This window comes from Promicromonospora xylanilytica (assembly GCF_054782895.1).
The window spans coordinates 1-54942 of sequence record NZ_BAAGRP010000069.1 but is presented as its reverse complement, the minus strand read 5'-3'; the positions used below and the strand labels follow the sequence as shown (position 1 = coordinate 54942).

Genomic DNA, 54942 nt, shown 5'->3' with positions numbered 1-54942 from the left:
TCGGCGCTGCCGACGCACCTCCCCTTCACCGTCGAGGGCCGCGGCAGCGTGCAGGGCGGCGCCGTCGACGTCGATGCCTCCGAGTCCTCGCAGTTCGTCTCCGGCCTCCTGCTCGCCGCTGCCCGCTTCGAGCGAGGCCTCACGCTGCGGCACATCGGTGCCACGCTGCCGAGCCTGCCGCACATCGAGATGACGGTCGCCACGCTGCGCGACGTCGGCGTCGTGGTCGACGACTCCCGCGACGGCATGTGGGCCGTCGCTCCGGGGCCCATCACGGCCCGCGACGCCCGCGTCGAGCCGGACCTGTCCAACGCGGCCCCGTTCCTCGCCTCGGCCCTGGTGGCCGGAGGTACCGTCCGGGTCCCGGGCTGGCCGACCCTGACCACGCAGCCCGGCGCGATGGTTCCTGAGCTCCTGGAGCGCATGGGCGGCACGTACACGCTCACCGACGGGGTCCTGACGGTGACGGGAACCGGCGAGGTGCACGGGATCGACGTCGACCTGCGCGCCGGCGGCGAGCTCGCGCCCACGTTCGCCGCGCTGGCCGCGCTCGCCGACTCCCCGTCCCGGCTGCGCGGTATCGCGCACCTGCGGGGCCACGAGACCGACCGCCTCGCGGCGCTGGCCCGCGAGATCACCCGGCTCGGCGGGCAGGCGGAGGAGACGCGCGACGGCCTCGTCATCACGCCCCGTCCGCTGCACGGCGACGTCGTGCGCACGTACGCCGACCACCGCATGGCGACCTCCGCGGCACTGCTCGGCCTGCGCGTACCGGGCGTGCTGGTGGAGAACGTCGGCACCACGGCCAAGACGCTGCCCGACTTCACCGGCATGTGGCTGGGCATGCTCGGCTCGGCCGCCTGATGGGCGTCGGCTGATGGGGCACGCCTGATGGGCCGGCGGGACATCGACGAGTCGGACTTCCGCTCCCGCCCGTCCAAGCGCGGCTCGCGCCCGCGGACCAAGCAGCGCCCCCAGCACTCCGACGCCGTGACCGGCCTGGTCACGGGCGTCGACCGGGGGCGGTACACGCTCCTGGTCAAGGACGCCGACGGGGCCGACGGCGAACGGGTGGTGACCGCCATGAAGGCGCGGGAGCTGACCCGGACGCGCGTGGTCGTGGGCGACCGCGTCGACGTCGTGGGCGACGTCTCCGGCGGCGAGGGCTCGCTCGCCCGCATCGTGCGCATCCAGGAGCGCACCTCGACGCTGCGCCGCACCGCCGACGACACCGACCCGTACGAACGGATCGTCGTCGCCAACGCGGACCAGCTGGTCATCGTCACGGCGCTGGCGCAGCCCGAGCCCCGGACCGGCATGATCGACCGCTGCGTGGTGGCGGCCTACGACGCCGGCATGTCGGTGCTGCTCTGCCTGACGAAGGCGGACCTGGCCTCGCCCGACGAGCTCCGCGCACTCTACGAGCCCCTCGGGGTCGAGGTGGTGGTGACCCGGCGGTCGCCGGCCGACGACGACGCGGCGGCCGGCGTCCTGTCGCTGGCCCCCGACTCCGTCGAGGAGGTCCGCGAACGGTTGCGGGGCCTCGTGTCCGTGCTGGTGGGGCACTCCGGGGTCGGCAAATCCACCCTGATCAACGCCCTGGCCCCCGCCGCGAACCGCGCCACCGGTGTGGTCAACGACGTGACGGGCAGAGGCCGCCACACCTCGACCTCCGCCGTGGCGCTCCCCCTCCCGGTCGCGGTCTCGGCAGGCGAGCCCAGCGACGACTTCGACGGCTGGGTGATCGACACCCCTGGCGTCCGCTCCTTCGGCCTGGCCCACGTCGAGGTGGCACACCTGCTGAACGCGTTCGAGGACCTCGACGAGGTGGCGCGGGAGTGCCCGCGCGGCTGTACGCACCTCGCCGACGCCCCGGACTGCGCGCTCGACGACTGGATCGAGGCCTCCCCGGACGAAGAACGCCCCGCCCGTGCGGCCCGGCTCACCTCGTTCCGCCGCCTGCTGTCCTCGCGCACGGGGCCGGACTCCTGACGGGATTCGGTGCGGTGGACGTGCAGTACCTGGACGACGGCGGGGCGCGTGCCGCCCTCGTCGTCTGCGCCGACGCCGCGTTCAGCACACCGGCCGAGGAACGCACGGTGCTCGTCGACCGGGTGGCCGAATACCGGCCAGGCAGGTTCTACGAGCGGGAGCTGCCGGCACTGGAGCGGGTCCTGTCGGGCACGATGCCCCTGGACCTGCTGATCGTCGACGGGTACGTGGACCTCGACCCCGCCGGACGGCCGGGACTGGGCGCCCACGTGGCCGACGCAGGGTTGGCGCCGATCGTGATCGGTGTCGCGAAGACCCGGTTCCGGGCCGCGACGCATGCCGCCGAGGTACTGCGCGGGCAGTCCACCCGACCGCTGTATGTCACCGCATCGGGCATGGCCCTCGAGGCCGCAGCCGGCCTCGTCCGCGAGATGGCCGGAGACGCGCGGTTCCCGGACGCCCTACGCCGCGTGGACCGGCTGGCGCGCGGCGCGGCTCACGCCTGAAGGAACATCCAGCGGTGGCCCTCCACGTCCTCCGCGCGGTAGAGCCGGCCGTACGGCGCCTCCTCGATCTCGGAGAGCAGGCCCGCACCGGCCGCCCGCGCACGCGCGAAGTGGGCGTCGACGTCGCTGACGTGGACCAGCACGCCGTCGATGACCCAGGGCGTCGACAGCCAGGCGTCCGCCGCCCTGCAGTGCTTGCGGTGCGCCGCGGGTCCCTCGTACGACGCCAGCTCGGACACCATCACCCGCCCGCCGCCCGCGTCGAGCTCGCCGTGGGAGAGGTGACCGTCGTCGTCCAGCCAGCGTTCCGCCTCGGTGAAGCCGAACGCCTCGATGAGCCAGTCCATGGCGGTGACACCGTCCTGGTAGGACAGCATGGGGATCACTGCGGGTTCGGGAACAACTGTGGGTTCGGGCATGACCAGACCTCCTCGCTCTCGAACAAATGTACGAGCCTTTCGAGGATCTGTCGAGCGCTCCCGTCAGGAGATCTGGAACCCGAACAGCTCGACGGCCCACGGGTCCAGGCGCCCGGCGGACGGACCGCCGTCGTCGGCGCCCTCGCCGCTGAACCCGAAGAACTCCTGCAGCGCCTGCTCCCCCAGGACCAGCGGGTGGAACGGGAACGGGTAGCCGGCGCCGCCCGGTGCGGGATGCCTGCCCGCCCAGAACGGCTCCTCGAAGGCGAGGCGTTCCCCGGTGTCCTCCAGCACCCCGTCGTCGGGCGAGAGGCTCAGTGAGCGTACGAGCGCACCGTCCCGCCACACCGCGAAGGCGAACCAGTCCACCGCGCTGTGCATCGCGTGCAGGTAGAGCGTGCGCCCCATGCTCGCGGCGACCAGGTGCGCGGGAAGCTGCGAGGGCCGGTCGAGCATGAGCGCCTGGTCGCACAGGACGTCCACCTCGGGCGTCGACAGCGCGCACGCGCGGCCCTGGGGCGGGAACACCGCGTCCCCGAGCTCCCACGGCTCCTCCCCGTCGGGGTGGATCCGCGCCGGCGGCCACAGCAGACCGAGCAGCTCGGCCGCACCCGCCTCGTCCGCGAACTCCGCGGCCTCCGTCAGCCCCGCCGCCACGTCCCCGTCCGCGTACACCAGCATCGCGGTCTTGGCACCCATCTCTTGATCTCCCGCCCTCGGCTGCTACCCCTGTCCTCGGCCCCCGCCCCGACGCCGCACACGAGAGTACGGGCCCTCACCGACACCGCCACCGGACGCGCAGGAGCGGGAGCGTCGAGGGCTCGCGCGGGCCCGGCACACGGCAGACTGGGCACATGCGCATCTACGTGCCCGCCACGCTCGACGAGCTCGACGCCGTCACCCACGCCCCCGACGCCGCCCGGTGGACCGTCGCACCACGGCGTGCCCACGCCGTCACGAAGGATCTCGAGGCAGCCCTCCCTGACGATGACGCGGAGGGCCTCGAGTACGTCGCCGCGCTCAACGCGGCCGACGACTCCCTCGCCCTCATCGCGGGGCGCCCCGAGGCGCCGCACCAGCGCGTGGTCATCACCGTGGAGGTCCCGGACGCCGCAGTCGGCCTGGCGGCCGAGAGCGAGCCCGGCACGGACGACGACGAGACCACCGCGTCGGAGGTCGAGGTCACCCGCACCGTCGAGGACGTGGCGGTCGTCTGCGTGCACGTCGACGAGGCGGACGCGGCCGGGGACATCGCGGACGTGCTGGCCGCCGCCGACGAGGAGAGCGACGCCGAGTCGACGGCGCAGGTCGGCGAGGAGTCCGAGACCGCCCTCGACGCGGCGCTCCAGCGCGTCACGGACCGCGACCTGCTCTGGTACGACTGGAGCGAGATCAAGGACGTCCCTCGCGCCTGACGCGGAGCCGGCCCGGCGCTCAGGCCAGGTAGTCGAGCGCCTCCTTGTGCAGCTTGCCGTTCGTCGCGACGGCGTTGCCGCCCCACGGGCCCTGGACGCCGTCGAGCGAGGTGAACGTGCCGCCGGCCTCGGTGACGATCGGCACGAGCGCCGCCATGTCGTACACCTCGAGCTCCGGCTCGGCCGCGATGTCGACGGCGCCGTCGGCCACCAGCATGTACGACCAGAAGTCGCCGTACCCGCGGGTCCGCGCGCAAGCCCGGGTCAGGTCGAGGAACCCGTCGAGCGAACCGCGCTCCTCCCAGCCGCCGATCGACGCGTAGCTGAACGAGGCGTCGGCGACCCTCGAGACCCCCGAGACGGACATGCGCGCGGCGGCGGCGAGCGACTTGCCCGTCCACGCGCCAGAGCCCTTCGCCGCCCACCAGCGCCTGCCCAGCGCCGGTGCGCTGACCAGGCCGACGACCACCTCGTCGCCGTCGGCCAGGGCGATCAGCGTGGCCCACACGGGGACACCACGCACGAAGTTCTTGGTGCCGTCGATCGGGTCGACGATCCAGCGCCGTGCCCCGCTGCCCGCTGAGCCGTACTCCTCACCCACGATCGCGTCGCGCGTGCGGGCGCGGGCGAGCTGGCCGCGGATGAAGTCCTCGGCGGCGCGGTCGGCGTCGGACACCGGCGTCAGGTCGGGCTTGGTCTCGACCTTGAGGTCCAGCGCCTTGTACCGCGACATGGTGATGGAGTCGACCTGGTCGGCGATCACGTGCGCCAGACGGAGGTCGTCGGCGTAGTTGTCCTTCGTCATGGCGGCCACGCGCCCAACCTAGCGCCGGACGTCGGTTTTTCGTCGCCGACCCGCGACAGGCGGGCGGATTGTTACGAGGAAGTTCGCCGCGGGGCTCAGACCGCCGCCGGCACGAGCGACCTGACCCGGTCGGCGAGCCCGCTGAACCCCGCCCTGGCCGGGGAGGCAGGCGCGCACTCCGCGAGCACCCGGCCCGCGAGCAGCGCCGCGTCGAGACCGTCCGGGTCGTCGGGCACGAGGTGCACGTCGTCCACCCCCGCGTACCGCGCGAGCGCGTCGCGGATCTGCGTGCCGGCCCGCCGCCCGATCGCGGACTCACGCACGCGGTTGACGACCACCAGCCGCGCCGCGGGCACGGGGATCGCGGCGTCACGCAGGTCCTCCAGCCCGCGCACCAGCCGCTGCAGCCCCACCGGGTCCGCGCCACCGACCACGACCACGAGGTCGGCGGCCTGCAGCGCGCTCAGCGTCGCGCCGTTGCGCTGCGGCGCGCGCGTGTCGTACATGAGCAGCTCGTCGGCCTCGAGGACAGGGCCGCAGTCGACCACCGTCCACGCCGCGAGCTCGCGGCAGCGCTGGAACACGACGTCGAGCGACGTGGCGGGCAGCTCCGGCCAGCGGGACGCGCGTGTGATGCCCGTGAGCACCCGCACGCCGGGCAGCGCCACCGGGCTGTGCCCGGCCAGCGTCACGACGTCCAGCACACCCTGCCCGGCAGCGCGTGCCGCGGCCGCGAGCCCCGGCGCGTCGTCGAGCAGACCGAGGCGGGAGGTCACGGACGACGCGTACGTGTCGGCGTCGGCCAGCAGGACCGTACTCGCGCCGTGAGGTGGCGCGGCGGGCCGGGCACGCCGCAGCAGGCGCGACCGGCGCGGCGCGGCGGCGCCCACACCGGCGAGGGCGGCAGCGAGCTCGATGGCGGTGGTGGTCCGGCCGGGCGACCCTGCCGGACCCCAGACGGCGACGACGGTCCCCGACCTGCCGTCGGGACCGGGCGAGGCGGCGGGCGCCACGACCTCCGGCGCGTCACCCCGCACGGCGGCGACCAGGTTCTCCGCGTCCCCCTCCGCCACGACCACGTCGCACCCCAGACCGGCGAGCCGCTGGGCCGAGGTCGCCGGGTCCTCGATGGCCACCACTCGCAGGCCGGCGCCGCGCAGCCGGGCCACGGCGTCCCGGTCCAGCCCGGGCAGGTCCCCCGAGACGACGGCGGCCGTGCCTGCTCCGGCCTCCGCGGCCGCCAGGAGCTCGGTCAGCTCGGCACACCGGCGGGTGACGTCCACCTGCGGCTGTGCGCCGAGCACCGTGACCGCCGCCGCCTCCTCCTCCGGTGCGCGCACCGCCACCAGCACGGTGACCATCCGCTCCTCGCTCATCGGACCGTGCCCGCCACCGGCACGACGGCGACCGTGCCCGCGTCCGAGAGCGCCCCGAGCACGGTCGGGAGCGAGTCGGTGGGCACGAGCACGTGGAGCGTGACCGTCCCGTCCAAGGTTGGAACTTCCACCCGCACCTTCAAGGTACCAGGAAGCCTGACTGGGCAGTTCTGCACACTCAGGATTGGGGCTGCCATGAGGTCTGACTGGGCAGTTCTGCCCAACTAGTGACCGGGCAGTTCTGCACACCTAACCCCTTAGGTTTCCCCTAAAGGGGAAACCCCTTAAGTAACTACTAACGCGCGCGACGCGTGATCGCGGGGGCGATCCCACGACACTCGCTCTGCCGGGAGAGGTGAATGGGCAAAGCTTCACGGCTGCACTAACCCCGGTCCGCGCTAGGGCGCTACCCGGTGCCAGCACATCCTCACGGGGCCTGTACGGCCCTCAGCCGCCCTCAAGGCGTCTGGGGGACCTTGACAGCCTGTACGGGCCTTGACGGGCCCGCTAGGCACCTTCCACGGCTGGGTTTGGACTGTTGCTCACCACGGGCAAGGGTGCGCCACCCGCACACAACCCTCTAGGAAGCATTCTTTGCCCCCTACGGCAGCCGCACACGTCACGGCTGGGTCATTGCCTACCTGATGTCATTGACGGGCCCTCAGAGGGCCGTCTGTGCATTCAGGGGTGGGTTACGTGCCGTAAGTAGAGTTACGGCCCTTCACTTGCAAGCCCGAAACGGCTTGCTGGCCTCAAATCTGGAAGGGTTTCGCTATCAGATGTGTAGGGGTCTATCACCAACCTGCTATTACCGATGTAGGCACCTTTCGAGTTGCCGACCCGGGAGTGTCTGAGCCCACGGCTACAGTCCCCAACCTAAGCGAGACACCACGCGAAAACCACGAAGGAAGCCACGGAATCCCCTATGAGCACACTTAACAAGCACGTATGGCACGACGCCGTCATGACCGCCGGCATAGGCGACGCCCAGGCACTCGCTATTGCCGGGTACCTGTTCTTCCGTCACAACTCCAAGACAGGGGACGCGTTCCCCTCACTGGCCCTCATGGCCAAGGACCTTGGTGTGGACGAGTCCACAGTGCGCCGCTGGGTACGAAAGTTGGAAGCGTTCGGATTCGCCACCCACAAGCGTGGTGGAACCGGCACATCTAACCGCTACTACCTCACCATGCCGGAGAAGGTCACAGAGCCCGAGGTTGCAAAGGCTTCACTCCCGGATGCCGGCTACTACCAGGCACCTAAGCACGATTGGCCCATCGCCAAGGACCAGGGCCCGGACGCACCGGGCCCGCTAATCCTTATGCCTACCGATGCAGACATTGAAGCGTTCCTTACCGAGCCAGCCTCACAGGCAATCGCCCAGGATGTAGAGCGTGAAGGCGTCAGGGCGCTAATCGGTGATTGGGTTCAGGCTGGCCGCGACACGACCGGTGTAGTGGATGGCTTGCAGTTGATCCTAGACTTTGACAGCACCATTACCCCCGGAAAGGCAGCGGCCCTCAGGTCCGCTATTGCCCACTACTCGGCCCAGATGGCCGCATAAAGACTGCCACCACCGGTTGAGCGCAATAGCTCCCAGTGGTGGCCCGGCAGGTACCCCACGGTTCGTTTCGTGGTGACTCCTTCCCTGGGGTGCCTGCCACCCAATCCCCCCACCAATTGCCCGGTGGGTGCAGTAAGCCCGCTACGTGTTAGCAGCGGGTGAGTACCGCCAGTCCCCCTGGTCGCTTAACCGGCTACCTATGGCCGGGCAGGGGAATGGCATCTCCTAAGTGCTGAGCGTTGCCATTAAAGCCCGTCCACCCCCACAAAGGGGTGGGCGGGCACCTTTCGTATGCCCAAAAGAAACCACGCAAAGGAACACCACACCCCCCACAAACAACAAAGGAAACCACGACGATATGACATACAAACCGTGTATTGAATGCGGAGAGCCAAGCCCAGAATCACGATGCAATGAGCATTCAATAGAGAACAACAAACCGACTGCGAGCGAACGCGGATACAACCATGCTTGGCGGCGACTAAGCGAACGCGCACGCACACTACAGCCATGGTGTTCGGACTGTGGAACAACAGAAAACCTCACAGCAGACCACCTCAAATGGCCAGCAACAAAGCTTCAACATGTGAGTGTCGTGTGCCTCGAATGCAATATCAAACGCGGCCCATCACGCGGCCCCAACAACCGCAACCTCACACCCCACCCCGGTACACCCTCGCAAACCCAAATGCCTACCCCTAGTCGAGGCAATGTTTCTGACACTCTTCCGGATGGTGGAAGTTGAAGGCGGGTCCTAAGGCTCCTGTGACGGCTCCACGCCTGGATTTCGGCCATTTGGGGCCTCCTGGGTGGCGTCGTGTGGTGGCTTTCGCGGAGGAATACCTCAGGGTACCTAAGGGGACGGGTGCGCTACAGCCGTTCGTGTTGCGTGACTGGCAGATTGAGATTGTCCGCCAGTTGTACCCGATGGCGGATGAGTGCAAGCGCCCACGGCAGGCTTTGATGAGTATTGCCCGTGGTAATGGCAAAACGGGTTTGGCTGCGGTTCTTGCGGCTTACGCATTGTTTGCGGATGACGAAGAAGGCGCACAAATCCTTGTTGTGGCGTCGGATGAGCGTCAGGCCGGAATGGTTTACCGGTCTGTTAAGCGGATGATCGAATTGGATGAGCGCCTGTCTGATCAGGCGCAAATCTATGCTGACCGCATTTATTTGCCTAATACGGATTCTGAACTGCGAACACTCCCGGCAGATGAGGGTGCTTTGCAGGGTTGGGACCCGTCACTAATGATTGTTGACGAATTGCACGTTGTTACGGAAAAGGTTTGGGAAGCCGTGACGACTGCGTCAGGTAAGCGTGCCCAGTCTCTTACGTTCGCCATTTCGACACCGTCCGATTCTGCGGAGTCGGTTATGTGGCGGCTGGTTCAGCACGGGCGTTCCGGCACAGACCCGGGTTTCGTGTTCATTGAGTATGCGGCACCTGAGGGGTGCGCTATCGATGATGAGGAAGCGTGGGCGGCTGCTAACCCTGCCTTGGATGACTTCCTGCACCGGGACGCTATCCACGCTTTGTTGCCGCCTAAGACACGCGAGAGTGCGTTTAGGCGGTACCGGTTGGGTCAGTGGGCCGGCATGGAGGATTCCTGGTTGCCGTTCGGTATTTGGGAGCCTCTGGCGGCACCACGGAAGGTCGATCCGAAAACCCCGGTGGTTCTGGCGTTTGATGGTTCGGCGTCTGGTGACTCCACGGCACTAATCGGCTGCACCCTGGAGCCTGTCCCCTACGTGTTCGTTGTCGATATCTGGGCTAACCCTGGTGACGACAGGTGGCGTGTTCCACGCGCTGAGGTGTCACAAGCCGTAGATGCAGCGTTCGACCGGTTCAACGTGCAAGAGCTGCAAGCCGACCCGTGGGGATGGCGTAGTGAGATTGAGGCATGGGCTAAGACCCATGGCGAGAAGAAGGTCATGGAGTGGAACACGGGTGCCGCTGCACGTATGGCACCGGCAACCGACCGGCTCTATCAGGCAATCGGTACGGGCCGTGTAACCCACGATGGCGACGAACGGCTTACCGCTCACATGCAGAACGCGGTTGCTAAGCCCACGCCTATGGGTGACTTGGTTAAGAAGGATAAGCGCATGTCTAAGCACAAGATCGATGCCGCCGTGGCAGCGATTGTTGCGTTCGACCGGGCCGCTTGGCTCGTTCATAACAAGCCTAAGCGGAAGGTTGTCACATGGTAGATGTTCTCAAGGTGGCGGAAACGCTGTCTAGTCAGTTGGATACGACCGCGCCTCACCTGGCGAGGCTTGATAAGTATTATGACGCGGAACAGGCCGCGTCCTTTCTTAGCCAGGAGGCCAGGGAGGCACTGGGTAAGCAGTTCCGGCAGTTGGCTGTCAATTACCCACGGGTTGCCGTGGATTCTGTGGGTGAGCGGTTGACGCCTACAGGGTTCCGCCTTGAGGGACCTGATAGTAAGCCGGATGAGGCTTTGTGGAAGGTCTGGCAGGACAACGGAATGGAAGAGCAGGCCGCACAGGCACACACTGAGGCATTGGCCCTTGGTCGCTCGTTTGTCATTGTCTGGGCTGGTAGTGCGGGTAAGCCACTGGTAACGGTGGAGAGTGCCCGGCAGGTTGCCGTATACCGCAATCCTGGTACCCGTGAGGTTGAGGCTGCGTTTAAGCGCTGGTTGGCGGATGGTAAGGCTCACGCCGTGGTCTATACCCCGGCGAATGTTGTTCGCCTTGTCTCGCGTGGGCACGTCCCGTCTGAGGGTTCCATTCCGGCTTCCGGCTGGGAGATTGTAGAGACCCTGGATAACCCGTTGGGTGTTGTGCCCGTCGTGCCCATTGTCAATAGGGGCCGGCTCATGGACCTTGACGGACAGTCCGAGATGCAAGACATTCTCGGATTGGCCGATGCTTTGAACAAGATCAGCACCGACATGATGGTTACTTCTGAGCATTACGCCCGTCCGCGCCGTTGGGCTACTGGTCTTGAGGTTGTGGAGGATGAGGAAACCGGTGAGCCGATTAACCCGTTTGGGTCTGAGGCTAACCGGGTTTGGCAGTCCGAGGACCCGGCAACTAAGTTTGGTCAGTTTGAGGGTTCCCGCCTTGACGGGTACGGGGACGCTATCCGAACGCTCACACAGCAGATTGGGGCCCTTAGTGGGCTCCCTGCCCATTACCTGGGCCTGAATGGTGACCAGCCGCCCAGTGCTGACAGTATCCGTTCCGCTGAGTCTCCCCTGGTGGCTAAGGCGCTCGCTAGGCAGCGCTCTTACGGTGCTGCGTGGGCAAAGGTTGCCGCACTGATCATTGCGGTTCGTGATGGTGTTGATCCCCGGACGGTTGAGGTTGAGACCGTTTGGGCTTCACCTGAGACCCGCACACCGGCACAGTCTGCCGATGCTGCGGCAAAGCTTCACGGCATGGGGTTCCCCCTCGCGTTCATCGCGGAGACCACGTTGGGGTATTCCCCGGCACAGATTGACCGTATGCGTGAGTTGAAGCGTGCGGAGGCCCTGGACACCCGGGGTGTTGATCTGACGGGCATCCTTCCGTGACGTTCGCGGATGCCGTCGAGAACCTGACTAGCGATAGTGAACGGCGGCTAGTCGCCCTGTTCGAGAAGTTCCGGGCCGGTGAGATTACAGCCGCACAGTTTCAGGCTGTGGCGGTCCCCCTTGTTGGGGCTGCTCGTGCACGCGGTATTGCCTTGGCTGATCTAGGGCTTGCCGCTGCGTATGAGGCTGAATACAGGACGCCTACCCCGGTCCTGGGCCTACAGGCCCCGGCTGGGGACCCTGAACGGCTCGCTAAGGGGCTGAGCACGCTTCTAGAGGCTGATACGGGTGCGGATGAGTACGTGTCCCGTGTGGCCCGCTACGGGCGTTCAGAGCCCGCTGCGGCAATGCAGGATTCCTATATCGAGGGAATGAAGGTTCGGAAGGTTCCGGGCTTCACTCGTGGCCTGAATGCGGGTGCCTGCCAACTCTGCGTGTGGCTCTACAAATCCGGCTACGTGTACCCGGTTGATGCGGGTTTCCACCGTCACACCGGCTGTACCTGTCATATCGTCCCGGCGTTTAGAACCGTCCGGGCCTACTAAAAACAAAGGAGCACCACCCAATGACTGAACCCATTACCGATACCCCGGAGGTTGAGGAAGTGGTTACGCCCGAGACGGAAACCCCGGTGGTTGAAGAGGGCAAGCAAGAGACCGATGGGGACACCTTCCCGAGGTCATATGTGGAAGAGCTGCGTTCCGAGAGTGCTCGCTACCGTGAGCGTTCGCGGGATATGGGGCAGCGACTGCACACCGCTTTGGTTGCGGCTACGGGCCGTTTGGCCGACCCGGCAGACCTTCCTTTTGATGAGGCGCACATTGACGACCCGGAAGCCCTGGCGGCTTCTATTGAGTCGTTGCTGGCGTCTAAGCCGCACCTTGCTAACCGCACACCTAAGGGTGATGTGGGCCAGGGTGTTCGCCCCGAGACACAAAAGGTGTCGCTGGGCTCTCTTCTTCGTAATAACCTCTAACGAAAGGGTATTTCCAACATGGCTAATTCCACTGCAAACGCTCCGGAACTGACTACTGAGCAGGTCCAGAGCGTCCTTATTCAGCCGCTCGAACTGGCTTCTGTGTTCCTGTCGTCCGGGCCTCTCGTGTTCGACACTGACGGCAGCCCGGTTAAGGTTCCGTCCCTGGCCGGAATGACCGGAACTCCCGACTGGACCGGTGAGAACACGCTTATCACCGAGACTGATGGGGACTTTGACGAGGTAGAGATTCTGCCTTCCACGATGAAGTCTCTTAAGACTCTTACCCGCTACTCAAACGAGTTGGCGCGCCAGTCTGTCGTTGCCCTGGACTCTGCGCTCCAGGCTCGCATGGTTAAGGACGTGGCGAACAAGCTTGATGGTGCGTTCATCGCGGGCACTGGCGACGCTGGCACTACCCCGCTGGGTCTTCTGAACTACGCGGGCATTCAGACGGTGGATGCCGCGCCCACGACCCTTGACCCGTTCATTGATGCCTGGGGCCTGCTGTTGGGTGCTGGTGCGAACGCTGCGGCTGCCAAGTGGCTTATCTCCCCGGCTGACTTTGTGACGTTGCGGAAGATTAAGACTGGTACGGGCTCGAACGCTTACGTTCTTACCCCGGACCCGACGAAGGATGGTGTGTTCCGTCTGTTCGGTTCTGAGGTCAAGATCAGCAACCATGTCCCGGCTGGCACTGCGGCACTGGCGGACTTCTCCCAGATCGGGGTTGCGCGTGACCAGGCCCCCACGGTGAAGGTTCTCGACCAGACTTTCGCACAGTACGACCAGCAGGCTATCCGGGTTACCGCGCGGTATGACGCCGCGCCGTTGAACCCTGAGGCGATTGTTGTTGTCAAGGCCGTTGTCTGACCTGTAGCAGTTCCCTAAGGCGGGGACCCACCCATTCACGGGATGGGTCCCCGCCTTTTCTTTTTGCCTAATGGAAGGAATGACTTTATGGTTTACCCTGATAGTGCTGCTGTTGGTGATGTTATTGGTAGGAACCTTTGCCCTAAGCCTAGGTTTGTTGATAGTGCCCGTGTGCCGTGGACGGCTGGAACTGTCGCGGATGAGACCATTTCCGGCACTACCCATAAGCGCCTGGGCGCATTCACGGACACGAGCATCCAACTCCCGGGTCTTACCTGGGTGCCGGGAGTGGAGTACACGGTAACGGTGCACGCTTACACGGAGGAGGGAAGCACGCTCGGTTTGGCTGCACTCCCGGGCGACGGGCAGGACGCGGGAGGCATCGAGTGGCAGACATTCACCACGGGTTGGTATGACTGGCACGAGTACACGTTTACCCTCGCGATCACGGATTCACCCCCGGTAGATGACCTAGGGAATGACGTTGACCCCGAGGGCGTATTCTTGCGTTTCCGTGCACCCACGTCTAACGATCTGCGTGTTGCGGCTGTGCGTGTTGACGACACCGGGAGTGTTGTTCCCGGTGTTATTGACGGTGACACGACGGATACCACGGACTTTGATTTCGGGTGGGATGGAACGGCAGGTGCCAGCACGTCTACCGTCCTGGCACTGACAGCGTTTGGTGAGGTGGACCCTGGGCCCGACCCGGACCCTGAGCCGACCACGCTAGCGGCCTCTGTGGCCGCGTTCCTTGACGCTACGGACGATCCCGACCTGATCGCTCTTGCGGGCCAGCACGTGACCGTTATGGAAGCCCTGGTGCGTGCTCACACCAGGGGTAAGGGGTTCACGCCTGAGGGTGCACCGTACCCGGATGTTGAGGCTGTGATTATCGCGGCAACTGCGCGCCTCATTGCGAACCCTGAGCAGACGGATAACTACGCGGGTGGTGCCGGTGTCCGTGGCGGGTTTGTTGGGTTCTCTCTGCCGGAACTGATCACCCTTAACACCTACCGTCGGAGGACCGCATGATTTTTCATGACCGCGTGCAGCTCCAGACTTCTAATGCCGGGGTGGAGTGGTCGCCGGCTGGGACATGGCCCGCTGAGGTGCGGCCCCTTAAGGGGGACGAACAGATCAGTGCAGGAAGGGACGCGGTTATCACGCGCTACCGGGTGTTCATTAGCAAGCACTCACCATTGGGCACTGACTCACACCACGTCGCCATCGTGTGGCAGGGGGCCCAGTTCCTGATGGACGGTGGTGTGGAGATTGTGACCCGCAACGGTCGGGTGCAGCATTACGCGTTCCTCGTTAAGGCGGTGAGTGGGTGATGCGTTCGTTCATCATTGCGGGGTTGAGCATCGTGGGGAACCTGTGCGTGTTCGCTGGCGCGCTCCTGCTGCCCTTCTGAGGGCACGAAGAAGCCCCAAGGGTAGATGTGTACCCCTGGGGCTTCTCAGGCTCTCCTAGGCGGTGTTACGTGCGCCTCAGGACCCCAAACGCGCTGCCCTGGGGTACGTACATGACCGCGTGTTCGTGAATGGGCAACCGGTGCAGGGTGTAGTCCGTGAAACCGGCAGGCTTAGGGATCAGCCCTGAATGGTCCGTCGAGTCTCCCGGCTGCTTCGTCGTGTAGATGCGCACCCCCGCCCGCTTCAACTCTGCACCCTTCTCCTGATCCGTGGTGAGGGTGGCCCAATGGTCCCCGTAAGTGACGCCCAGTGAGCGTGTCTCCCACCGGTCATCAGTGGCCGGTTGGGATGCAAGGTCCGTGAGCGTACTGGAAAGGCGCTTGAACGCTTCCCGGTACATCCCCTCTTGCCCGTCATACATTCCGGCAAGCCGGTCCTCTTGGAGCCGCTTAAGGGATGCGTGCACTTCGTCAATCTCTGCATCGTTATTGATGCCAGGGATCAGGACACGTTCTGTCATGGGGAAATCGCTCATGACTGCCTGGAATGTTTCAAACACGATCCCGGTAAGTTCGTCTACCGGAATCATCTTCCCCGCCCGGCACGCGTTACCGGTGTTCGCCTTCGACGTGCACCGCGTGTATTTCTTGTTACGGGAAAGGGAAGCGGAGAGCGTGTTGCCACATTCACAGTAGGCGACACCCAGGAGTGAGAATTGGCGTTTGCTGTCCACCCGGGTCGGTGTCTTGTTAGCGAGTGCCGATCGCACACGCTGCCACTCATCCAACGTGATAAGAGGTTCCGCCCGCTGGACAGGCATTCCCGACTCATCACGAACCACGGTCGGCTCACCTCCCTTATGCCCGGTCATCATCTGACCGAGCAGGGAACGACCAGCAAGCATCCGGTGGAGAACAGAGGGTCGCCACGTGTTGCCCCGGTTAGTCAAATGCCCTTCCGCATTCAACCAACGAACCACGGAATGCGTGCTCGCACCCGACAGGATGTCATCCACGATGCGGCGGACGATCACCCCGGTTCCCGGGTCTATCTCCAGCCGGAACCCACCACCCTCTAGGGGTTCGGCACGGTAGCCGTACGGGAGAATGCCACCCCGCCAACGCCCAGCGCGTGCGAGGTGGTCAAACGACTTCTTGGAGCGTTCACGGATCTGTTCACGTTCCGACTCGGCAACAGCACCCAGGACTGCAACAACAACACCACCGGTAAACCGGTCCGTGATGTCAGCCCCAATGTCCAGGGACCAGATTTGCTTACCGTGATCCCTCGCCCACTGGATGATCGTGTGCAGGTGGAGTTGGTTGCGGGATAGGCGGTCGATCTTAGGGACGACTAGTGCGTCCCACTCGTTGTGCCGTTGAAGCCACGGCCCTAAGCCGGGGCGATCAAACGGTGACACGTTGCCGGACACATCCTCATCCTTGGCTATGCCCACCAGGGTGTGGTTATGCGTCACCACGTAAGCCTCTATCTGCGCGACTTGCCGGGCCGTCGAGGTTGATTCCTCAGCGGCCCGGCTCAGCCGTGCAGCGCCTAGAACGCGCACTCACTCACCATCCCTAGTCACGGTCCCATCCTCGCTCACCGTCACGGACGGTGCGGGACGCGGTGCCGGGGCGTACTGGTCCAACGCCACCAGCCCAGCCAGCACAGCCAACGTCAGGGCACACGCCCCAACGACGCTGATCAGCACCCACATCAACCGGTCTTCCATGGTGACCACCCATCTGGGTGGAAGCCTGAACGGTAGGCCCGTCCACGACGATGGCGCCGTCCTCCGCGTCGACCTGCTCGACGACCACGCTCTGCGCGAGCGTCGTCGGTTCGGCCCCGGCCCGCTTTCCCCCGGGGCCGGGGGCAACCGGCGCGTCGGGCACGAACCACAGGTCGACGACCGCACCGGCCCGGATCCGGTCAGAGAGGCCCGACACGACAGGTACGGCGACGGAGCGCACGTCCGCGTCCGCCCCGAGGGCGGTGAGCGGGACCAGCTCGCCGTCGTCCACCACCCGGAGCACCACCAGGTCATCGGGCAGCGGCTCACCGGCGGGGAGGTAGCTGCCGGCACCCGCGCCGAGCCGCACGTCGACCGCGCGGAGCGCGTCGGCGGTGAGCGGCGTCCCTGGCGTCAGGGCGCCGTCCGCGACGAACACCGGGACGGTCCGGCTCGCCGCCGACACCACCCAGGAGCCGAGCGCTACCGACAGCGCGACGATGACGATGCCGGTCAGCAGCCGCGGATCGCGCCAGCGAGGTCGGCGCAGCCGCGCGACCACCGGCTCAGGGAGACCCTGGCCCGGGCCGGGAGGCGCCGGGGCGACCGGGGCATACGTCATGTCGGTCCTTCCGCGTACTTTGGTGGACTTTGGGTAGACCTTCGAGTACAAGTTGAAGCGTCGAAGTGGACGCAATGACACCCAGGCCAGGCAGAGCGCCGGAACCATAGTGATCGAACGCCGCCGATCCGGCATCAGATAAACACTTCTTGTGGATAACCCCCTCATGTCGGTGTCTCGTGCCACACTGTTCCCATGGAAAAGCGCTTTCTCTCTCTGGCCGATGTGGTCGAGACCCTGAACATCTCGATGGCTCAGGGCTACGCCCTGGTTCGGACCGGCGACCTTCCCGCCATCCAGGTGGGCCCCAAGAAGGTCTGGCGCGTCGAAGCCGCGGAGCTCGAGTCGTACATCGAGCGCATGTACGCAAAGAGCCGTGAGCGGCTCAAGGGCTCTGCGACCACGGACGCCTGAAAGCCTCAGCTACACACCGACGGGACCGGCGTACTCCACGTGGAGTGGCACCGGTCCCGCTCTCCATTTAGGACATTCTCGGCGGATTCAGGGCGCCTCGCTCACGACCAGCAAGGCCGAGAACGGAACGAGTCGTGTTCCGCGATCATCGAGCGCCTCGACGTCGAGGTGGTCCCTGCCGACCCGCGCGATGCGACCACCCACCGTGCCGCCCAGGGTGCGTACCGTCACCCGCGCGCGGTCGCGCTGCAGGGCTCGTAGCACCGGCCCCAGCCCCAGCGCATCCCGCCGTGACGTCGACCGGGCCGCCTGACGACCCAGGCCGTGCACCGCCGCGATCGCGGCCAGCGGCACGAGGTGCTGGCTCGCCGGCTCCGGCGGGACGCCCCGCACCAGCACCCACTCGTCCGCCGCCTCCCGGACGACGCCGCGCAGATGCGCACCCGCCGGCAGCTCCACCGTGACCACGGCTCCGACGACGGCGCGGAACCGGTCGGCGAGGGTCATCGTGGCGTGCTCGGCGCGGGTCATCTCCGACACGAGCGCGTCCGCCTCGGCCAGCGACTGCGCACGGGCCTGCGCCTCGAGGTCCCCGAACAACGCCTCCCATCTGGCGGAGCCTGCGGGGTACATGGATGCCATGGAGCCACTCTGCGCTATCCACAGGCATCTCGCGCTCCGGTAGACACCCCGAAGGCACCGAGGTTGAATATCGAACACCGGACGACACCAACCATCATCAAACTGATCACGAGTGCCCATCGTCTCCGGAACTCGACCATCGCAGGGGGAACCATGTCGAACCACGCCCTTACTCAGGCAGCGTCGGCGTACGGTGCCAAGAATCGTCAGCCGGGCGGCGGGCGCGGGACGCCCGCGGCGCACCTGACGGACGCCGAGCCCGCCGCACACCGGGCGGGCAGCCGACGCGGCCTGGCCGGCCTCCTGGCCCTCGCCGGCACCCTCGTCGCAGCGTCCGGCGTGCTCGGTGCACGCACCTGGCAGGTCGGGTCAGGGCTCGGCACGGCGCTCTTCCCGATCGAGGACATCGTCGAGCTCGCCGCGGTGGCCTGCGGCACCGTGGTGGCCGGCTGGTCCGGGCTGCACGCGCTCGTCGCACTGGCATGCGTCCTCGCGGGGCGCCACGGCCGGCGATGGGCCGCGGGCGAACGGGCGGTCGCACGGCACGCACCGGGGGTCGTACGCCGGCTCGCTCGCGCGGCCGCTGGTGCGGGGCTGGGCCTCGCCCTCGCGGCACCGACAGCCATGGCCCTGCCGGAGCACGACCCGGAGGCCGCGGGCGCGGGGAGCGAGAGCGCCGCCGTCGTGCTCGAGCTGGGCTGGCAGCCCACACACGTGGGGGCGGACGCCGCGGGTGACCGTGCGCCGGACCGCTCGGCCACGGCCGGCGCACGGCCGGCGCCCGAACGGTCGGCACTGGTCAACCGGGGAATGCGCACGGGGACGACGCGTGAGCCGCTGGTGGTGGTCGAACCGGGCGACACCCTCTGGGGGATCGCCGCCGACCACCTCGCCGCTCCGTCGGCCGGCGGGCAGTCGCCCCGCACGGCCCCGTCCGCCGCGGAGATCGCCTCGGCCGTCACGCGCTGGCACGACGCCAACCGGCAGGTGCTGGGCACCAACCCTGACCTGATCCGGCCCGGCACCGTGCTGTACGAGCCGTGACGCCCGGCCCGGACCCGACGCACCGAGCCGCCCGCACCCCAGCACGCCAAGGCCCTCACGCACCAACGCCCCAGCACGCCAACGCCCCAGCACGCCATCGCCCCAGGAGAACCCGCATGACCACACTCGATGTACCGCCCGACGCCCCGGACGCGCCGCGTCAGCCACCGGCGCAGGCCCCGCAGGCAGCGACGGCGTCCAGGGCGACCACCCGACCGGTGCGCACCACGGCCGTGGCACCTCCTTCGGCGATCGCACCGACCGCGCCGGCGCGACCGACAGCGCCAGCGCCACCGGACCGGCGGCCCGTCACGCCCCGGATCGGTCCGGTCACGGGCCCAGGGATCGGTCGGCGGCTGCGCCGCATGCGGATCGGCGGCACGCCGTACCTCGAGCTGCAGAACGCGGCGGCGGCGCTCGAGGCCGTGGGCGGGCGCCCGGCGCCCGAGCCGGATCCCGCCCTTCCCGACCCCACGGCCCAGGTGTGCCGGGTGGTTCGTGCCGCCGTGGAGGTGCTGCGCGGCGAGCGGCCGGCGGCACAGCTCGCCCGCTGGGTCACCCCGCAGGTCTACGACCAGCTCCTGGAACGGGGTCGGCTCATGCGGGAGGTGCGCCAGAGCCGGGCGCCGCGACCCAAGGCGCACGCCGCGACCGTCCGGCGGGTACGGATGGTCCGGCTGGGCGCCTCATCGGCCGAGGCGACGGTGATCCTGCACGACGAGGGCCGTGTGCGGGCCGCTGCCGTGCGCCTGGAGGCGCGGCGGGGCGTCTGGCGCGTGGCGGTCCTCGAGATCGGCTGATCCCGGTGCCGGCTGGTCCTGGCGGGCTCCGGTCAGACCCACTCGACGATCAGGTCGGCCTCGTCCCGAGTGGTCGCTATGCGTTCCGCGTTGCGCTGGTCCGTGCCGCCGGCCCAGGCCTCGGCGTCGGGCAGGGACTTGCCGAAGGCCTGGTGCCTGGCCACGAGGCGCGGCAGGCGCTCGTCGTCGGGCAGGTCGACGTACCAGACCTCTGCCATGCGCGAGCGGGCGGCGGGCCAGGCGCCGTCGGGCGCCAGCAGGTAGTTGCCCTCCGTGATCACCAGGGACTCGCCCGCGACCTCGGTGCCCGCGGCGACGGGTTCCTCGATCTCGCGGCGGAACTCCGGCGCGTAGACGGGCGGGCCGCCGGGGACCCGGTCCGCGAGCCGGCCGATCAGCGCGGCGTACCCGGCGTCGTCGAACGTTTCGATGGCCCCCTTGCGGGTGCGGCTGCCGTGCGCCTCCAGGACGGCGTTGGACAGGTGGAAGCCGTCCATGCCGACCACCACCGCCGTGCCGGGCGCCAGGCCGTCGACCAGGGCGGCCGCGAGCGTCGACTTGCCCGCACCCGGCGGGCCGGTGAGCCCGAGGACGTGAACCCTGCCGGCCCGGGTGGCCTCTGCGGCGAGCGCCGCCGCCCGCGCGACGAGGTCGGCGGTGGTCAGGCGCACGAGAGGTTCTCCAGCCAGGTGCGGGGGCCGATGTACTGCACGCGCAGGGACGCCACCCGGATCGCCTCGTGGACCGCGGCTTCCAGCCCGGCGCCCTGGGCGAGCGCCACGACCAGGGCTCCGTGGAACGCGTCGCCGGCGCCCAGCGTGTCCCGCACGTCCACGACCGGCACGTCGCTGGCCCCCTGCCTGCCGCTCTCGTCGCGCCAGGTCACCTGGCCGGCGCCGTGCGTGGCGACGGTGGCGCGGGACCGGGGCACGCCGGCCGGTGCGCGGAAGTCCGCTGACCGCGCGGTGACGTCGGCCTGGCCCATGAGATCGGCGAAGACGGGGCGCCACCGGCCGGCGTCGAGGACGATCAGCGGGCGCGGCTCCAGCGTGCTCGCGTACTCGAGCACGCTCCGTGCCAGGTCGGGGTGGTGCCCGTCGAGCAGGACCACGTCCGGCCGGGGCAGGGTGTCCAGCTCGGCCGGCGTGACGTCGAGCCCGTCGGCGAGCGTCGCGTCGGGTGAGACCACCGACCGGTCGCCGGTCGCGTCGTCGACCAGGACCGCCGAGACCGCCAGCGGGATCTCACGGCCCTCGGCGGCGTCGTGGATCTCGACACCGTGGTGCTCCAGGTCGCCGCGCGCGGCCGCGCCGACCGGACCCGATCCCATGGCGCTGACGAGGACCGCGCGCGCTCCGAGCGTGGCGGCGGTGACCGCGGCGTTGGCGGCGGGGCCACCCGCCGAGACGTCCTGCCGGACGGCGGTGATCTTCTGGTCCGGCCCAGGTCGCACGGCGCTGCGGTGGATCACATCGAGCGTCGTCAGGCCAGCAAACCAGCAGGTCACGGGCAACTTTTGGTGGGCTTCGGCGGGCGCTTCTGGCATGTGCAGAGGCTACCTTTTGAATCCGAGTGTCAGTGACCGTGGGTACTGTCCAGCCATGACCACCTCCGGGCCGACGACGCCCCAGACACTGTCGTCGACGACATGGCGTGACCTCCTGCTGGACCAGCTCGACTTCTACTGGGGCTTTCATCTCTGGCCACGTCTGGAGGGCCTCACGGATGCCGAGTACCTCTGGGAGCCGGCCTCGCCGGCCTGGAGCGTGCGCGTCGGGCAGGACGGCGAGGCGCGGCTCGAGTACGAGGTGCCCGAACCGGAGGTGCCCCCGGTCACCACCATCGCGTGGCGCATGGTGCACGTCGGCCGGGACGTGTTCGGCCGGCGCGCCAGGGCCCTGTTCGGACCCACGGACGCACCGGCCGACGCCGACATGTTCGACGCGCGCCACTGGCCCGAGGCACCGGTCACCGCCGAGGGCGGCCTCGCGATGCTCGAGGAGGGCTACCGGTCGTGGCGGACCGGTATCGCCGGGCTGGACGACGAGTCCCTGATGCACCCGATCGGTCCGAAGGGTCTGGAGTACGCCGAGTTCCCGATGGCCGCGCTCGTGACGCACGTCAGCCGGGAGGCCATGGCGCACGGCGGCGAGATCTGCCTGCTGCGCGACCTGTACCGGGCTCAGGCGTCCGGGTAGGTCCGCTCGGCGTAGACGCGCAGCACGTCACGCACGAACGTGGCCCCTTCGTTGCCGCCGTAGGTCGCGGCGAACCGCTCGTCCGCCACGTACATGTCCGCCAGGCCGAGCAGGTAACCACGGTCGGGCCGGCCCTCGTCGTGGCCGGGCGTGCCCGGCACGGAGACGAGCCAGGCAGCGTGCCGGGCGGCGACTGCCTGTGCCTCGTCCGAGGCGGGGTCCAGCCCGGCCTCCGCGGCGTCGGTCCAGGCCTTGATCAGTGCATCGAGCCGCGTCTTCCATTCGCGCTGCCCGTCCTCGCCGAGGCCTCGCCACCACGCGTCGCTCTTCTGGTACGCGTCGCGGCCCCAGCGCTCGGTCACCTCCTGCTCGTACTGGGTGTGATCGAATCCGTCCAGCATGTCCTTCGCCATGATGTCCTCCTTCTCCTCGGGGTCGTTCTCCAGGGCTGCGATGGTCCGTTCTACCGACGCGATCTGCCGCGCCAGCCGGCCCTCCTCCGCCCGCAACGAGGTGAGGTGGCCGCGCAGGGCTGCCGCCTCGTCCTGGCCGCTGTCGAGCACGTTGCCGATGTCGGCGAGGCCGAGCCCGAGGTCGCGCAGCAGCAGGATTCGCTGCAGCCGCACCAGGGCGGTGCGGTCGTACCGGCGAGGCCCGCCGGCCGCGGCGCGGCCGGCGGGCAGCAGCCCGACGGCGTCGTAGTGGCGCAGGGTCCGGCTCGTGACACCGGTCAGTCGTGCGATCTCCTGGATGGACCATTGCATGCCCACCACGGTAGAGGTTGACGCCGCGTCAACTTCAAGCCCTTTGCGTGACAGGTTTCCGCACGCGCTCAGTCGCGCAGCAGCTCCCACTCGGCGTCGGTGAACATCCTCGAGCGGATCAGGAACCGCACGCCCTCCGGCGCCTCCACGCTGAACCCGGCACCGCGGCCCGGGACCACGTCGATGGTGAGGTGGGTGTGCTTCCAGTACTCGAACTGGTTGCGGCTCATCCAGACCGGCACGGTGAACGGGGAGCCGTCGGACGAGACGGCCAGGTCGCCGAGGTGGATGTCCGCGTCGCCGGTGATGAAGTCGCCGTCCGGGTAGCACATCGGGGAAGATCCGTCGCAGCACCCGCCCGACTGATGGAACATGAGCTCGCCGTGCTTGGCCCGCAACCGGACGAGCAGCGCGGCCGCGTCCGGGGTCACGTCGACCCGTGCGGGCGGTGCGCCGGGCGGCCGGGGCGAGCTGGCGTCGTCAGGCATGGAGAACCTCCTCGTGTCGATGGACGTGCCGGACGTCCGGGCGACCCGGACGTCCGGCACCGACCGCGGGCTCCTAGAAGAAGCCCTGCTTGCCCTGCGCGTAGCTGACCAGGAGGTTCTTGGTCTGCTGGTAGTGGTCGAGCATCATCTTGTGGTTCTCGCGGCCCACGCCGGATCCCTTGTAGCCGCCGAACGCCGCCGCCGCCGGGTAGGCGTGGTAGCAGTTGGTCCACACCCGGCCGGCCTCGATCGCACGCCCCGCCCGGTAGGCGTCCGCGCCGGACCGGGTCCAGACCCCCGCGCCGAGCCCGTACAGGGTGTCGTTGGCCACCTTGATGGCATCGTCGAAGTCGGCGAACTCCGTCACCGCGACCACGGGCCCGAAGATCTCCTCCTGGAAGATCCGCATGGAGTTCTTGCCCTCGAAGATCGTGGGCGTCACGTAGTACCCGCCCGCGAGGTCACCCTCCATCTCGGCCCGGTGCCCGCCGGTGAGCACCTTGGCGCCCTCCGCCTTGCCGATGTCGAAGTAGCTGAGGATCTTCTCCAGCTGGTCGTTGCTCGCCTGCGCACCGATCATCGTGTCCGTGTCCAGCGGGTTGCCCTGCTTGACCGCTTCGGTGCGCGCGACGGCGTCGGCGAGGAACGACTGGTAGATGTCCGCCTGGATGAGCGCACGCGACGGGCACGTGCACACCTCCCCCTGGTTGAGGGCGAACATCGTGAAGCCCTCCAGCGCCTTGTCGTAGAACTCGTCGTTCGCCGCCGCGACGTCACTGAAGAAGATGTTCGGCGACTTGCCACCCAGCTCCAGGGTCACCGGGATGATGTTCTGGGACGCGTACTGCATGATCAGGCGACCCGTCGTCGTCTCGCCCGTGAACGCGATCTTCCGGATCCGCGGCGAGCTCGCCAGCGGCTTGCCCGCCTCCGCACCGAACCCGTTGACCACGTTCAGCACGCCCGGCGGGATCAGGTCCGCGATGAGCTCCATGAGGTAGAGGATGGACGTCGGCGTCTGCTCGGCCGGCTTGAGCACCACCGCGTTGCCCGCCGCGAGCGCCGGCGCCAGCTTCCAGACCGCCATGAGGATCGGGAAGTTCCAGGGGATGATCTGCCCGACCACGCCCAGCGGCTCGTGGAAGTGATAGGCGATCGTGTCGCCGTCGATCTCGCTGATCGACCCCTCCTGCGCGCGGATCGCACCCGCGAAGTAGCGGAAGTGGTCGATCGCCAGCGGGAGGTCGGCGGCGAGCGTCTCACGCACCGGCTTGCCGTTCTCCCAGGTCTCCGCGACGGCCAGCTCCTCGAGATGCTCCTCCATCCGGTCGGCGATCTTGTTCAGCACCCGCGCACGCTCGGTGACGGACGTGCGCCCCCACGCGGGTGCGGCGCCGTGCGCGGCGTCGAGAGCCCTGTCGATGTCGTCGGCGTCGCCACGCGCCACCTCCGTGAAGGTCCGCCCGTTCACCGGGCTGGGGTTCTCGAAGTACTGGCCGTTGGCGGGCGGTACGTACTCGCCCCCGATCCAGTGGTCGTACCGGGGCCGGAAGCTGGCGATGGCACCTTCGGTACCTGGGGCTGCGTACACGGTCATGGGTCTGCCTCCTCGCAGGTTCTGCCCGGGTGCGACGGCGCGCCCGGGTGGGCCGAGGTTAGGCAGCCGTGCGTTGCATCGAGGTTGCAACCCGACCGTGACCTCATCGCGGCAAGGCCCGCCGGCCACGGAACAAATGGACACCAGAGGGCGAATCGCCAGCCCTCGAGAGCATGCCGACCACGACGAGAGGCCACCCATGACATCCGCACACCATCGGACCAGTGCCGCGGCGCACCCCGTACCGCGGCTGACCGCACCGCTCGCAGCCCTGGTGACGGCGACGCTGGCGCTCGCGGGCTGCGGCGCCCAGGGCGGCGCGACGGAGACGGCCGTCGACACGACGGACCTGTCGGTCCCTGCCCCCGAGGCGCTCGGCGACCTGCCGGTCCCCGTGCTGCCCGGTCCGGGACCCACGGTGTCGGGCGAGGAGTACGACGACTCGTCCGAGACACCGTTCCAGGACGTCGCCACCAGCCCCCTGTCCACGTTCTCCGCCGACGTCGACACCGCGTCGTACTCGAACCTGCGCCGCCAGGTCACTCAGGGGACGGCCCCGGAGGGCGTGCGGATCGAGGAGCTCGTCAACTACTTCGACTACGACTACCCGGCGCCCGAGCCCGGCGCGGAGCACCCGTTCTCCGTGTCGGCCGAGGTAGCGGCCGCGCCGTGGAACCCGGAGCACCAGCTCGCGATGGTCGGGGTGCAGGCGACGGAGGCTGTGCCGACGTCGGAGGGCAACAACATCGTGTTCCTGCTCGATGTCTCCGGCTCGATGGACGAGCCGAACAAGCTGCCGCTGCTCGCCGAGTCGTTCGCCCTGCTCGTGGAACAGCTCTCGGAGGACGACCGGGTATCGATCGTGACGTACGCGGGCGACAACCAGGTGGTCGCCGACTCGGTGCCCGGCTCGGAGCACGGCGTGCTGATGGACCATCTGCGGTCGTTGCGGGCCGGCGGTTCCACGGGTGGCGCCGACGGCCTGCGGACGGCGTACGAGCTGGCCGAGAAGAACTTCGTCGAGGGTGGCAACAACCGGGTGGTCCTCGCGACGGACGGTGACTTCAACGTGGGGCCGTCCACGCCCGAGGAGCTCACGGAGCTCATCGAGACCGAGCGCGAGTCCGGCGTCTACGTGTCGGTGCTGGGTTTCGGCATGGGCAACCTGAAGGACAGCACGATGGAGGCGATCGCCGACCACGGGAACGGCAACTACGCCTACATCGACACGCTGGCCGAGGCGCGCAAGGTGCTGGTCGACGAGTTCGGCTCCACCATGTTCGTGGTCGCCAAGGACCTCAAGCTGCAGGTGGAGCTCAACCCGGCGGTCGTCGGCTCCTACCGGCTGATCGGCTACGACAACCGGCGCCTCGAGGACGAGGACTTCGCCGACGACACCAAGGACGCGGGCGACGTCGGAGCAGGACACTCCGTGACCGCGTTCTACGAGCTCGTCCCGGCCGGCGCCGGGTCGGAGGGGGCCGGGGACGCGGAGGGCGGCGACCTGAAGTACTCCGACCGGGAGGTCGGCACCAGCGACGACTTCATGACGGTGCACGTGCGCTACAAGGCACCGGACGGCGCCACCCCGGCGACGAGCACGGAGGTCGAGTTCCCCGTCGCCGCGGACGCGCTGACCGCCGCGCCGACGTCCGACTTCGCGTTCGCGTCCGCCGTCGCCGAGCTCGGGCTGATCGCCACCCGGTCGGAGTACCGGGCCGGCGCGAGCCTCGACGCGGTGCGGGAACGGGCGACGTCCGCCCTGGGTGCTGACCCGTACGGGCTGCGGGCGGAGTTCGTCGACCTCGTGGAGGCCTACCGTGCCCTGGCGTGATCTTTACTTCGCGGCAATTGCACGACGCGAAAAGAAAGGCCCGGAGTATTGGTCGGCACGAGATACCGATCTGCAGAAGTGCGGCCCGGCGGACGGGCTGACATTTCCTGGTAAACGGGTTTCCGCGCCTGGAAAGTAACGGAACTTTAGGCCGCCCGTGCATTTCGGCGCGACGGCATCAGGAACCCTCGGTGGAGGTGAGGATGGTCCGGTTGCCGACCGGGTCCCGGGCCTCCAGGGCACGCTGCGTGCCCTGCGACTGCTGGACCATGTCGACGGCGACACGCAGGTCCTCGGTGGCCCAGTCCAGGGAGTCCTCCATGTGGGCCGCCTGGTCGAGCAGGGTGCGAGCCTGCGTGACGGACGCCGGCGGGGCGTCCGTCACGCGCTGCGCCGCGGCGGCGCGGGCATCGGCGAGGGCTTCCGCGAGCACGTCGCGCGTGGCGGGGTCGGCGACCTGGCCGTCAGAGTGCTCGTACACCCGCTCGGCCATGTCGAGGACCGCAGCGAGGTCGTGCGAGCGCGCCGAGGTACTGCTGACCTGGCTGTCGATCTGGGAGGTGAGGGTCATCAGGTGGCTCGCCTGGTCGGCCCGCGCCGAGACCGACCAGAGCGTGATGGCCACAGCGACGCCTGTGACGATCGCCGCGCCGAAGGTCCAGCGGCGCCGGCCTCGGGCTCCGGCGAGGTCGTCCGACGGCGGCTCCGCCGCGTCGAGCGGTGGCAGCTGGGCCGCGGCGAGCGCGGGCAGCCGCTCCGGTCTGTCGCCGGGCTGTTCGTCCGATCCGGAAAGCGCCGGCTCCGGTGTGGTTAAAGCGATGGTGTTCAACTCTTCCCCCAAAGAGAGATCCCATGAAACAACCTGTCGGGCTCACGCCCCTTTAACAACCGATGTGAAGGACGCTAAGACTACTTCTGGCGTCTCGCGCGGCGAGGCCGTAATACGCCTGTGATCTGTGGAAAACTCGCTTGAGGCGGTGGATAACTTGGGGATCACGGTGGACAACCTGTTGATGACCTTGGCCGGGCGCCTACACTGGCGGGGTTCGACGACGACGTCGGAACCAGGTCAGGGGCAGCATGACGCAGGTGCCACACCGGGACGCGCGGTGGGTTCGCGCGGCATACGAGAGCTTCGTCGGCTCCGCCGGCTCGCAGGAGCCGACAGGGATCGACCCCGTCGTCGCGGCCTCGTGGCGGCGGAGCCTGAGCAACGGCGTCGACCCGGACCATCCGGGGGCCGTGACCGTCGCGGCGTCCGACGATCTCGACGACTACCGTCGCGACCACCCCCTGGCCGTCGCGATGCCTCTCGTGCGCGACCTGGTGGGCGGGGCGACCGGCGACGACCTGGTGGTCGCGGTGTCGGACGACGTGGGACGCCTCCTCTGGATCGAGGGCCGCGGTCCGGTGCGCTCCGCCGTGGACCACGTCGGGTTCGTCGAAGGCGCGGTGTGGCGCGAGGAGTCGGTCGGCACCAACGCTCCCGGCACCGCCCTGGCCACGCGGCGCCCTGTCCAGGTGCTCGGAGCCGAGCACTTCGTGCGCCCGGTCCAGCGGCTGAGCTGCACGGCGGCACCGGTGCACGACCCGGCCGGAGGGATCGTCGGCGTACTGGACCTCACCGGCGGCAGCGCCGCGGGCAGCCACGTCGCCCTGGCGCTGGTCCGGGCCACCGTCGCGATGGTCGAGCGCGAGCTGGCCGCCCACGGCACGGCCGGTGAGCCCCGCCCTGTCCTGCGCCTGCTCGGCCCGCCCACGCTGCGCGGACAGCGGCTCTCCCTGCGGCACGCGGAGATCCTGTTCCTGCTCACCGAGCACCCACGGGGCCTGAGCGCGGAGGAGCTCGCCGTCCTGCTGCACCCCGGCGACCTGTCGCTCGTCGCGGTGCGAGCGGAGATCTCGCGCCTGCGCCGGGTGGCCGACGGCGTCCTGGACGGCCCCCTGCTCGCCGGCTCCCGCCCGTACCGGCTGGCGCGGAGGCCGAGGTCCGACGTCGACACGGTCCGGGCCCGGCTCCGGCGCGGCGACGTGCGTGGCGCGCTCGCCGCGTACCCGGAGCCGCTGCTGCGCCGGTCGGCCGCGCCGGGCGTCGAGCGGCTCCGCGAGGAGCTCGAGGCCGAGGTCCGCGAGGCGGTGCACGCCTGCTCGGACGCGACCGCCGTCGAGCAGTGGACCACCCGCAGCGAAGGCGCCGACGACCACACCGCCTGGGCGCTCCTCGCCCGGCTCGCACCGGAGGGCGGACCGCTGGCGGCCCGTGCCAGCGCCCACCTCGGAGTGCTGGACCGCCGGCTGGCGTGACCACCGGGATCTTTTCGGCACCTCCGTGTGTTCCCTACTCGACTGCACGTGCACCACGAGGAGGACCCATGCCAGCGCCCATCGACCCGTCGGACAAGATCGCGCAGTACGCCCACCCGGAACGTCTGGTGAGCACGGCGTGGCTGGCCGAGCACCTGAAGGACCCGGGGATCGTCGTGGTGGAGTCCGACGAGGACGTCCTGCTCTACGAGACGGGGCACATCCCTGGCGCCGTGAAGGTCGACTGGCACACCGAGCTCCAGCACCCGCAGATGCGCGACTACCTGGACGGCGCCGCGTTCGCAGAGCTCATGGGCAGCAAGGGCATCACGCGCGACACGACGATCGTGCTGTACGGCGACAAGAACAACTGGTGGGCCGCGTACACCGCCTGGGTGTTCACGCTCTTCGGGCACGCGGACGTCCGCCTGCTCGACGGCGGCCGCGGGCTCTGGAGCGCCGAGGGCCGCGAGCTGACCACCGACGTGCCGGCGCCCACCCCCGTCGAGTACCCCACGGTCACACGCGACGACAGCACGATCCGAGCCTTCCGCGAGGACGTCCTGAGCCACCTCGGGACCGGCCCGCTCGTCGACATCCGCTCCCCGCAGGAGTACACGGGCGAGCGCATCGCCATCCCGGACTACCCCGAGGAGGGCGTGCTGCGCGGCGGTCACATCCCCACCGCCCGCAACGTCCCGTGGGCGACGGCGGTCGCCGAGGACGGCACGTACAAGACGCGCGCGGAGCTCGAGGCGATCTACACGACCGGGCTGGGCATGAGCCCCGACGACTCGGTGGTGACCTACTGCCGCATCGGCGAGCGCTCCAGCCACACCTGGTTCGCGCTCACCTACCTGCTGGGCTACACCGACGTGCGCAACTACGACGGCTCCTGGACCGAGTGGGGCAACGCGGTGCGCGTCCCCGTGGCGACCGGCAGCGAGCCCGGCTCCGTCTGACGCCGCCAGGTCAGTCGCGGCCGAACTCCTTGCGCAGCTCGTCCTTGGCGCGCTCCAGGACGTCGCGCTGGTCCGCGTCGAGCTCCTTGCCCGCGCGGTTCACGTAGAACGTGAGCATCGACATGGCCGAGCGGTACGGGGAGCTCTTGCGGCGGTCGCTCGACTCCGCGGACCGCTTGAGCGACCGGGCGATCCGCGCCGGGTCGTCCCACGTGAAGACGCCCTCCTCCAGGTCCAGGGCGTCACTGCCCTCGGTGACGCCCTGCGACCACCGTTCGGGGTCCTTGCCCGACCGCTTGCCCGACCGCTTCTTCTCGGCCATGCATCAACCGTACGACGCCGCCCGGGGACTCGCTCGAGCCCCGCGGGCGATGGGAGGATGAACGAATGAGCACCAACGACGTCGAGCTGCCCGAGGCTCTCGCCGAGCTGCGGGACGCCTTTCTGGAGACGCCCGAGAAGGACCGGCTGCAGCTGCTGCTGGAGGTGTCGCGCGAGCTTCCGCCGCTGCCTGCCAGGTACGCGGACGCGCCGGAGCGGCTGGAGCGCGTGCAGGAGTGCCAGTCCCCCGTCTACGCGTTCGCCGAGGTGGACGACGCCGGCGTGGTCGCCTTCCACGCGAGCGCACCGGAGGAGGCGCCCACCACGCGTGGCTTCGCGTCGATCCTCGCCCAGGGCCTGACCGGGCTCACCGCGCAGCAGGTGCTGGACGTGCCGGAGGACTACCCGCTCCAGCTCGGCCTCACCAAGGTGGTCAGCCTGCTGCGCCTCAACGGCATGGCGGGCATGCTGACCCGCGCCAAGCGGCAGGTCCGTGAGCAGCTGGCGGCCGCGGAGGTCTGACGCCGAGGGACTAGCGCGCCCGGAGCCGGGCACGGAGCCACGGGATGCAGGCCTCGGCCTGGACCCGCTGGAACGCCCGCACGTGCGGGATGCCGGGCGGCGGGTCCAGCAGGGACGTGTGTGCGAAGTAGGCGGTCATGGCCGCCACCCAGACGGTGACCGCCTCGGGCTCGACGTCGGCGGGGAGCGGCGTCCGCTCCAGCACGTCGGCCGGAGCCGGACCACCGCCCGCGTGCACCGCCGGGAGCATGGCGGTCTGGTCGATGAACCGAGCTCCCCGCGTGGCGTACGGCCAGTCGACGGCCACCGCCTCCTCCGCCCCGCCGGCCTGCCGGACGACGAGCGCGTTGTCGGCCCGCAGGTCGCCGTGCACCAGGTGCGGTCCGGCGAACGCCTCGGCCTGCCGCTCGGGCGAGGCGACCTCGGCCAGGAGGTCGAGGTGCTCGGCCAGCCAGGGGTCGTAGGTCGCCAGGCCCGCCGGACGCTCGCCGGCGAGCCGGGCGGCCTCGGGCCGGGCGTCGTCGGCGAACGCGGGGAACACTCCGCCGTCGGGCACCTCGTGCCGGGCGATGCGGCGGGCCAGGTGCTGCAGCCGGTCGAGGTCGTCGAGGTCCCACGGCTGCGTCCGGGGCGTGCGTCCGGGGACGACGTCGGAGGCGACGACCACCCACGCGGGCTCCGCTCCCCCGGGTTCGGGCAGCTCCATGATCCAGCGGAAGGCCGGCGCGGGTACGCCGTCGGGCAGCGCGGACGCGCGGACCGCCTCGCGGCGGTGCAGGCGCGCGGCCACCTCGTGGTCGGTGGAGGCGACCTTGACGAAGACGCTCCCGCCAGCCGTCCGCAGCGTGAGCGCCCAGCCGGGCGAGTAGCCGCCGTCGTGCGAGGTCCAGCCGGTGACCGGGCCGCCGATCCGGGCCGCGACGGCGTCGCGCACGTGCTCGGGGAGGTCGGGCCAGACGGGTCGCACGCGGGTCATGCGGCGATCATGCCAACCGCGGACAGCGCGTGACGAGAGGAATTCGGGTTCGCCCCGGATCCGCGACGTGTGCGACCGGCGCGGCGGCGCACCGACTGTGGCGGCCGATGGAGGACGCCTGACCTGGACGATCGTCCTGTATCACCACTGTGATGTCTGGGTTACGGGAGTTCCTGCCGCTCTGCCGCAGGATTCGATCCTGGAATGTCTTGTTTCATTCCACGAATCCTTCGATGCATTCCGATTGACAGGGTGAAAAGGGCGTCGGACTCTTCTTCCTGGTGAACACACGTGTGTGCTCCACCACTGTTTCAACGGAGCTATTCGAGGGGAAACACCATGATCCGAGGATTCCGTGCAATCAGTCGTGCTGCCGTCACCGTCGCCGTCTCCACGGCGATGGTCTGCGCAGCCACAACAGGTGCGAGCGCACTGGTGACGGCCGAGGGCGACCCGCCGGCGGCCGCGGTCACCGCTGCCGACCCGGTGCCGGACGTCGCGGCCGAGACCCAGACCGAGGCGGACGTCACGACCGAGGCCGAGGCCGACGTCACGACCGAGGTCGAGTCCGACGTCACGACCGAGGTCGAGGCCGAGGCCGACGTCGCGACCGAGGTCGAGGCCGAGGCCGAGACCGACGTCATGACGGAGGCCGAGACGGAGGCTGGGGCCGAGGTCACGACCGACATCGCGACCGAGACCGACATCGCGACCGAGACCGACATCGCGACCGAGACCGAGGCCGTCGCCGACGTCCCGGCGCCGGACGTCCCCGTGGACGGTCTGCCCGACGTCCCCGTGGACAACCCGGTGCCCGACGTCCCCGTGCCCGACGTCCCGGTCCCGGACCTTCCGGTGCCTCTCCCGGTCCCGACCGACGGCCTGCTGGACACCGTGCTCGGTGCCGTCGACGGCCTGCTCGCCGCTGTCCTCGGCCTCCTCGGCGGCGGACTCCCCGTCCCGGTTCCCGCGGTGTGACGAACCACCCCCCAACTCGCCGGACGTCGCCAGCACGGCCGGCACCTGACGCCTTTTCTGCCAGTCGTTCGCGAACGGTGGGCTGGTGACAAAGGCTACGGTGAGGCCCTTTCCTGGAATTCCAGGAAAGGGCCTCACTGCTGGGTGAAAGATCCGTCGAGAACGTGGGCGGCGTGCTGCTCGGCGGGCCGGTGCCCGGACCGGAGGTCTGTGCGGGTGTGGCCGTGGTGGTCGTGGGCGTCGCGCTCAGGATGCGGACGCGCCCCTCACCTAGTCCGGCGTCTCGGCCTCGAACCGGTACCCCGCACCGGGGTGGGTGAGGATGTGGCGCGGGTGGGACGGGTCCCGCTCCAGCTTGCGCCGCAGCTGCGCGGTATAGACGCGCAGGTAGTTGGTCTCCGTGGAGTACGCGGGGCCCCAGACCTCGTGCAGCAGCAGCTTGCGGTCCACGAGCCGGCCCCGGTTGCGCACCAGCACCTCCAGCAGCGCCCACTCGGTGGGGCTGAGCCGTACGTCGGCTCCGGCCCGGGACACCTGGCGGCGGGCCAGGTCGATGCGGAGCTCGCCCGCCGTGACCACGGGTTCCGCCGACCGGGCGGGCTCCGCCCGGCGGACGGCGGCGCGCAGCCTCGCGAGCAGCTCGTTCATCGCGAACGGCTTGGTCACGTAGTCGTCCGCCCCGGCGTCCAGGGCGTCCACCTTGTCGTCGCCGAGCTGGCGCGCGGACAGCACCACGATGGGCACCCGCGTCCAGCCCCGGATGCCCTCGATCACGTCGAGCCCCGGCATGTCGGGCAGGCCGAGGTCGAGCAGCACCACGTCCGGCCGGGCCGTGGCCACGGCGTCCAGCGCCGCAGTGCCGGTCCGCGCGACGGTCACGTCCCACCCGTGCGCGCGCAGGTTGATGGTCAGGGCACGGGCCAGCGCCGTGTCGTCGTCCACCACGAGCACCCGGTTGCCCGGGGCCGCCCCACCACCCGCTGCTCGCGCACCACCCGGCCGCTCGCTCCCCGGCTCACCACTCACGAGCCCATCCCATCACGATCGGCCTGCCGGGCACGCGGCACCGTGAGCACCATCGTCAGGCCGCCGCCCGGGGTGTCCTCCGCCGCGACCCGGGCGCCGACGGCGTCCGCCAAGCCCGAGGCGACGGCCAGGCCTAGCCCCAGCCCGTCCACACTCGTGTCGTCGAGCCGCTGGAAGGGCTCGAACATGGTGGCCTTGCGGTCGTCGGGCACGCCGGGGCCTGCGTCGGCCACCCGCAGCTCCACCGTTTCACGCGTCGCGGAGGCGGTCACCAGCACCTTCACCCCGGCCGGGGAGTGCCGCACGGCGTTGGAGACGACGTTCGCGACCACCCGCTCGAACAGGCCCGGATCGGTGTGCACGAGCGGGAGGTCCTCCGGCACGTCGAGCGCCAGCCCCGTCAGCCACGGCTCGACGGCGATCGGGACCACCTCCTCCAGCGACGCGGCGCGCAGCACGGGCCGCACCGCCCCGGTCTGCAGGCGGGACAGGTCCAGGAGGTTGCCGATGAGGCGCTCGAGCCGGTGGGTCGAGTCCGCGATCGTGGCCGTGAGGGTCTCCCGGTCCTCCCGGTCGAGCTCGACGTCGGGCGACGACAGGCCGTCCACGGCCGTACGGATCACCGCGAGCGGGGTGCGCAGGTCGTGCGAGACCGCCGCGAGCAGCGCGGTACGCGTCCGCTCGGTCTGCTCGAGCACCGCCGCCTGCGCCGCCTGCTCGCGCAGCCGCCGGTGCTCGAGCACGATGCCCGCCTGCGCGCCGAACGCCTCGACCACCTGACGGTCCGTCGCCGGGAGCACCCGCCCGGCGAGGACGAGCCGGTGCCGGTCGTCGATCGCCACCTCGGTCGTGGCCAGCCGCGGGTCCGCGCCCGCGCCGGCACCCGGCGCCGCCCACGTCTCGTGCGCCGCGACCGTCCACGGGGCACGGTCGTCGGCCCGCTCCTCGAGGCGCACGTCGGACATCGCGAACGTCCGCGCGAGCCGCTCGACGATCGCCTGCGCCGTGTCCTGCCCGGACAGCACCGACCGCGACAGCGCGGCGAGCGTCGACGCCTCCGCCCGCGCCCGGTACGCCTGGGTGGTGCGCCGCGCGGCGAGGTCGACCACCGTGGCGACGGCGACCGCGACCACCACGAACACGCCGAGGGCGATCACGTTCTCCGCCTCCGCGATGGTCCACCGCCGCACCGGGGGCGTGAAGAACCAGTTGAGGCACAGGTTCGACACGACCGCCGCCACCACCGCCGGCCACAGCCCGCCGATCAGGGCGACCCCCACGACGCCGGCCACCAGCAGCATGGCGTCGGTCGCGAGGGCCACGTCGTCCCGGCCGATCGCCACGAGGCCCGCCGTCAGCAACGTCGGGATCAGCACGGCGGACGCCCAGCCCGCCGCCCTGCGCCTCGGGGACAACGACGAGTACCGTGAGCCCACGCCCAGCCCGACGCGCGCCCTCTCGTGCGTCACCAGGTGCACGTCGATCGCGCCCGACAGGCGCGCGATCTCCGCACCCGACGAGCCGAGCAGGGCCTGCCGCCACACGCTGTGCCTGGACACGCCCACCACGATCATCGTCGCGTTGACGCCGCGCGCGAAGTCGACGACGGCGGTAGGCACGTCCTCCCCCACCACCGTGTGGAACGTGCCACCGAGCTGCTCGGCGAGCGCCCGGTGGGCACTGATCGTGCCCGACGGCGTCGCCGGCAGGCCGTCCGTCGGCAGCACGTGCACGGCCAGCAGCTCCGTGCCCGCGGCGCGCTGGGCGATGCGCGCGCCCCGGCGCAGCAGCGTCTCCGTCTCCGGGCCACCGGTGACGGCCACGACGATGCGCTCGCGAGCCGGCCAGGTCCCGTCGATGGAGTGGTCGGCGCGGTACCTGGTCAGGGCGTCGTCGACACGGTCGGCGAGCCACAGCAGGGCGAGCTCGCGCAGCGCCGTCAGATTGCCGACGCGGAAGAACGACGACATGGACGCGTCGATCTGTTCCGCCCGGTACACGTTGCCGTGGGCGAGCCTGCGCCGGAGCTGCTGGGGCGAGAGGTCGACGAGCTGGATCTGGTCGGCGTCGCGCACCACCTGGTCGGGCACGGTCTCGCGCTGCCGCACGCCGGTGATCGCCTCGACGTCGTCGGTCAGCGACGCGAGGTGCTGCACGTTGACCGTGGTGACCACGTCGATGCCGGCGTCGAGCAGGTCGTGCACGTCCTGCCAGCGCTTGGCGTGCCTGGACCCGGGAGCGTTGGTGTGCGCGAGCTCGTCCACGAGCGCCACCGTCGGCGCCCGCTCCAGCACGGCCGCCACGTCGAGCTCGGTGAGCCGGGTGCCCCGGTGCTCGACCACTCGCCGCGGCACCACCTCCAGGTCCCGGATCCGGTCGATCGTCGCCGCTCTGCCGTGGGTCTCGACCAGGCCGATCACGACGTCGGTGCCGCGCGCACGGCGACGGCACGCCTCGTCGAGCATGGCGTAGGTCTTGCCCACGCCGGGGGCCGCCCCGAGGTAGACGGTGAGACGGCCCCGGCGTCCGGTGGTCATGGCCTCAGTGTGCGACATCGAGGGCGAGGTTGAGCTCCAGCACGTTCACCCGAGGCTCGCCGAGCACACCGAGGTCGCGCCCGGCGGTGTGCCGCGCCACCGCCCTCTCGACGTCGGGCACCGGCAGGCCACGCGCCTGGGCGACGCGTGCCACCTGGACGGCCGCGTACCGAGGGCTGATGTGCGGGTCGAGCCCGGAACCGGACGCCGTGACGGCATCGGCCGGGACGTCGGCGGGGGCCGCGCCGTTCTCCGCGGCCACCGCCGCCTTGCGCTCCTCGATGGAGGCGACGAGCTCGGGGTTCAGCGGTCCCAGGTTGGACCCGCCGGACGCGAGGGTGTCGTACCCGTCGCCCGCGGCGGACGGCCGCGGGTGAAAGTACTGCTCGCCGGCGAAGTCCTGGGCGACGAGCGCGGAGCCCACCGCGTCGGAGCGCGAGGTGGTGTGGGCGCCGTCGGACCGGACGAGCGAGCCGTTCGTCTGCCAGGGAAAAGCGACCTGGCCGACGGCGGTCATCGCGAGCGGGTAGGCCAGCCCCGTCACGAGGGTGAGGGCGAGCAGCATGCGCAGCCCGGCCAGCGAGTGGCGGGTGAGCGTCGCGAGGTCGCTCGCCGCTGTTGTCGTTGCCATGTCAGTTCCTTCCACGCTTCCGGGGCCTACAGGCCCGGGAGCAGCGAGACGACGAGGTCGATGAGCTTGATGCCGAGGAACGGCGCGATGAGGCCACCGAGGCCGTAGACCAGCAGGTTGCGCCGCAGGAGGGACGACGCCGAGGCCGGCCGGTACCGCACGCCGCGCAGCGACAGCGGGATCAGGGCAAGGATGATCAGCGCGTTGAAGATGACGGCCGACAGGATCGCGGAGCCGGGGCTCGTCAGGCGCATGACGTTCAGCACCTCGAGCTGCGGGAAGACCGACATGAACATGGCGGGCAGGATCGCGAAGTACTTCGCGACGTCGTTCGCCACCGAGAACGTGGTCAGCGCGCCGCGCGTGATGAGCAGCTGCTTGCCGATCTCCACGATCTCGATGAGCTTGGTCGGGTCGGAGTCGAGGTCCACCATGTTGCCCGCCTCCTTGGCGGCGGACGTGCCGGTGTTCATCGCGACGCCGACGTCGGACTGGGCGAGCGCCGGGGCGTCGTTCGTGCCGTCCCCCGCCATGGCGACGAGCCTGCCGCCCTCCTGCTCGCGGCGGATCAGGTCGAGCTTGTCCTCCGGCGTGGCCTCGGCGAGCACGTCGTCCACGCCCGCCTCCGCGGCGATGGCGCGCGCGGTCACCTGGTTGTCGCCCGTAACCATGACGGACCGGATGCCCATGGCGCGCAGCTCGTCGAACCGTTCGCGCATCCCCTCCTTGACCACGTCCTTGAGCCGGACGACGCCGAGGATGCGCGCCGGCGACTCGCCCACCTGCTCGGCGACGACGAGCGGGGTACCGCCCGTCCGCGAGACGGCGTCGACGTGCGACTCCAGCTCCTGGGCCTCCTTCTCGGAGATCTGCGCGCCGGTGCTGTGCACCCAGCGCTGGATCGCGCTGCCGGCCCCCTTGCGGATGCGGCGGACGCCGGACGTGTCAGACGTAGGGGTCACCCGAGTGACCTGTGTGTCTGACACGTGGATGGGCAGGTCGACACCCGACATGCGGGTCTGGGCCGTGAACGGCACCAGCTCGGCGTCCAGCGGCAACTCCTCGACCGTGCCGGCTTCGCCGTTCGAAAGGCGCATGCCGTCCACCAGGACGACGATGCTGCGCCCCTCCGGCGTCTCGTCCGAGAGTGACGCGAGACGGGCCGAGGCCGCGAGCTCGCGCGGCGTCACCGTGCCCACCGGCAGCACCTCCGTCGCGCGGCGGTTGCCGTAGGTGATGGTGCCCGTCTTGTCGAGCAGCAGCACGTCGACGTCGCCCGCGGCCTCGACCGCGCGGCCCGACATCGCGAGCACGTTGCGCTGCACCAGCCGGTCCATCCCCGCGATGCCGATCGCACTCAGCAGCGCGCCGATCGTCGTGGGGATCAGGCAGACCAGCAGCGCCACGAGCACCAGCAGCGACTGCCGCGAGCCCGAGTAGACGGCGAACGGCTGCAGCGTGGCCACCGCGAGGAGGAACACGATGGTGAGCGACGTGAGCAGGATGTTCAGCGCCACCTCGTTCGGCGTCCTCTGCCGCTCGCTGCCCTCCACCAGGGCGATCATCCGGTCCACGAACGTGGAGCCGGCCGGCGCCGTGATCCGCACGACGACCTGGTCGGACAGCACCCTGGTGCCGCCCGTGACCGCGGAGCGGTCACCGCCGGACTCCCGGATGACGGGGGCCGACTCACCGGTGACCGCCGACTCGTCCACGGACGCGACGCCCTCGATGACGTCGCCGTCGCCCGGGATCGTCTCCCCCGCGGTGACCACGACGACGTCACCCACCTGCAGCGTCGAGGACGGCACCTCGGTGGTGTCGAGCAGGCCGAGGCCGGTGCCCGTCCCGAGCGTGGTCTGCGGGGCGACGACCTTGCGCGCCGCCGTCTGCTTCTGCGTGGCCCGCAGGGTGGAGGCCTGCGCCTTGCCGCGTGACTCCGCCACCGACTCCGCCAGGGTCGCGAACAGGACGGTGGCCCAGAGCCACACGGCGATCCACCACGCGAACACGCCGGGCTGGACGACCGCGAGGACGGTGGTGACGAACGCGCCCACCTCGACCACGAACATGACGGGCGACGTGTACAGCAGGCGCGGGTCGAGCTTGCGCAAGGCGCCAGGGAGGGCGGCGCGCACCTGCGTCGAGGTCAGGGCGCGCGGTACCGCACGCCGTGCGCGGGGCTCGGCGGCACGTGGCTCGGCGGCACGCTGGTCAGTGGGGACGTCCGGGACGTTCCGGGTGTCGATGGTCATGACAGGGACTCCACAACGGGGCCGAGGGAAAGGACGGGGATGAACGTGAGGCCCACGACGACGATCGCCACCGTGGCCACCAGGCCGGCGAACAGCGGTCGGTGCGTCGGCAGGGTTCCGGCCGTCGCGGGCACCGTCGTCTGGCTCGCCAGGCGGCCGGCCAGCGCCAGCACCAGCGCGATCGGCACGAACCGGCCGAGGAGCATCGCCAGGCCCTGGGTCAGCTCGTAGAACGGCGTGCCCGTGGTCAGCCCGCCGAACGCGGAGCCGTTGTTGTTCGCGGCCGAGGTGTACGCGTACAGCACCTCCGACAGGCCGTGCGGGCCCGGCTCCTGGACGCCGGCCAGACCTGGCTCGACGACGACGGCGACCGCCGTGCCCACCAGCACCAGCGCGGGCACCGTCAGCACGTACAGGGCGACCAGCGTCATCTCCTGGCGGCCGATCTTCTTGCCGAGGTACTCGGGCGTGCGGCCCACCATGAGGCCCGCGACGAACACCGCCACCACGGCCAGGATCAGCATGCCGTACAGCCCCGCGCCGACACCGCCCGGCGCCACCTCGCCCAGCAGCATGTTGAACAGCACCATGCCGCCGCCGGGCGCCGTCAGCGAGTCGTGCATCGAGTTCACCGCGCCTGTCGACGTCGCCGTCGTCGACACGGCGAACAGCGCGCTGCCCGCGAGCCCGAACCGCGTCTCCTTGCCCTCCATGGCGCCGCCGGCCGCCTGCGGGGCGGCGCCCGGCCCGGCCAGCTCGGCCCAGGTGGTCAGCGCGAGAGAGACGGCCCACAGGCCGGCCATGACGCCGAGGATCGCCCAGCCCTGCCGCTTGTCGCCGACCATGATCCCGAAGGTGCGCGGGAGCGTGAACGGGATGAGCAGGATCAGGAAGATCTCGACGAGGTTGGTGAACGGCGTCGGGTTCTCAAAGGGGTGTGCCGAGTTCGCGTTGAAGAACCCGCCGCCGTTGGTGCCGAGCTCCTTGATGACCTCCTGGGAGGCGACCGGGCCGCCCAGGGCGTGCTGCGTGCCGCCCTCGACCGTGGTCAGGGCGGTGTGCGGGTCCAGGTTCTGGATGACGCCGCCGGCCATGAGCACCACCGCGCCGATCACCGACAGGGGCAGCAGGACGCGGACCACGCCGCGGGTCAGGTCGGACCAGAAGTTGCCGACGCGCGCGTCGGTCCCGGACCGGGCGAAGCCCCGGACGAGAGCGATGGCGACGGCCAGACCGACCGCGGCCGAGACGAAGTTCTGTACGGTCAGCCCGGCCATCTGCACCAGGTGGCCCGCGGCCGCCTCGCCCGAGTACCACTGCCAGTTGGTGTTCGTGGTGAAGCTGACGGCGGTGTTCCAGGCGCCGGCCGGGTCGAAGCCCGCGACGCCGAGGCTCCACGGCAGGTACGGCTGCAGGCGCAGCATGCCGTACAGGAACAGGACGGACACGAGCGAGAAGCCCAGCAGGGACATCAGGTACGTGGTCCAGCGCTGCTCGGCGTCCGGGTCCACGCGCACGGCGCGGTACCAGAGGCGCTCGATCCGCAGGTGCGCCGGGCTGGTGTAGGTGCGGGCCAGGTACGCGCCCAGCGGCGCGTGCACGGCGGCGAGGGCGGCGACCAGCACGAGGACCTGGGCGGCCGCGACGAGGACGGCGGTGCTCACCGGCCGATCACCTCGTCCGGTCGGCGCGGATCAGCGCCACGAAGAGGTAGACCAGGCCGGCGAGGGTGAGCGCGAGGCCCACGGCGTCGTACGGGTTCACTTCCGCGTCCCCCGGGTGTGGGCGGAGGAGCTTCCGGGCTCGTGCGCGGCGGCGCGACGCGCCACCAGGGTCACCGCGGCGAAGAACACCACGGTCAGGAGGATGAGGGCCAGATCGGTCATGCCTCCGGTCTACGCCCGACGGCGACCGGTGGACGGGGTTCTTGACGGAACGTTGACGCCGGGCGCGGCGACCCTGACAGCCCTCTGACGCTCCTTGCCAGGGCGACCGCTCCTGGACGGGGACGGCGGCGCCGGGACAGAGACCCGTTGTTCTGCTGCGGGCGGATGTGGTCCGATTCGACGCGTGCATCGAACGGGTGTGCGATATGTTGATGGCATGGGGCGAACCAGTGGTGAGGTGGTCGAGGCAGGCGACGAGCGGGTCTCGTCGCTGCCTCGGGGCGGCCACGTGGCCAGGCCTGGAACCGAGTCTGGAACCGGGGCCGGCGCGCCGGAGGTCCGCGCGCTGCGCGAGCTCCTCGCGGGGGTGATTCTGCCGGGCGCTACCGACACGGCCTCATCGGTGTCGAGGCAGGTGCGGGCGGAGTGGGTGGACCTGCTCGGTGAGCTGGAGGCGGTGAAGAACACGGTGACGGCGACGCAGGCCCGGCTCGCGGTCGCGCTGGAGGAGGCGACCAAGGCCGACGAGGCACGGCAGAGCGTCCGGGCCGAGCGACGTGGCCGTGGTGTGCCGAGCCAGGTCGGCGCCGCGCTGCGGGTCAGCCCGCACGCGGCCGGGTCGTTCCTGGGGGCGGCGCGGGTGTGGGTGACGCAGATGCCGCACACCTTCCACGCACTGCGTACGGGTGTGCTGTCGGCATGGCGGGCGACGTTGCTCGTCCGGGAGACCTCACATCTGTCGGCGGAGGACCGTGCCCGGATCGACGAGGAACTCTGCGGACCTGCTGCACTGGCGGCGCTGGCCAGGACGGGGACCCGACGCCTCATGGCGCGGATCAAGGACCTCGCCGGGCAGCTGGATGTGCACGCGTGTGTGCAGCGGAACGCGAAGGCCGTCACGGAGCGGTCGGTGTCGGTGCGTCCGGCGCCGGATCTGATGGTGTACCTGACGGCGATGGTTCCGATGCACCAGGGCATCCAGGCCTACGCACAGCTCAAGGCCCATGCGGGCGCCGCCAAGGCGACCGGTGACGAGCGGGGTGTCGGGCAGATCATGGCCGACACCTTCATCGAGCGCGTCACCGGGAGGGAGCCCGGGAACGCGAACGACGTCCCCGTGACCGTGAACCTGTTGGTCTCGGACGCGACCCTGCTCACCGGTGGTGACCGGCCTGCCGTGGTGGTCGAAGGCTCCCCCGCGGGCGTCGGCACCGTTCCGGCCCCGGTGGCGCGGCACCTCGTCGCACACGGGGTCGACGCCGACGCGGCCTGGTTGCGGGCGATCTACGTGGATCCGAAGGGACGGCTGCTGGCGACGACCTCGACGTCGAGGTTCTTCCCCCAGGGGTTGTCGTCGTTGTTGCGTGCCCGCGAGCAGGGCATCTGCGCCACGTCCTGGTGCGACGCGCCGGTGCGGCACCTGGATCACGTCACCCCGCACGCCGAGGGCGGACCGACAAGCCTGGACAACGGTCAGGGCCTGTGCGCGCGCTGCAACCACGCCAAGCAGGCACCCGGCTGGACGCAGAAGACCACCACGGTCGACGGCCGCCACGCCGTCGAGACGGTCACGCCGACGGGACACACGACGGTCTCCGTCGTGCCCGTACCACCGGCACCGGCCCGACCGGAACCAGCCACGCCCCCGCCCTGGGCCCCGGCCGTGGGCGTCACCGGCCCCGAGCCCGGACGCGTCCCCCGCAGCCGCTACTCGATCGGCTGTCACACCAAGCCCGACCGAGGCGCCATCGCCTACCGACCGGCAGAGCGCAGCAAGGCCTCGGGCACACCGAACACTGCTGGGCTGAGGGACGAGCGACCGGACGTGGCCGACCGGAAGGTCAGAAGTCGAACAGGTCCTCCAGGAAGGACTCCTTACGCTTCTTCTTGTACCGGCGGTCGTGACCGTACGAGTCGTACCGGCGGTCGTCGTCGTACCGGCGGTCGCGGTCGTAGCGGCGGTCGTCGTCGCGCCGGCGGTCGTCGTACCGCGGGTCGTAGGCCGGCTGCGGGGAGCCGTAGGGACCGGCCTGCACGGGGTTCGGCACGGGCGGCGCGGCGGGAGCCGGCGGCGTCGACGGCCGGTTCTCGGCGGCGATCTCGGTCTCGACGGAGCGGTCGATGACCTTGTCCAGCTCACCGCGGTCGAGCCACACCCCACGGCACGTGGGGCAGTAGTCGATCTCGATCCCCTTGCGCTCGGACATGACGAGCGTCGTCTGGTCGATGGGGCACAGCATCGTGTGGTCTCCTTGCGGTCGTCGTCTGCAGGTCAACAACGGACGGACTGGTCGAGCGGTTCCCCCACGCTCTCACGGGCCACTGGATCCCCCAAGACGGCGAGCCCCGAGTAGACGGTGGCCGTCGCGCCGCCGTCCTGGGACGCGATCACCAGCCACGCGACGGCGGCGACCAGGGCCAGGCCCGCGAGGACCGCCAGCGCGATCTTCCAGACCGACCACGGGCGCTCGCCCACCACCTCGGCGGTGCGCGCGTTGACCAGCACCTGGAACGGCTTGCCGCCGTACAGGTACGTCGCTATCCACACCGGCAGCAGCAGGAGCTTGTACGTGATCTCGGAGTAGCGGGTGTCGACGTGGTGCACCCGCTGGACGTCTCCACCGATGTCCCGCTCGCAGTCGTTCTCGATGACGGGCGCCATCTTCCGCTTGGCGACGTCGAGCCCCGCCTCGGGCTCGACGTCGTACCGCAGCGTCTCGTAGCCCGCCAGGTAGTCGGGCTGGTACTGCGCCGCCTGCTCCAGCGGCCACGGGCTGAGCTTGGCCAGGTGCTCGGGCATGACCCGGCCGGTCCCCGCGACGAGCACGTCGTCGAAGGCCCGCGCCACGGTGCCGGAGGCGGGGTACCAGCGCGTCTTCCGCACCTGCCGGGTCTGGGTCTGGCTGCGCCCCTCGGAGTCGGTGGTCGTGTACGTCTCCGTGACCCAGTAGTGCTCGCCGCGCTGCCCGGTGTAGGCGGACCGGGTCTGCGCGTCGAACGTCCAGTGCGGCAGGTAGACGCCGTGCGCCTGCTCCGCGGACACCACCTTCTTCAAGGCTGACGGCGCGAACCACCGCGAGCGCACCCACTTCTGCAGGGCGTTCTGCATGGACGGACGGTCGACCGCGAAGGGCAGCACCGCCTCCGGCTCGACCAGACCGAGCGCCTCGACCTCGGCGACCATCGGCGACCCGCAGAACCCGCACTTCTGCGACAGGTGGTCGCTCGTCGTCATCGCGCCGCACGTGCCGCACCGGTACTCGTGGGTGGCGGGGGCCGCCGGACGTGGCGTCGCGGCGAGCGCCGCGAAGTCGTGCTCGCGCACCTCGCCGACGGCGGTGACCTGCTGGGCGTGCCCGCAGTACGGGCAGGTCAGCGTCCCGGTCCCCGCGGCGAACTCGACGCTCGCCCCGCACTGCTCGCACGGGTAGGCGTGGTGGGCGGTCGTGCCGCCCTCGGTGAGCTCCGCCATCCTCAGGCCTGCGGCGGGAGGGGCGGCGGGGTGGCGCCGAGGTGCTTCGCGACGTCGGGCACCGACGACGCCGGTTCCCAGGCCGCCATGCCGGCGCGCCAGACGAGCGTGCCGGGCGTCAGCGTGCCTGCCGCTGCCTGGGCGGCGAGCGCGGCGTCGTCGAACGGGCCGGTCTGCGCGCCGGCGTTGCCCAGGTGCCAGCCCGGCAGCGGAGGCGGGCCGGCCGCCGCCGCGGGGGCCGGGGCGGGCGCGGCGGGCGGCACGATCGCGTTGCCGACGGACTGCCCGAGGCCCATGCCGATGACCGCGCCGGCGCTGCCGCCGCCGTCGGCCGCCGCCTCCATCGCCTGGCCCGCCTGGAACTGCTGGAAGGAGGCCATGCTGCCGACCGTCCCCGAGGAGACGATGCCCATGGAGGTGCGCTTGTCGAGCGCCTGCTCGACCTCGGGCGGCAGGGAGATGTTCTCGACGACGAAGTTCGGCACGGAGATGCCGAGGTCCGCGAGCTCCTCGGTGAGCTTGGTCGCGAGCTGGTCGCCGAGCGCGGCGTGGTGGGCGGCGAGGTCGATCACGGGGATGCCGGCGGACGCGAGCGCGCTCGCGAGGTGGCTCACGACGTTCTGGCGCAGGTACTCGTGCACCTCGTCGGTGCGGAACTGGGGGTCGGTGCCGACCAGCTCGCGGAGCAGCTTCTGCGGGTCGACCACGCGGGCGGCGAACGCGCCGAAGGCCCGCACGCGCACCATGCCCAGCTCCGGGTCCCGCATCATGACGGGGTTCTTGGTGCCCCACTTCAGGTCGGTGAACTGGCGGGTGCTGACGAAGTACACCTCGGCCTTGAAGGGCGAGTGGAAGCCGTACTTCCAGCCCTTCAGCGTCGACAGGACCGGCAGGTTCTGGGTCTCGAGCGTGTAGGTGCCCGGCTCGAACACGTCGGCGATCAGGCCCTCGTTGACGAACACGGCGGTCTGCGACTCGCGGACGACGAGCTGTGCGCCCATCTTGATCTCGTTCTCGTAGCGGGGGAACCGCCACACGATCGTGTCCCGAGTGTCGTCGAGCCATTCGACGATGTCGACCAGCTCGCCCTTGATCTTGTCCAGCAGGCCCATGACGTGCTCCTTCGTTCTCTACCTACCTGGCTGCTCGCCCGGACGCCGCAAGCACCAGGACCCTACAAGTCAGGGCGGCCCCGGCGGAACGAAAGAGGCGCGGGGGCCGCGGCGGCCGGGGAGCCGTATCACGTGGCACCGGACGACTGCCGGACCCCCTGACATGTGAGAGAGTTTCACCAGCAGGGGTGACACCCGGCGAAACTGTCCGGAGGTGCAGGGACCGATGACCGTCCTCGTGGCGTACAACGAGTCGCCCCAGGGTGAGGCCGCGATGCGCGCCGCCGTCACCGAGGCGGTGCGCCGCCGGCAGGAGCTGGCCGTCCTCGTCCTCACGCCGCAGGTGGGCGTGAACGTCCCCGCCGCGCTGGCACACCTGCTCGACACCGTGCCCGGCACCGTCACGGTTGCGCCGATCACCTTCCGCTCCGAGCACGCCGACGTCGCCGACGCGATCGTCGACCAGGCCGAGGCCGTCGCGGCCGACCTCGTGGTCATCGGCTCGCGCAAGCACTCGACGGTCGGCAAGTTCCTGGTCGGGTCGACGACTCAGCGCGTGCTGCTCGACTCCCCCGCCCCGGTGCTGGTGGTCAAGGCCGGCTACGCCTGACCTGACCTGCCCCGCGCCGCGATCCTCTCGATGAGGTCGTCCACCGCCGGGGTGGCGATCCCGTGGGCCGCCGCCCGGCGGCGCACCGCCCCGCCGATGGCGTCGAGCTCACCCTCGTGGCCGGCCTCGACGTCGGCCTGCAGCGACGACCGCATCGGCGCGGGGAACCCGCCCAGGATGCCCTGCAGCTCCTCGCCCGTCGTGGGCACGCCCTCGGCCGAGGCCGTCGCGGCGACCTCGGCCAGCAGGCCGGACGTCAGGGTGGGGTCACGGGTCAGGGCGTCGCCGATGCCCGTCGCCCAGGCCGATGTCAGCAGTGCGAGCGGTGCCAGGAAGCGCAGCTTCTTCCACAGCACCTCCGTGTCCGTGCCGCCCGTGACCACCTCGATCGGGGTGTCCCGGAGCGCCACGACGACGCCGAGCTCCGTGGCGTCGTCAGGCACGACCGCCCGCAGCAGCGTGCCGCGGTGCCGGACCAGCGCAGGGCCGAAGCCGCCCGCGCCCGTGCGCAGCGTCTCGCCCGCGATCGTGGCCGCGACGACCCGCACGCCCGGCAGCGCCGAGCGCAGCACGTCCAGGTGGTCCAGACCGTTGAGCAGGGACAGCACCTCCGTCGGCGCGGTGCCGTCGAGCAGCGCGGCGGCGTCGGCCACGCCCTCCGCCTTGACCGCCACGATCACGCGCGCGCCCCGCGGCACCTCGGTCACCGCGGCGAGCGGCGCGTGCCACGTGCCGAACTCGTCGGTCGTCACGTCCAGGCCGTGCTCCGTGATCTGCCGGGCCGTCTTCTCCCGCGCCACCACGACGACGTCGTGCCCCGCCTGCTGCAGCATGGCCGCGGTGAGGCCGCCGATCGCGCCGGGGCCGATGATCGCGATGAGATTGTCAGTCATGGGCCACATCGTAGGCACGCGGCGCTGGGCCCCGGACCGACGGCCGACGGCGCTGGACTAGTCTCGGAGCATGGCAGCCGTCAGCGTCGGGATCCCGTCGGTCCGAGGCGTGCCGCGGCGCGCTGCCACCCCGGCCGGCAGGCCCCGCCCGGACACCCCGCTGCTCGTCGACCGGTACGGCCGCGTCGCACGCGACCTGCGCGTCTCCATCACCACGGCGTGCTCCCTGCGCTGCACCTACTGCATGCCCGCCGAAGGCCTCCCGCTGGTGCCGCGCGACGAGCTGATGACTCCGGACGAGATCGGGCGGCTGGTCGGTATCGGCGTGCGCGACCTCGGCCTCCGCGATGTGCGGTTCACCGGCGGCGAGCCGCTCATGCGGCGCGACCTGGAGCAGATCATCGGCGCCGCGCGCACGGCGGCCGACGACGCCATGGCCACCGTCGAGGCCGCGGGCGGCCTGCCCGAGCGCGTCCGCATCGCCATGACCTCCAACGCTCTCGGCCTCGACAAGCGTGTGGGCGCGCTGGTCGCGGCAGGGCTGGACCGGGTCAACGTCTCGCTCGACACGGTGGACCGGGAGGCGTTCGCGACGCTGACCCGCCGCGACCGCCTGGACGACGTGCTCACGGGCATCCGTGCCGCCCTCGCCGCGGGTCTGGCGCCGGTCAAGATCAACGCGGTGCTCCTGCCCGAGACCCTCGCCGGCGCCGCCGACCTGCTCGCCTGGGCCGTCGAGCACGGCTGCAACCTGCGCTTCATCGAGGAGATGCCGCTCGACGCCGACGGGCAGTGGACGCGCGACGACGTCGTCAGCGCGGCCGACCTGCTGGACCGGTTGCGCGAACGGTTCGCCCTGACCCCGGCGGGCCGTGAGGACCCGTCGGCCCCCGCGGAGGAATGGCGCGTGGACGGCGGGCCCGCGACGGTCGGCATCATCGCGTCGGTGACCCGGTCGTTCTGCGGCGCGTGCGACCGTACCCGGCTCACGGCGGAGGGCACCGTCCGCTCCTGCCTGTTCGGCAACGAGGAGACGGACCTCAAGGCGTTGTTGCGCGCCGGCGCCACGGACCACGAGGTCGGCGACGCCTGGCGGGCCGCGATGTGGGCCAAGCCCCGCGCGCACGGCAGCGACGCCGTGGAGCTGGCCGCCGACGCGTTCGCCGCCACCGAGCGCAGCATGGGCGCCATCGGGGGCTGAGCGGCCGCCTACCGGGCCGACCGCACGCCTACAGGCCGACCCACTCCGACTCGCCGTCGGTGAACTGCTGCCTCTTCCAGATCGGCACCTCGGCCTTGATGCGATCCACCAGCAGGGAGCAGGCCTCGAACGCCTCCTTGCGGTGACCGGCCGACGCCGACGCCACGAGCGCGACGTCCCCGACCTCGAGATGCCCGTACCGATGGACGGCGGCCACCCGGAGGCCCGTCTCCTCGGCCACCGCCCGGCACACCTCTCGCAGCACGTCCGTCGCGTCGGGGTGCGCCTCGTAGTCGAGGCTCGTGACGGCGCGGCCGCCGTCGTCGTCGCGCACCACACCGCGGAAGGTGACCACCGCGCCACACTCCGGCGCCGCCACCGCCCCCTCGACCGACCGCGCGACGGCGTCGTCGAGCAGGTCCTGGGTCACCCGCACGACCTCGCCCGGCGTCACAGCGCCCACGTGGTCACCTCAGCACCGTCCTCGAGGGCGGTCACGGCGGCAGGGACGTCGATCAGCACGTCGGCCGCCGCCATCGACGCCACGAGGTGCGACCCCGGCCCGCCGACCACGGCGACCCGCGCGCCCGCACCGGCGTCGGCCACCCACCGGCCACGCAGCAGCTGCCGCTTGCCGTCCGGCGAACCGACGGCGGCGTCGAGCACCGCGGGCACCGGCTCGACCGGCGGCAGGCTGGCCGCCCGCCGCAGGATGTCGCGGAGGAACACGACGAAGGAGACCTGTGCGCTGACCGGGTTGCCCGGGAAGGTCAGCACGGGCTTGCCAGCTACCGTGCCGAGACCCTGCGGCCCGCCGGGCTGCATGGCCACCGAGCGGAACGTGACCTCCGGCAGCGCCTCCTTGACCACTTCGTAGGCCCCCTGGCTGACGCCGCCGGTGGTCAGCACGACGTCGCTCAGCGCCGCGGCGCGCTCCAGGCCCATGCGCACGAGCTCCGGCTGGTCGGGGACGGTCAGCCGCAGGCCGACCCGCCCGCCCGCCGCCCGGACGGCCGCCGCGAGCGCCGGACCGTTCGCGTCCCAGATCTCGCCGGGTCCCGGCTCGCCGTCGGGCGCGACGAGCTCGCTGCCCGTGGAGACGATGCCGACGGACACCGGCACCCGCACCGTCAGCCGGGCGATGCCGCACGCCGCGGCGGCGGCCACGTGATGGGGCGCGAGCACGGTCCCGGCGCGCAGCACGACGGTGCCCTCCGCGACGTCGGACCCGGGCTCCCGCACGTACTCCCCCGCCGTGCGCCCGCGCAGTACCTCGACCTTGGTCGGCGAGTCGTCGTGCGCCCCGTTGAAGGTCACGTGGTCGGTGTCCTCGACGGGGACCACCGCGTCGGCGCCCACAGGCAGGGGCGCCCCGGTCATGATGCGGACCGCGGTACCCGGCTCCAGCGCGGCGGGCTCGCCCGGCGCGGCGGCCACGTCGCCCGCGACGGGCAGGGAGACGGGTGTGCCGGGGCCGGCCGAGGCGACGTCGGCCGCCCGCACCGCGAACCCGTCCATCTGGGAGTTGCGGAAGCGGGGCAACGGCACCGGCGCGACGACGTCGACCGCAAGGACCCGCCCCACCACCCCCCGGTGGATGGATACCTCTTCCGTGGGCCGGTCCGCGAGCTCCGCGAGGAGCTCCGCGACGTCGGCCCGATGCTGTTCCACGTCAACGCGCTCGCTCATGTCCGCAACCTACCCGGCACACCCCGGGCAAAGCACACCGAGACCGGCGCGTCCGGTGCTCTGGCGCCCGGGCGGTACCGGACGGGAGAATCGAGCATGCACATCCACGCGCTGAGCAACAACGGGACCACCCCCGACGGCGCTCTCGTGCGCCGGGAGTCGCAGACCTCTGACGGGCTGCGGGTGCTCGACTCCGTGCTCGCCATGCGTCCCACGCCCGACGTCGTGCTGCGGGCCCGGCAGCAGGTCGAGTTCGACGGCGACGTACGCCGCTGGGTGCGCTACTCGTTGTGGCGCGAGCCCGGTGGAGTGGACGTGCGGTTCGAGCGCGCCGAGCTGCCGCCCGGCGTCGGGAACGGCGTGCCGTCGTTCGCGCGGTACCTCCTGGTGCTGGAGCTCGCGACGGTGGGCTCGTGGGTCGAGTACACCCAGCTCGACGACGCCGACCCGACGCGCACGCAGCATGCCCTGCTGGTGCGCACCGACACGCAGCCGCTGATCCTGCCGGACGGCCTGTCCACGTCGGCGATGCGCATCGACCAGCTCCTCGACGGCAGCCCCGCGAACGCCTTCTGGTGCGACAACTTCGGGGTGCTCCAGGCGGACTACATCGAGACGTTCCCGGACGGGACGCGCGTTACCGGAGTCTCGTGGCGCACCACATGGGAGGGCATCGAGCCGTGGCTCGACGCCGAGGTGCGGCACGCGCTCGACGCCTCCGGAATCCTGGCGTAGCGCGCGGGCCGCTACTTGTGCACGTGCGCCTTGTGCCCCACCGCCGCCGAGACGTCCTGCTCCGCCACGGCGAGCAGGCGGTCGGCCAGCCTGCGCAGCGCCCGTCCGGCGGCGAGCTCGTCGCCGATCAGCGGCACCTCGGGATCCTCCGGAGCCTTCCTCGCGTGCCCGACGCCGCGCAGCGCGTCCGACGGGCCGTTCATCACCGTGGCCTCCGCGGTGGTGCTGCCGCCCGACTCGACCAGCGTGATCCGCACGTCCCAGGTGAGCGCACGCCCCTGCCGGGGCTCGGTCCTCTCCGTCGACTCGCCCGGTACGCCGAGCGCCGCCCGGGCCTCCGGGTCGACGACCGTGTCGGCGCCGGGGTAGACGAGCGTCTCCTCCCCGGTGTCCGACCAGCGCACCCGGTAGGGCGGCGAGCCGTCGGCATGCGGACACTCGGTCACCACGCCGTCACGTACCACGCCGCCGACCACACCGGAGGCCGTGACTATCCGGTCGCCCACTGCTGCCTTCATGGGGTCCTCCTCGCCTCGTCGCGAACACTTCCATCATCGCCCCGGAAGCGGGGCGGTGGCACCCGCACGGGGACGACGGCTGGGGCTGCCGTGCGACATCCGGAAAACGGGGAGCCCGGGGCCAGGCCCGCGACCTAGGCTCTGGCCATGCCAGAGCAAGCACAGACCGTCCTGCCGCCCAGGCTCCGTCGTGGTGACACCCTCCGGGTGGTGGCGCCCGCCATGTCGCGGGCGATGATCATGGAGCACGACAACACCCGGTGGATCGACGAGCGGTTCGCCGCCATGGGGCTCACCCTGACGTTCGGCGAGCACGTCGACGAGGACGACCAGTTCCGCAGCGGCTCGATCGAGCACCGGGTGGCCGACCTGCACGCCGCGTTCGCCGACCCCTCCGTCGCGGGGATTCTCACCGTGATCGGCGGGTTCAGCAGCAACGAGCTGCTCCCGCACCTGGGCTTCGATCTCGTCGCGGCCAACCCGAAGGTCCTGTGCGGGTACTCGGACATCAGCGCGCTGCAGAACGCGATCCTCGCGCGCACGGGTCTGGTCACCTACTCGGGTCCGCACTGGTCGAGCTGGGGCATGCGCGACCACTTCGAGCCCACCGGGGAGTGGTTCCGGGCAGCCGTCATGTCCGACGCCCCGATCGTCGTCGAGCCGTCCCGAGCCTGGACCGACGACCTCTGGTTCGCCGACCAGGACCACCGCTCCCCCGTCCCGAACGAGGGCTGGTGGGCGCTGCGACCGGGGCAGGCGTCGGGCCGGATCGTCGGCGGCAACCTCGGCACGCTCGGCCTGCTGCGGGGCACCGCGTACATGCCGTCGCTGGACGGCGCGCTCCTGTTCCTCGAGGACGACTTCGAGTCCGACGCCGCGCACTTCGCGCGCGACCTCACCGCGCTGCTCCAGCTGCCCGACGCCGGCGGCGTCACCGGCCTGGTCGTCGGCCGGTTCCAGACCGCCTCGGGCGTGACGCGCGCGGCCCTCGACGAGATCGTCGCGCGCCAGCCCGCGCTGCGCGGCAAGCCCGTGCTGGCCGGCGTGGACCTCGGGCACACGAGCCCGCTGCTCACCGTCCCGGTCGGGGGCGAGGCGGAGCTCACGGTCGGTCCGGACGGCGCCTCGGCCCTGACCCTCACGCGCCACTGACTCCTGCTTCCGTCCGCCGTCGGCGAACCCGGAAATTGAGTCGGGTCGACTCAGGTTGAACCGATCATCAACCCCATCCGGAGGAGAACATCATGACCACCGTTCTGACCCGTTCACCGTTCGCCCACACCTGGCTCCGCGACCCCTGGAGCCCGCAGTCAGCCGTCACCGAGGGCCCTGTGCCCGCGGCCGACGTCTACCGTGAGGGCGAGGACCTCGTCGCCCGCCTCGACCTGCCGGGCGTCGACCCGGCCACCGACATCACCGTCGAGGTCGAGGGTCGCAAGCTCGTCGTCCGTGGCGAGCGCAAGGACCAGCGTTCGGAGGAGTCCGAGGGCCGCCGCATCTCGGAGGTCCGCTTCGGCTCGTTCCGGCGCACCGTCACGCTGCCGCGGACCGTGGACGGCGACGCCGTGCGCGCGTCCTACGACGCCGGTGTCCTGACCGTCACCGTGCCCGGCGCCTTCACCGGCACGACGCCGCAGCGCGTCGAGGTCACCACCGCCGCCTGATCACCCAGCGGCACCGACGACGGCGCCCGACCGCTTCCGGCGGCCGGGCGCCGTTCGTGTGCCCGGACCCGCCAGGCGTGGGACGGCCCTGGGGAAAACCCGTATGTGCTGATCAGGCCGTTGTGCGGCCGCCGCGGCACGCCGATACTTCTTCGTGAGCACTCGTCGGCTCGCACGCACCGCCGTGGCACACCGGAGTGCACGCGCGACTGCCGCAGCCCAACCTGTCGCGCGGCTCCGCGCGACAGGGGAACACGTTCGCGAAGGAGCGTTCGATGCGTAGCACGAGACCCCGCACCACCCGCACAGTCCTGACGGCGACCGCTGCCCTCACCCTCGTCCTGTCGGCCTCCCTCGTCGCCTCGGCGGCGGCGCCCCAGGCGCCCGCCGGCCCGGCGCAGGTGGAGGACGCCGCCGCGGCCGCTGCCCTGACCTGGTCCGACGAGTTCGACGGTGCCGCGGGCAGCGCGCCCAACGGTGCCAACTGGAACCTGGAGACGGGCGGAGGCGGCTGGGGCAACAACGAGCTGCAGACCTACACCAGCTCGCGGAGCAACTCCGCCCTGGACGGCAACGGCAACCTGGTCATCACGGCGCGCCAGGAGGGCGGCGGCTACACGTCCGCCCGGCTCACGACCAAGGGCAAGGTGCAGCCGCAGTACGGCCGCCTGGAGGCCCGCATCAAGATCCCCCGCGGCCAGGGCATCTGGCCCGCGTTCTGGATGCTCGGCGGCCAGTTCCCCGGCACGCCCTGGCCCAGCTCCGGCGAGATCGACATCATGGAGAACGTCGGCTACGAGCCCCACATGGTCCACGGCACCCTGCACGGCCCCGGCTACTCGGGGGGCAACCCCATCACCGGGTCGTACACGCACCCGCAGGGCTGGTCGTTCGCCGACGACTTCCACACCTTCGCGATCGACTGGAGCCCCGACTCGATCACCTGGCTGGTCGACGGGAACGCGTACCAGACATTCACCCCGGCGAACACGGGCAGCAACCCGTGGGTCTTCAACCAGCCCTTCTTCTTCATCCTGAACGTCGCCGTGGGTGGCAACTGGCCCGGCTACCCCGACGGCACCACCCAGTTCCCGCAGCAGATGGTCGTCGACTACGTCCGCGTCTACGACTCGACGGGTGGCGGGGGCGGCTCACGCACCGGCACGGTCACCGCGAGCAACGGCATCTGCCTCGACGTCGCGGGAGCGGCGACCGCCAACGGCACGCCCGTCCAGCTCGCCCACTGCAACGGCAACGCGGCCCAGCAGTGGACCGTGGGCTCGGACGGCACCGTGCGCGCCCTCGGCAAGTGCCTCGACGTCTCCGGCGGTGGCACCGCGGCGGGTACCGCCGTCCAGCTCTGGGACTGCAACGGGACCGGTGCCCAGCAGTGGGCTCACACGAGCGGCACCCAGGCTCTGCGCAACCCGCAGTCAGGGCGCTGCCTGCAGCCCGTCGGCCGGGCCCAGACCGACGGGACCCGCACCGAGATCGCGAATTGCGACGGAAGCACGGCCCAACGCTGGACCCTGCCCTAGTCAGCGCGAGGTAGGGCGGATTCAACTGGTGGTCGCAACACCCCTGATGATCGGGGTGTTCGATGAAGTCTTGGAGCCGTCTTCCCGT

56 protein-coding genes and 1 pseudogene (1 of these 57 only partly in view) are annotated in these 54942 nt (G+C 70.4%); 27 read left to right on the top strand and 30 right to left on the bottom strand.

What is annotated here, in order from left to right; genetic code table 11:
• The 3 genes in view from aroA to ACYVK7_RS20380 are tightly spaced (at most 27 nt apart) and all read left to right on the top strand, a layout consistent with a single transcriptional unit that may run on beyond the window.
• Positions 1 to 864 carry the 3' portion of a 3-phosphoshikimate 1-carboxyvinyltransferase gene (aroA, locus tag ACYVK7_RS20390; RefSeq protein WP_460889539.1) on the top strand. Its footprint begins 453 nt before the window's first position, so 864 of the gene's 1317 nt are visible here — the last part of the coding sequence; the start codon falls outside the window, past its left edge; its stop codon occupies positions 862 to 864.
• A gap of 27 nt (positions 865 to 891) precedes the next feature.
• Complete coding sequence (rsgA, locus tag ACYVK7_RS20385) at positions 892 to 1992, top strand: ribosome small subunit-dependent GTPase A (protein WP_460889538.1); 1101 nt, start codon at positions 892 to 894, stop codon at positions 1990 to 1992.
• Between the two features lie 14 nt (positions 1993 to 2006).
• Positions 2007 to 2498, top strand: coding sequence for an endonuclease V (locus ACYVK7_RS20380; RefSeq protein WP_460889537.1), 492 nt, complete (start codon positions 2007 to 2009; stop codon positions 2496 to 2498).
• Here the strand turns inward: ACYVK7_RS20380 and ACYVK7_RS20375 are convergent.
• Positions 2489 to 2917 carry a VOC family protein gene (locus ACYVK7_RS20375; RefSeq protein WP_460889536.1) on the bottom strand — a complete coding sequence of 143 codons (429 nt, stop codon included), beginning with the start codon at positions 2915 to 2917 and terminating at the stop codon, positions 2489 to 2491. The two genes, ACYVK7_RS20380 and ACYVK7_RS20375, sit on opposite strands and share 10 nt — an antisense overlap.
• Positions 2918 to 2980: 63 nt before the next feature.
• Entirely contained in the window at positions 2981 to 3616 is a 636-nt protein-coding gene (locus ACYVK7_RS20370) for a DUF6928 family protein (protein WP_460889535.1), read from the bottom strand.
• Positions 3617 to 3771: 155 nt separating this feature from the next.
• Here ACYVK7_RS20370 and ACYVK7_RS20365 point away from each other — a divergent pair, with 155 nt between their 5' ends.
• Positions 3772 to 4332 carry a DUF6912 family protein gene (locus ACYVK7_RS20365; protein WP_460889534.1) on the top strand — a complete coding sequence of 187 codons (561 nt, stop codon included), beginning with the start codon at positions 3772 to 3774 and terminating at the stop codon, positions 4330 to 4332.
• 19 nt (positions 4333 to 4351) lie between these two features.
• On the opposite strand, the gene hisN is transcribed toward ACYVK7_RS20365, so the two are convergent.
• The 3 genes from hisN to ACYVK7_RS20350 all read right to left on the bottom strand — a co-directional run bounded on the left by hisN (position 4352) and on the right by ACYVK7_RS20350 (position 6644).
• Entirely contained in the window at positions 4352 to 5137 is a 786-nt protein-coding gene (gene hisN, locus ACYVK7_RS20360; protein ID WP_460889565.1) for a histidinol-phosphatase, read from the bottom strand.
• A gap of 95 nt (positions 5138 to 5232) precedes the next feature.
• On the bottom strand, positions 5233 to 6513 hold the full coding sequence (locus ACYVK7_RS20355) for an AAA family ATPase (RefSeq protein WP_460889533.1): 1281 nt from the start codon (positions 6511 to 6513) through the stop codon (positions 5233 to 5235).
• A complete protein-coding gene (locus tag ACYVK7_RS20350; protein WP_460889532.1) occupies positions 6510 to 6644 on the bottom strand; it encodes a hypothetical protein in 135 nt (44 codons plus the stop codon). Before ACYVK7_RS20350 ends, ACYVK7_RS20355 begins: the two co-directional genes overlap by 4 nt.
• A gap of 794 nt (positions 6645 to 7438) precedes the next feature.
• On the opposite strand from ACYVK7_RS20350, the gene ACYVK7_RS20345 reads away from it, so the two are divergent.
• From ACYVK7_RS20345 to ACYVK7_RS20315, 7 genes are all read left to right on the top strand, one after another.
• Positions 7439 to 8077 (top strand): helix-turn-helix domain-containing protein, encoded by a 639-nt coding sequence (locus ACYVK7_RS20345; protein ID WP_460889531.1) that lies wholly within the window; start codon positions 7439 to 7441, stop codon positions 8075 to 8077.
• Between the two features lie 822 nt (positions 8078 to 8899).
• Positions 8900 to 10288, top strand: coding sequence for a terminase large subunit domain-containing protein (locus tag ACYVK7_RS20340; protein WP_460889530.1), 1389 nt, complete (start codon positions 8900 to 8902; stop codon positions 10286 to 10288).
• Positions 10282 to 11619, top strand: a complete 1338-nt coding sequence (locus ACYVK7_RS20335) for a phage portal protein (protein ID WP_460889529.1) — start codon at positions 10282 to 10284, stop codon at positions 11617 to 11619. Before ACYVK7_RS20340 ends, ACYVK7_RS20335 begins: the two co-directional genes overlap by 7 nt.
• Positions 11616 to 12164 (top strand): VG15 protein, encoded by a 549-nt coding sequence (locus ACYVK7_RS20330; protein WP_460889528.1) that lies wholly within the window; start codon positions 11616 to 11618, stop codon positions 12162 to 12164. Before ACYVK7_RS20335 ends, ACYVK7_RS20330 begins: the two co-directional genes overlap by 4 nt.
• A 20-nt stretch (positions 12165 to 12184) precedes the next feature.
• Positions 12185 to 12595 (top strand): hypothetical protein, encoded by a 411-nt coding sequence (locus ACYVK7_RS20325; RefSeq protein ID WP_460889527.1) that lies wholly within the window; start codon positions 12185 to 12187, stop codon positions 12593 to 12595.
• A gap of 18 nt (positions 12596 to 12613) precedes the next feature.
• Complete coding sequence (locus ACYVK7_RS20320) at positions 12614 to 13468, top strand: phage major capsid protein (protein WP_460889526.1); 855 nt, start codon at positions 12614 to 12616, stop codon at positions 13466 to 13468.
• An 87-nt stretch (positions 13469 to 13555) separates the two neighbouring features.
• On the top strand, positions 13556 to 14503 hold the full coding sequence (locus ACYVK7_RS20315) for a hypothetical protein (RefSeq protein WP_460889525.1): 948 nt from the start codon (positions 13556 to 13558) through the stop codon (positions 14501 to 14503).
• Positions 14504 to 14950: 447 nt separating this feature from the next.
• Here ACYVK7_RS20315 and ACYVK7_RS20310 read toward each other — a convergent pair whose 3' ends face one another.
• Positions 14951 to 16453, bottom strand: a complete 1503-nt coding sequence (locus tag ACYVK7_RS20310) for a recombinase family protein (protein WP_460889524.1) — start codon at positions 16451 to 16453, stop codon at positions 14951 to 14953.
• Between the two features lie 13 nt (positions 16454 to 16466).
• Entirely contained in the window at positions 16467 to 17243 is a 777-nt protein-coding gene (locus ACYVK7_RS20305; RefSeq protein WP_460889523.1) for a CpaB family protein, read from the bottom strand.
• A 195-nt stretch (positions 17244 to 17438) separates the two neighbouring features.
• Between ACYVK7_RS20305 and ACYVK7_RS20300 the strand changes: the two genes are divergently transcribed.
• On the top strand, positions 17439 to 17657 hold the full coding sequence (locus tag ACYVK7_RS20300; RefSeq protein ID WP_253868520.1) for a helix-turn-helix transcriptional regulator: 219 nt from the start codon (positions 17439 to 17441) through the stop codon (positions 17655 to 17657).
• 87 nt (positions 17658 to 17744) lie between these two features.
• Here the strand turns inward: ACYVK7_RS20300 and ACYVK7_RS20295 are convergent, their stop codons facing one another.
• Complete coding sequence (locus ACYVK7_RS20295; protein WP_460889522.1) at positions 17745 to 18299, bottom strand: hypothetical protein; 555 nt, start codon at positions 18297 to 18299, stop codon at positions 17745 to 17747.
• 153 nt (positions 18300 to 18452) lie between these two features.
• Here ACYVK7_RS20295 and ACYVK7_RS20290 point away from each other — a divergent pair, with 153 nt between their 5' ends.
• Positions 18453 to 19343 carry a hypothetical protein gene (locus ACYVK7_RS20290; protein WP_460889521.1) on the top strand — a complete coding sequence of 297 codons (891 nt, stop codon included), beginning with the start codon at positions 18453 to 18455 and terminating at the stop codon, positions 19341 to 19343.
• Positions 19344 to 19459: 116 nt separating this feature from the next.
• Positions 19460 to 20143: an Rv3235 family protein gene (locus ACYVK7_RS20285; protein ID WP_460889520.1), complete on the top strand. Its 684-nt coding sequence runs from the start codon at positions 19460 to 19462 to the stop codon at positions 20141 to 20143.
• 32 nt (positions 20144 to 20175) lie between these two features.
• On the opposite strand, the gene ACYVK7_RS20280 is transcribed toward ACYVK7_RS20285, so the two are convergent.
• Both ACYVK7_RS20280 and ACYVK7_RS20275 read right to left on the bottom strand, forming a co-directional pair.
• Positions 20176 to 20814 (bottom strand): nucleoside/nucleotide kinase family protein, encoded by a 639-nt coding sequence (locus ACYVK7_RS20280; protein ID WP_460889519.1) that lies wholly within the window; start codon positions 20812 to 20814, stop codon positions 20176 to 20178.
• The gene (locus ACYVK7_RS20275) at positions 20805 to 21689 is read right to left on the bottom strand and encodes a PfkB family carbohydrate kinase (RefSeq protein WP_460889518.1); all 885 of its coding nucleotides are present in this window, start codon (positions 21687 to 21689) and stop codon (positions 20805 to 20807) included. Before ACYVK7_RS20275 ends, ACYVK7_RS20280 begins: the two co-directional genes overlap by 10 nt.
• 55 nt (positions 21690 to 21744) lie before the next feature.
• Between ACYVK7_RS20275 and ACYVK7_RS20270 the strand changes: the two genes are divergently transcribed.
• Positions 21745 to 22341, top strand: coding sequence for a DinB family protein (locus ACYVK7_RS20270; protein ID WP_460889517.1), 597 nt, complete (start codon positions 21745 to 21747; stop codon positions 22339 to 22341).
• Here the strand turns inward: ACYVK7_RS20270 and ACYVK7_RS20265 are convergent.
• From ACYVK7_RS20265 to exaC, 3 genes are all read right to left on the bottom strand, one after another.
• A complete protein-coding gene (locus tag ACYVK7_RS20265) occupies positions 22326 to 23105 on the bottom strand; it encodes a MerR family transcriptional regulator (RefSeq protein WP_460889516.1) in 780 nt (259 codons plus the stop codon). The two genes, ACYVK7_RS20270 and ACYVK7_RS20265, sit on opposite strands and share 16 nt — an antisense overlap.
• Before the next feature lie 68 nt (positions 23106 to 23173).
• The gene (locus ACYVK7_RS20260) at positions 23174 to 23593 is read right to left on the bottom strand and encodes a DUF779 domain-containing protein (protein ID WP_460889515.1); all 420 of its coding nucleotides are present in this window, start codon (positions 23591 to 23593) and stop codon (positions 23174 to 23176) included.
• A 73-nt stretch (positions 23594 to 23666) separates the two neighbouring features.
• A complete protein-coding gene (exaC, locus tag ACYVK7_RS20255) occupies positions 23667 to 25190 on the bottom strand; it encodes an acetaldehyde dehydrogenase ExaC (protein ID WP_460889514.1) in 1524 nt (507 codons plus the stop codon).
• Between the two features lie 199 nt (positions 25191 to 25389).
• On the opposite strand from exaC, the gene ACYVK7_RS20250 reads away from it, so the two are divergent.
• The gene (locus tag ACYVK7_RS20250; protein WP_460889513.1) at positions 25390 to 27024 is read left to right on the top strand and encodes a vWA domain-containing protein; all 1635 of its coding nucleotides are present in this window, start codon (positions 25390 to 25392) and stop codon (positions 27022 to 27024) included.
• Positions 27025 to 27202: 178 nt separating this feature from the next.
• On the opposite strand, the gene ACYVK7_RS20245 is transcribed toward ACYVK7_RS20250, so the two are convergent.
• Positions 27203 to 27853: a hypothetical protein gene (locus ACYVK7_RS20245; protein WP_460889512.1), complete on the bottom strand. Its 651-nt coding sequence runs from the start codon at positions 27851 to 27853 to the stop codon at positions 27203 to 27205.
• A 251-nt stretch (positions 27854 to 28104) separates the two neighbouring features.
• On the opposite strand from ACYVK7_RS20245, the gene ACYVK7_RS20240 reads away from it, so the two are divergent.
• Both ACYVK7_RS20240 and ACYVK7_RS20235 read left to right on the top strand, forming a co-directional pair.
• Positions 28105 to 29328 (top strand): sigma-54-dependent transcriptional regulator family protein, encoded by a 1224-nt coding sequence (locus ACYVK7_RS20240; RefSeq protein ID WP_460889511.1) that lies wholly within the window; start codon positions 28105 to 28107, stop codon positions 29326 to 29328.
• A 68-nt stretch (positions 29329 to 29396) separates the two neighbouring features.
• The gene (locus tag ACYVK7_RS20235; RefSeq protein WP_460889510.1) at positions 29397 to 30290 is read left to right on the top strand and encodes a sulfurtransferase; all 894 of its coding nucleotides are present in this window, start codon (positions 29397 to 29399) and stop codon (positions 30288 to 30290) included.
• 10 nt (positions 30291 to 30300) lie between these two features.
• Here ACYVK7_RS20235 and ACYVK7_RS20230 read toward each other — a convergent pair whose 3' ends face one another.
• Positions 30301 to 30612, bottom strand: coding sequence for a DUF3175 domain-containing protein (locus ACYVK7_RS20230; protein ID WP_460889509.1), 312 nt, complete (start codon positions 30610 to 30612; stop codon positions 30301 to 30303).
• A gap of 65 nt (positions 30613 to 30677) precedes the next feature.
• Between ACYVK7_RS20230 and ACYVK7_RS20225 the strand changes: the two genes are divergently transcribed.
• The gene (locus ACYVK7_RS20225; protein ID WP_460889508.1) at positions 30678 to 31133 is read left to right on the top strand and encodes a SufE family protein; all 456 of its coding nucleotides are present in this window, start codon (positions 30678 to 30680) and stop codon (positions 31131 to 31133) included.
• Positions 31134 to 31143: 10 nt separating this feature from the next.
• Here the strand turns inward: ACYVK7_RS20225 and ACYVK7_RS20220 are convergent, their stop codons facing one another.
• Entirely contained in the window at positions 31144 to 32109 is a 966-nt protein-coding gene (locus ACYVK7_RS20220) for a phosphotransferase family protein (RefSeq protein ID WP_460889507.1), read from the bottom strand.
• A 339-nt stretch (positions 32110 to 32448) separates the two neighbouring features.
• Between ACYVK7_RS20220 and ACYVK7_RS20215 the strand changes: the two genes are divergently transcribed.
• Positions 32449 to 33087 (top strand): hypothetical protein, encoded by a 639-nt coding sequence (locus tag ACYVK7_RS20215; RefSeq protein ID WP_460889506.1) that lies wholly within the window; start codon positions 32449 to 32451, stop codon positions 33085 to 33087.
• 270 nt (positions 33088 to 33357) lie between these two features.
• Here ACYVK7_RS20215 and ACYVK7_RS20210 read toward each other — a convergent pair whose 3' ends face one another.
• Genes ACYVK7_RS20210 through ACYVK7_RS20180 form a run of 7 tightly spaced genes read right to left on the bottom strand, consistent with a single transcriptional unit; the run spans position 33358 to position 41422 of the window.
• Positions 33358 to 34113 carry a response regulator gene (locus ACYVK7_RS20210; RefSeq protein ID WP_460889505.1) on the bottom strand — a complete coding sequence of 252 codons (756 nt, stop codon included), beginning with the start codon at positions 34111 to 34113 and terminating at the stop codon, positions 33358 to 33360.
• Positions 34110 to 36650 (bottom strand): DUF4118 domain-containing protein, encoded by a 2541-nt coding sequence (locus tag ACYVK7_RS20205; RefSeq protein ID WP_460889504.1) that lies wholly within the window; start codon positions 36648 to 36650, stop codon positions 34110 to 34112. The genes ACYVK7_RS20210 and ACYVK7_RS20205 overlap by 4 nt, the downstream gene beginning before the upstream one ends.
• Positions 36651 to 36654: 4 nt before the next feature.
• Positions 36655 to 37281, bottom strand: coding sequence for a K(+)-transporting ATPase subunit C (gene kdpC, locus ACYVK7_RS20200; RefSeq protein ID WP_460889503.1), 627 nt, complete (start codon positions 37279 to 37281; stop codon positions 36655 to 36657).
• Positions 37282 to 37307: 26 nt separating this feature from the next.
• Positions 37308 to 39536: a potassium-transporting ATPase subunit KdpB gene (gene kdpB, locus ACYVK7_RS20195; protein ID WP_460889502.1), complete on the bottom strand. Its 2229-nt coding sequence runs from the start codon at positions 39534 to 39536 to the stop codon at positions 37308 to 37310.
• Positions 39533 to 41200: a potassium-transporting ATPase subunit KdpA gene (gene kdpA / locus ACYVK7_RS20190; protein ID WP_460889501.1), complete on the bottom strand. Its 1668-nt coding sequence runs from the start codon at positions 41198 to 41200 to the stop codon at positions 39533 to 39535. The genes kdpB and kdpA overlap by 4 nt, the downstream gene beginning before the upstream one ends.
• A gap of 7 nt (positions 41201 to 41207) precedes the next feature.
• Positions 41208 to 41300 (bottom strand): potassium-transporting ATPase subunit F, encoded by a 93-nt coding sequence (locus tag ACYVK7_RS20185; RefSeq protein ID WP_460889500.1) that lies wholly within the window; start codon positions 41298 to 41300, stop codon positions 41208 to 41210.
• Positions 41297 to 41422: a hypothetical protein gene (locus tag ACYVK7_RS20180; protein WP_460889499.1), complete on the bottom strand. Its 126-nt coding sequence runs from the start codon at positions 41420 to 41422 to the stop codon at positions 41297 to 41299. Before ACYVK7_RS20180 ends, ACYVK7_RS20185 begins: the two co-directional genes overlap by 4 nt.
• 367 nt (positions 41423 to 41789) lie before the next feature.
• Between ACYVK7_RS20180 and ACYVK7_RS20175 the strand changes: the two are divergent.
• Positions 41790 to 43253 (top strand): annotated as a pseudogene (locus ACYVK7_RS20175) (HNH endonuclease); the annotation flags it as partial.
• A gap of 10 nt (positions 43254 to 43263) precedes the next feature.
• Here the strand turns inward: ACYVK7_RS20175 and ACYVK7_RS20170 are convergent.
• The 3 genes from ACYVK7_RS20170 to ACYVK7_RS20160 form a co-directional block, all read right to left on the bottom strand.
• Complete coding sequence (locus tag ACYVK7_RS20170) at positions 43264 to 43629, bottom strand: TFIIB-type zinc ribbon-containing protein (protein ID WP_460889564.1); 366 nt, start codon at positions 43627 to 43629, stop codon at positions 43264 to 43266.
• Between the two features lie 65 nt (positions 43630 to 43694).
• Positions 43695 to 44894 carry a TFIIB-type zinc ribbon-containing protein gene (locus tag ACYVK7_RS20165; protein WP_460889498.1) on the bottom strand — a complete coding sequence of 400 codons (1200 nt, stop codon included), beginning with the start codon at positions 44892 to 44894 and terminating at the stop codon, positions 43695 to 43697.
• Positions 44895 to 44896: 2 nt separating this feature from the next.
• On the bottom strand, positions 44897 to 46006 hold the full coding sequence (locus ACYVK7_RS20160; RefSeq protein ID WP_460889497.1) for an SPFH domain-containing protein: 1110 nt from the start codon (positions 46004 to 46006) through the stop codon (positions 44897 to 44899).
• 226 nt (positions 46007 to 46232) lie between these two features.
• Here ACYVK7_RS20160 and ACYVK7_RS20155 point away from each other — a divergent pair, with 226 nt between their 5' ends.
• Positions 46233 to 46616 (top strand): universal stress protein, encoded by a 384-nt coding sequence (locus ACYVK7_RS20155; protein WP_460889496.1) that lies wholly within the window; start codon positions 46233 to 46235, stop codon positions 46614 to 46616.
• On the opposite strand, the gene ACYVK7_RS20150 is transcribed toward ACYVK7_RS20155, so the two are convergent.
• Positions 46607 to 47509, bottom strand: a complete 903-nt coding sequence (locus ACYVK7_RS20150; RefSeq protein WP_460889495.1) for a ketopantoate reductase family protein — start codon at positions 47507 to 47509, stop codon at positions 46607 to 46609. The genes ACYVK7_RS20155 and ACYVK7_RS20150 overlap by 10 nt on opposite strands.
• A gap of 70 nt (positions 47510 to 47579) precedes the next feature.
• Here ACYVK7_RS20150 and moaA point away from each other — a divergent pair, with 70 nt between their 5' ends.
• Entirely contained in the window at positions 47580 to 48710 is a 1131-nt protein-coding gene (gene moaA, locus ACYVK7_RS20145; RefSeq protein ID WP_460889494.1) for a GTP 3',8-cyclase MoaA, read from the top strand.
• A 28-nt stretch (positions 48711 to 48738) separates the two neighbouring features.
• On the opposite strand, the gene ACYVK7_RS20140 is transcribed toward moaA, so the two are convergent.
• Together ACYVK7_RS20140 and ACYVK7_RS20135 are read right to left on the bottom strand one after the other, a co-directional pair.
• On the bottom strand, positions 48739 to 49173 hold the full coding sequence (locus ACYVK7_RS20140) for a molybdenum cofactor biosynthesis protein MoaE (protein WP_460889493.1): 435 nt from the start codon (positions 49171 to 49173) through the stop codon (positions 48739 to 48741).
• Positions 49161 to 50399 carry a molybdopterin molybdotransferase MoeA gene (locus ACYVK7_RS20135; protein WP_460889492.1) on the bottom strand — a complete coding sequence of 413 codons (1239 nt, stop codon included), beginning with the start codon at positions 50397 to 50399 and terminating at the stop codon, positions 49161 to 49163. The genes ACYVK7_RS20140 and ACYVK7_RS20135 overlap by 13 nt, the downstream gene beginning before the upstream one ends.
• A gap of 96 nt (positions 50400 to 50495) precedes the next feature.
• On the opposite strand from ACYVK7_RS20135, the gene ACYVK7_RS20130 reads away from it, so the two are divergent.
• Positions 50496 to 51134: a hypothetical protein gene (locus ACYVK7_RS20130; RefSeq protein WP_460889491.1), complete on the top strand. Its 639-nt coding sequence runs from the start codon at positions 50496 to 50498 to the stop codon at positions 51132 to 51134.
• A gap of 11 nt (positions 51135 to 51145) precedes the next feature.
• Here the strand turns inward: ACYVK7_RS20130 and ACYVK7_RS20125 are convergent, their stop codons facing one another.
• A complete protein-coding gene (locus tag ACYVK7_RS20125; protein WP_460889490.1) occupies positions 51146 to 51652 on the bottom strand; it encodes a dsRBD fold-containing protein in 507 nt (168 codons plus the stop codon).
• A gap of 147 nt (positions 51653 to 51799) precedes the next feature.
• Here ACYVK7_RS20125 and ACYVK7_RS20120 point away from each other — a divergent pair, with 147 nt between their 5' ends.
• From ACYVK7_RS20120 to ACYVK7_RS20110, 3 genes are all read left to right on the top strand, one after another.
• The gene (locus ACYVK7_RS20120) at positions 51800 to 52804 is read left to right on the top strand and encodes a S66 family peptidase (protein ID WP_460889489.1); all 1005 of its coding nucleotides are present in this window, start codon (positions 51800 to 51802) and stop codon (positions 52802 to 52804) included.
• A 92-nt stretch (positions 52805 to 52896) separates the two neighbouring features.
• Positions 52897 to 53316 carry an Hsp20/alpha crystallin family protein gene (locus ACYVK7_RS20115; protein ID WP_460889488.1) on the top strand — a complete coding sequence of 140 codons (420 nt, stop codon included), beginning with the start codon at positions 52897 to 52899 and terminating at the stop codon, positions 53314 to 53316.
• Positions 53317 to 53591: 275 nt separating this feature from the next.
• Complete coding sequence (locus ACYVK7_RS20110) at positions 53592 to 54854, top strand: family 16 glycosylhydrolase (protein ID WP_460889487.1); 1263 nt, start codon at positions 53592 to 53594, stop codon at positions 54852 to 54854.
• The last annotated feature ends 88 nt before the right edge of the window (positions 54855 to 54942 follow it).

Coding starts and splice junctions, on each gene's coding strand:
- ACYVK7_RS20250 (WP_460889513.1), top strand. CDS start 25,390: ATGACATCCGCACACCATCGGACCAGTGCCGCGGCGCACCCCGTACCG.
- ACYVK7_RS20225 (WP_460889508.1), top strand. CDS start 30,678: ATGAGCACCAACGACGTCGAGCTGCCCGAGGCTCTCGCCGAGCTGCGG.
- ACYVK7_RS20265 (WP_460889516.1), bottom strand. CDS start 23,105: ATGCAATGGTCCATCCAGGAGATCGCACGACTGACCGGTGTCACGAGC.
- ACYVK7_RS20215 (WP_460889506.1), top strand. CDS start 32,449: ATGATCCGAGGATTCCGTGCAATCAGTCGTGCTGCCGTCACCGTCGCC.
- ACYVK7_RS20165 (WP_460889498.1), bottom strand. CDS start 44,894: ATGGCGGAGCTCACCGAGGGCGGCACGACCGCCCACCACGCCTACCCG.
- ACYVK7_RS20120 (WP_460889489.1), top strand. CDS start 51,800: ATGCCAGAGCAAGCACAGACCGTCCTGCCGCCCAGGCTCCGTCGTGGT.
- ACYVK7_RS20305 (WP_460889523.1), bottom strand. CDS start 17,243: ATGACGTATGCCCCGGTCGCCCCGGCGCCTCCCGGCCCGGGCCAGGGT.
- ACYVK7_RS20275 (WP_460889518.1), bottom strand. CDS start 21,689: ATGCCAGAAGCGCCCGCCGAAGCCCACCAAAAGTTGCCCGTGACCTGC.
- kdpC (WP_460889503.1), bottom strand. CDS start 37,281: ATGGCAACGACAACAGCGGCGAGCGACCTCGCGACGCTCACCCGCCAC.
- ACYVK7_RS20260 (WP_460889515.1), bottom strand. CDS start 23,593: ATGCCTGACGACGCCAGCTCGCCCCGGCCGCCCGGCGCACCGCCCGCA.
- ACYVK7_RS20230 (WP_460889509.1), bottom strand. CDS start 30,612: ATGGCCGAGAAGAAGCGGTCGGGCAAGCGGTCGGGCAAGGACCCCGAA.
- ACYVK7_RS20285 (WP_460889520.1), top strand. CDS start 19,460: ATGACCACACTCGATGTACCGCCCGACGCCCCGGACGCGCCGCGTCAG.
- exaC (WP_460889514.1), bottom strand. CDS start 25,190: ATGACCGTGTACGCAGCCCCAGGTACCGAAGGTGCCATCGCCAGCTTC.
- ACYVK7_RS20130 (WP_460889491.1), top strand. CDS start 50,496: ATGCACATCCACGCGCTGAGCAACAACGGGACCACCCCCGACGGCGCT.
- ACYVK7_RS20345 (WP_460889531.1), top strand. CDS start 7,439: ATGAGCACACTTAACAAGCACGTATGGCACGACGCCGTCATGACCGCC.
- ACYVK7_RS20150 (WP_460889495.1), bottom strand. CDS start 47,509: ATGACTGACAATCTCATCGCGATCATCGGCCCCGGCGCGATCGGCGGC.
- ACYVK7_RS20240 (WP_460889511.1), top strand. CDS start 28,105: ATGACGCAGGTGCCACACCGGGACGCGCGGTGGGTTCGCGCGGCATAC.
- ACYVK7_RS20315 (WP_460889525.1), top strand. CDS start 13,556: ATGGTTTACCCTGATAGTGCTGCTGTTGGTGATGTTATTGGTAGGAAC.
- ACYVK7_RS20320 (WP_460889526.1), top strand. CDS start 12,614: ATGGCTAATTCCACTGCAAACGCTCCGGAACTGACTACTGAGCAGGTC.
- ACYVK7_RS20170 (WP_460889564.1), bottom strand. CDS start 43,629: ATGTCCGAGCGCAAGGGGATCGAGATCGACTACTGCCCCACGTGCCGT.
- ACYVK7_RS20115 (WP_460889488.1), top strand. CDS start 52,897: ATGACCACCGTTCTGACCCGTTCACCGTTCGCCCACACCTGGCTCCGC.
- ACYVK7_RS20300 (WP_253868520.1), top strand. CDS start 17,439: ATGGAAAAGCGCTTTCTCTCTCTGGCCGATGTGGTCGAGACCCTGAAC.
- hisN (WP_460889565.1), bottom strand. CDS start 5,137: ATGACGAAGGACAACTACGCCGACGACCTCCGTCTGGCGCACGTGATC.
- ACYVK7_RS20355 (WP_460889533.1), bottom strand. CDS start 6,513: ATGAGCGAGGAGCGGATGGTCACCGTGCTGGTGGCGGTGCGCGCACCG.
- ACYVK7_RS20160 (WP_460889497.1), bottom strand. CDS start 46,006: ATGGGCCTGCTGGACAAGATCAAGGGCGAGCTGGTCGACATCGTCGAA.
- ACYVK7_RS20270 (WP_460889517.1), top strand. CDS start 21,745: ATGACCACCTCCGGGCCGACGACGCCCCAGACACTGTCGTCGACGACA.
- ACYVK7_RS20220 (WP_460889507.1), bottom strand. CDS start 32,109: ATGACCCGCGTGCGACCCGTCTGGCCCGACCTCCCCGAGCACGTGCGC.
- ACYVK7_RS20155 (WP_460889496.1), top strand. CDS start 46,233: ATGACCGTCCTCGTGGCGTACAACGAGTCGCCCCAGGGTGAGGCCGCG.
- ACYVK7_RS20135 (WP_460889492.1), bottom strand. CDS start 50,399: ATGAGCGAGCGCGTTGACGTGGAACAGCATCGGGCCGACGTCGCGGAG.
- ACYVK7_RS20205 (WP_460889504.1), bottom strand. CDS start 36,650: ATGACCACCGGACGCCGGGGCCGTCTCACCGTCTACCTCGGGGCGGCC.
- ACYVK7_RS20375 (WP_460889536.1), bottom strand. CDS start 2,917: ATGCCCGAACCCACAGTTGTTCCCGAACCCGCAGTGATCCCCATGCTG.
- ACYVK7_RS20110 (WP_460889487.1), top strand. CDS start 53,592: ATGCGTAGCACGAGACCCCGCACCACCCGCACAGTCCTGACGGCGACC.
- ACYVK7_RS20370 (WP_460889535.1), bottom strand. CDS start 3,616: ATGGGTGCCAAGACCGCGATGCTGGTGTACGCGGACGGGGACGTGGCG.
- ACYVK7_RS20180 (WP_460889499.1), bottom strand. CDS start 41,422: ATGACCGATCTGGCCCTCATCCTCCTGACCGTGGTGTTCTTCGCCGCG.
- ACYVK7_RS20325 (WP_460889527.1), top strand. CDS start 12,185: ATGACTGAACCCATTACCGATACCCCGGAGGTTGAGGAAGTGGTTACG.
- ACYVK7_RS20125 (WP_460889490.1), bottom strand. CDS start 51,652: ATGAAGGCAGCAGTGGGCGACCGGATAGTCACGGCCTCCGGTGTGGTC.
- kdpB (WP_460889502.1), bottom strand. CDS start 39,536: ATGACCATCGACACCCGGAACGTCCCGGACGTCCCCACTGACCAGCGT.
- rsgA (WP_460889538.1), top strand. CDS start 892: ATGGGCCGGCGGGACATCGACGAGTCGGACTTCCGCTCCCGCCCGTCC.
- ACYVK7_RS20335 (WP_460889529.1), top strand. CDS start 10,282: ATGGTAGATGTTCTCAAGGTGGCGGAAACGCTGTCTAGTCAGTTGGAT.
- ACYVK7_RS20290 (WP_460889521.1), top strand. CDS start 18,453: ATGTCGAACCACGCCCTTACTCAGGCAGCGTCGGCGTACGGTGCCAAG.
- moaA (WP_460889494.1), top strand. CDS start 47,580: ATGGCAGCCGTCAGCGTCGGGATCCCGTCGGTCCGAGGCGTGCCGCGG.
- ACYVK7_RS20365 (WP_460889534.1), top strand. CDS start 3,772: ATGCGCATCTACGTGCCCGCCACGCTCGACGAGCTCGACGCCGTCACC.
- ACYVK7_RS20295 (WP_460889522.1), bottom strand. CDS start 18,299: ATGGCATCCATGTACCCCGCAGGCTCCGCCAGATGGGAGGCGTTGTTC.
- ACYVK7_RS20235 (WP_460889510.1), top strand. CDS start 29,397: ATGCCAGCGCCCATCGACCCGTCGGACAAGATCGCGCAGTACGCCCAC.